The organism is Kitasatospora sp. NPDC052868, assembly GCF_044547105.1.
GTDB lineage: Bacteria > Actinomycetota > Actinomycetes > Streptomycetales > Streptomycetaceae > Kitasatospora.
Genome location: NZ_JBITZW010000002.1, coordinates 1 through 56652 on the forward strand (window position 1 = coordinate 1; position 56652 = coordinate 56652).

General features: G+C 72.9%; 48 protein-coding genes, 1 rRNA gene and 1 riboswitch. Of the genes, 19 read left to right on the forward strand and 30 right to left on the reverse strand.

What is annotated here, in order from left to right; translation table 11 throughout:
- From ACIGZJ_RS03665 to ACIGZJ_RS03680, 4 genes are all read right to left on the reverse strand, one after another.
- Positions 1 to 88: ribosomal RNA gene (locus tag ACIGZJ_RS03665) — 16S ribosomal RNA — on the reverse strand; the annotation flags it as partial.
- 420 nt (positions 89 to 508) lie between these two features.
- Positions 509 to 1600, reverse strand: a complete 1092-nt coding sequence (locus ACIGZJ_RS03670; protein WP_396456217.1) for a threonine aldolase family protein — start codon at positions 1598 to 1600, stop codon at positions 509 to 511.
- A complete protein-coding gene (locus tag ACIGZJ_RS03675) occupies positions 1597 to 2355 on the reverse strand; it encodes an SDR family NAD(P)-dependent oxidoreductase (protein ID WP_396455754.1) in 759 nt (252 codons plus the stop codon). The genes ACIGZJ_RS03670 and ACIGZJ_RS03675 overlap by 4 nt, the downstream gene beginning before the upstream one ends.
- Complete coding sequence (locus tag ACIGZJ_RS03680; RefSeq protein ID WP_396455755.1) at positions 2352 to 3752, reverse strand: DUF6421 family protein; 1401 nt, start codon at positions 3750 to 3752, stop codon at positions 2352 to 2354. The genes ACIGZJ_RS03675 and ACIGZJ_RS03680 overlap by 4 nt, the downstream gene beginning before the upstream one ends.
- A 523-nt stretch (positions 3753 to 4275) precedes the next feature.
- Here ACIGZJ_RS03680 and ACIGZJ_RS03685 point away from each other — a divergent pair.
- The 5 genes from ACIGZJ_RS03685 (at position 4276) to ACIGZJ_RS03705 (ending at position 8868) form a co-directional block, all read left to right on the forward strand.
- Positions 4276 to 5211, forward strand: a complete 936-nt coding sequence (locus tag ACIGZJ_RS03685; protein WP_396455756.1) for an ABC transporter substrate-binding protein — start codon at positions 4276 to 4278, stop codon at positions 5209 to 5211.
- A gap of 11 nt (positions 5212 to 5222) precedes the next feature.
- Positions 5223 to 6125: an amino acid ABC transporter permease gene (locus ACIGZJ_RS03690; RefSeq protein WP_396456218.1), complete on the forward strand. Its 903-nt coding sequence runs from the start codon at positions 5223 to 5225 to the stop codon at positions 6123 to 6125.
- Between the two features lie 86 nt (positions 6126 to 6211).
- Entirely contained in the window at positions 6212 to 6952 is a 741-nt protein-coding gene (locus ACIGZJ_RS03695) for an amino acid ABC transporter ATP-binding protein (protein ID WP_396456219.1), read from the forward strand.
- 133 nt (positions 6953 to 7085) lie between these two features.
- Positions 7086 to 7799: a DUF5134 domain-containing protein gene (locus ACIGZJ_RS03700; RefSeq protein ID WP_396455757.1), complete on the forward strand. Its 714-nt coding sequence runs from the start codon at positions 7086 to 7088 to the stop codon at positions 7797 to 7799.
- Positions 7800 to 7917: 118 nt separating this feature from the next.
- Positions 7918 to 8868 (forward strand): M56 family metallopeptidase, encoded by a 951-nt coding sequence (locus ACIGZJ_RS03705; protein ID WP_396455758.1) that lies wholly within the window; start codon positions 7918 to 7920, stop codon positions 8866 to 8868.
- 96 nt (positions 8869 to 8964) lie between these two features.
- Here the strand turns inward: ACIGZJ_RS03705 and ACIGZJ_RS03710 are convergent, their stop codons facing one another.
- A complete protein-coding gene (locus ACIGZJ_RS03710) occupies positions 8965 to 9396 on the reverse strand; it encodes a MarR family winged helix-turn-helix transcriptional regulator (RefSeq protein WP_396455759.1) in 432 nt (143 codons plus the stop codon).
- Positions 9397 to 9483: 87 nt separating this feature from the next.
- Between ACIGZJ_RS03710 and ACIGZJ_RS03715 the strand changes: the two genes are divergently transcribed.
- Complete coding sequence (locus ACIGZJ_RS03715) at positions 9484 to 11001, forward strand: MFS transporter (RefSeq protein ID WP_396455760.1); 1518 nt, start codon at positions 9484 to 9486, stop codon at positions 10999 to 11001.
- Between the two features lie 283 nt (positions 11002 to 11284).
- Complete coding sequence (locus ACIGZJ_RS03720) at positions 11285 to 11890, forward strand: TetR/AcrR family transcriptional regulator (RefSeq protein WP_396455761.1); 606 nt, start codon at positions 11285 to 11287, stop codon at positions 11888 to 11890.
- An 80-nt stretch (positions 11891 to 11970) separates the two neighbouring features.
- Here ACIGZJ_RS03720 and ACIGZJ_RS03725 read toward each other — a convergent pair whose 3' ends face one another.
- Complete coding sequence (locus ACIGZJ_RS03725) at positions 11971 to 12837, reverse strand: helix-turn-helix domain-containing protein (RefSeq protein ID WP_396455762.1); 867 nt, start codon at positions 12835 to 12837, stop codon at positions 11971 to 11973.
- Positions 12838 to 13254: 417 nt separating this feature from the next.
- Between ACIGZJ_RS03725 and ACIGZJ_RS03730 the strand changes: the two genes are divergently transcribed.
- Positions 13255 to 13770 carry an ATP-binding protein gene (locus ACIGZJ_RS03730; RefSeq protein ID WP_396455763.1) on the forward strand — a complete coding sequence of 172 codons (516 nt, stop codon included), beginning with the start codon at positions 13255 to 13257 and terminating at the stop codon, positions 13768 to 13770.
- Between the two features lie 247 nt (positions 13771 to 14017).
- On the opposite strand, the gene ACIGZJ_RS03735 is transcribed toward ACIGZJ_RS03730, so the two are convergent.
- Positions 14018 to 14254 carry a DUF397 domain-containing protein gene (locus tag ACIGZJ_RS03735; RefSeq protein ID WP_392932207.1) on the reverse strand — a complete coding sequence of 79 codons (237 nt, stop codon included), beginning with the start codon at positions 14252 to 14254 and terminating at the stop codon, positions 14018 to 14020.
- Between the two features lie 523 nt (positions 14255 to 14777).
- Here ACIGZJ_RS03735 and ACIGZJ_RS03740 point away from each other — a divergent pair.
- The gene (locus tag ACIGZJ_RS03740) at positions 14778 to 15668 is read left to right on the forward strand and encodes a hypothetical protein (protein ID WP_396455764.1); all 891 of its coding nucleotides are present in this window, start codon (positions 14778 to 14780) and stop codon (positions 15666 to 15668) included.
- A 161-nt stretch (positions 15669 to 15829) separates the two neighbouring features.
- Here ACIGZJ_RS03740 and ACIGZJ_RS03745 read toward each other — a convergent pair whose 3' ends face one another.
- A complete protein-coding gene (locus ACIGZJ_RS03745; RefSeq protein ID WP_396455765.1) occupies positions 15830 to 17965 on the reverse strand; it encodes a hypothetical protein in 2136 nt (711 codons plus the stop codon).
- Between the two features lie 352 nt (positions 17966 to 18317).
- A riboswitch (cyclic di-AMP (ydaO/yuaA leader) is annotated at positions 18318 to 18517 on the forward strand.
- On the opposite strand from ACIGZJ_RS03745, the gene ACIGZJ_RS03750 reads away from it, so the two are divergent.
- Entirely contained in the window at positions 18504 to 19829 is a 1326-nt protein-coding gene (locus tag ACIGZJ_RS03750) for a transglycosylase family protein (protein ID WP_396455766.1), read from the forward strand. (Overlaps the previous riboswitch by 14 nt.)
- A gap of 153 nt (positions 19830 to 19982) precedes the next feature.
- Complete coding sequence (locus ACIGZJ_RS03755; RefSeq protein WP_396455767.1) at positions 19983 to 20183, forward strand: hypothetical protein; 201 nt, start codon at positions 19983 to 19985, stop codon at positions 20181 to 20183.
- Positions 20184 to 20240: 57 nt separating this feature from the next.
- Here the strand turns inward: ACIGZJ_RS03755 and ACIGZJ_RS03760 are convergent, their stop codons facing one another.
- The 5 genes from ACIGZJ_RS03760 to ACIGZJ_RS03780 all read right to left on the reverse strand — a co-directional run bounded on the left by ACIGZJ_RS03760 (position 20241) and on the right by ACIGZJ_RS03780 (position 26435).
- A complete protein-coding gene (locus ACIGZJ_RS03760) occupies positions 20241 to 21260 on the reverse strand; it encodes a LacI family DNA-binding transcriptional regulator (protein ID WP_392931072.1) in 1020 nt (339 codons plus the stop codon).
- 25 nt (positions 21261 to 21285) lie between these two features.
- Positions 21286 to 22986 carry a glycoside hydrolase family 13 protein gene (locus ACIGZJ_RS03765; protein WP_396455768.1) on the reverse strand — a complete coding sequence of 567 codons (1701 nt, stop codon included), beginning with the start codon at positions 22984 to 22986 and terminating at the stop codon, positions 21286 to 21288.
- 42 nt (positions 22987 to 23028) lie between these two features.
- Positions 23029 to 23943 (reverse strand): sugar ABC transporter permease, encoded by a 915-nt coding sequence (locus ACIGZJ_RS03770; protein ID WP_396455769.1) that lies wholly within the window; start codon positions 23941 to 23943, stop codon positions 23029 to 23031.
- 40 nt (positions 23944 to 23983) lie between these two features.
- The gene (locus ACIGZJ_RS03775; RefSeq protein ID WP_392931078.1) at positions 23984 to 24988 is read right to left on the reverse strand and encodes a carbohydrate ABC transporter permease; all 1005 of its coding nucleotides are present in this window, start codon (positions 24986 to 24988) and stop codon (positions 23984 to 23986) included.
- 169 nt (positions 24989 to 25157) lie between these two features.
- The gene (locus ACIGZJ_RS03780) at positions 25158 to 26435 is read right to left on the reverse strand and encodes an extracellular solute-binding protein (RefSeq protein WP_396455770.1); all 1278 of its coding nucleotides are present in this window, start codon (positions 26433 to 26435) and stop codon (positions 25158 to 25160) included.
- Positions 26436 to 26743: 308 nt separating this feature from the next.
- Between ACIGZJ_RS03780 and ACIGZJ_RS03785 the strand changes: the two genes are divergently transcribed.
- Complete coding sequence (locus tag ACIGZJ_RS03785; RefSeq protein WP_396455771.1) at positions 26744 to 27244, forward strand: GNAT family N-acetyltransferase; 501 nt, start codon at positions 26744 to 26746, stop codon at positions 27242 to 27244.
- 60 nt (positions 27245 to 27304) lie between these two features.
- Here ACIGZJ_RS03785 and ACIGZJ_RS03790 read toward each other — a convergent pair whose 3' ends face one another.
- Together ACIGZJ_RS03790 and ACIGZJ_RS03795 are read right to left on the reverse strand one after the other, a co-directional pair.
- On the reverse strand, positions 27305 to 28387 hold the full coding sequence (locus ACIGZJ_RS03790) for an aldose epimerase family protein (protein ID WP_396455772.1): 1083 nt from the start codon (positions 28385 to 28387) through the stop codon (positions 27305 to 27307).
- 143 nt (positions 28388 to 28530) lie between these two features.
- A complete protein-coding gene (locus ACIGZJ_RS03795) occupies positions 28531 to 31458 on the reverse strand; it encodes an ATP-binding protein (protein WP_396455773.1) in 2928 nt (975 codons plus the stop codon).
- 359 nt (positions 31459 to 31817) lie between these two features.
- Between ACIGZJ_RS03795 and ACIGZJ_RS03800 the strand changes: the two genes are divergently transcribed.
- Positions 31818 to 32765, forward strand: a complete 948-nt coding sequence (locus tag ACIGZJ_RS03800; protein ID WP_396455774.1) for a terpene cyclase — start codon at positions 31818 to 31820, stop codon at positions 32763 to 32765.
- A 434-nt stretch (positions 32766 to 33199) separates the two neighbouring features.
- On the forward strand, positions 33200 to 34723 hold the full coding sequence (locus ACIGZJ_RS03805) for an aldehyde dehydrogenase family protein (RefSeq protein WP_396455775.1): 1524 nt from the start codon (positions 33200 to 33202) through the stop codon (positions 34721 to 34723).
- A gap of 155 nt (positions 34724 to 34878) precedes the next feature.
- Here ACIGZJ_RS03805 and ACIGZJ_RS03810 read toward each other — a convergent pair whose 3' ends face one another.
- Positions 34879 to 35214 (reverse strand): SHOCT domain-containing protein, encoded by a 336-nt coding sequence (locus ACIGZJ_RS03810; protein WP_396455776.1) that lies wholly within the window; start codon positions 35212 to 35214, stop codon positions 34879 to 34881.
- Positions 35215 to 35221: 7 nt separating this feature from the next.
- Positions 35222 to 35650 carry a DUF6325 family protein gene (locus tag ACIGZJ_RS03815; RefSeq protein ID WP_396455777.1) on the reverse strand — a complete coding sequence of 143 codons (429 nt, stop codon included), beginning with the start codon at positions 35648 to 35650 and terminating at the stop codon, positions 35222 to 35224.
- Positions 35651 to 35802: 152 nt separating this feature from the next.
- On the opposite strand from ACIGZJ_RS03815, the gene ACIGZJ_RS03820 reads away from it, so the two are divergent.
- Positions 35803 to 36126 carry a nuclear transport factor 2 family protein gene (locus ACIGZJ_RS03820; protein ID WP_396455778.1) on the forward strand — a complete coding sequence of 108 codons (324 nt, stop codon included), beginning with the start codon at positions 35803 to 35805 and terminating at the stop codon, positions 36124 to 36126.
- A gap of 82 nt (positions 36127 to 36208) precedes the next feature.
- Here ACIGZJ_RS03820 and ACIGZJ_RS03825 read toward each other — a convergent pair whose 3' ends face one another.
- The gene (locus ACIGZJ_RS03825; protein ID WP_396455779.1) at positions 36209 to 37462 is read right to left on the reverse strand and encodes a serine hydrolase domain-containing protein; all 1254 of its coding nucleotides are present in this window, start codon (positions 37460 to 37462) and stop codon (positions 36209 to 36211) included.
- A gap of 38 nt (positions 37463 to 37500) precedes the next feature.
- Between ACIGZJ_RS03825 and ACIGZJ_RS03830 the strand changes: the two genes are divergently transcribed.
- From ACIGZJ_RS03830 to ACIGZJ_RS03845, 4 genes are all read left to right on the forward strand, one after another.
- A complete protein-coding gene (locus tag ACIGZJ_RS03830) occupies positions 37501 to 38010 on the forward strand; it encodes an NUDIX hydrolase (RefSeq protein ID WP_392931100.1) in 510 nt (169 codons plus the stop codon).
- A 63-nt stretch (positions 38011 to 38073) separates the two neighbouring features.
- On the forward strand, positions 38074 to 38883 hold the full coding sequence (locus ACIGZJ_RS03835) for a TetR/AcrR family transcriptional regulator (RefSeq protein WP_396455780.1): 810 nt from the start codon (positions 38074 to 38076) through the stop codon (positions 38881 to 38883).
- 180 nt (positions 38884 to 39063) lie between these two features.
- The gene (locus tag ACIGZJ_RS03840; protein WP_396455781.1) at positions 39064 to 41205 is read left to right on the forward strand and encodes a hypothetical protein; all 2142 of its coding nucleotides are present in this window, start codon (positions 39064 to 39066) and stop codon (positions 41203 to 41205) included.
- A 391-nt stretch (positions 41206 to 41596) separates the two neighbouring features.
- On the forward strand, positions 41597 to 43867 hold the full coding sequence (locus ACIGZJ_RS03845) for a glycosyl hydrolase family 18 protein (RefSeq protein WP_396455782.1): 2271 nt from the start codon (positions 41597 to 41599) through the stop codon (positions 43865 to 43867).
- Between the two features lie 67 nt (positions 43868 to 43934).
- Here the strand turns inward: ACIGZJ_RS03845 and ACIGZJ_RS03850 are convergent, their stop codons facing one another.
- The 12 genes from ACIGZJ_RS03850 to ACIGZJ_RS03905 form a co-directional block, all read right to left on the reverse strand.
- A complete protein-coding gene (locus ACIGZJ_RS03850) occupies positions 43935 to 44636 on the reverse strand; it encodes a spermidine synthase (RefSeq protein ID WP_396455783.1) in 702 nt (233 codons plus the stop codon).
- A gap of 69 nt (positions 44637 to 44705) precedes the next feature.
- Complete coding sequence (locus tag ACIGZJ_RS03855) at positions 44706 to 45749, reverse strand: YeiH family protein (protein WP_396456220.1); 1044 nt, start codon at positions 45747 to 45749, stop codon at positions 44706 to 44708.
- A 13-nt stretch (positions 45750 to 45762) separates the two neighbouring features.
- Positions 45763 to 46329 (reverse strand): cysteine dioxygenase, encoded by a 567-nt coding sequence (locus tag ACIGZJ_RS03860; RefSeq protein WP_392931109.1) that lies wholly within the window; start codon positions 46327 to 46329, stop codon positions 45763 to 45765.
- Between the two features lie 180 nt (positions 46330 to 46509).
- A complete protein-coding gene (locus tag ACIGZJ_RS03865; RefSeq protein ID WP_396455784.1) occupies positions 46510 to 47415 on the reverse strand; it encodes a LysR family transcriptional regulator in 906 nt (301 codons plus the stop codon).
- Between the two features lie 124 nt (positions 47416 to 47539).
- Positions 47540 to 48409 carry an amino acid ABC transporter permease gene (locus ACIGZJ_RS03870; RefSeq protein ID WP_396455785.1) on the reverse strand — a complete coding sequence of 290 codons (870 nt, stop codon included), beginning with the start codon at positions 48407 to 48409 and terminating at the stop codon, positions 47540 to 47542.
- Positions 48406 to 49050 carry an amino acid ABC transporter permease gene (locus ACIGZJ_RS03875; RefSeq protein WP_396455786.1) on the reverse strand — a complete coding sequence of 215 codons (645 nt, stop codon included), beginning with the start codon at positions 49048 to 49050 and terminating at the stop codon, positions 48406 to 48408. Before ACIGZJ_RS03875 ends, ACIGZJ_RS03870 begins: the two co-directional genes overlap by 4 nt.
- 13 nt (positions 49051 to 49063) lie before the next feature.
- Positions 49064 to 49951 (reverse strand): glutamate ABC transporter substrate-binding protein, encoded by an 888-nt coding sequence (locus ACIGZJ_RS03880; protein ID WP_396455787.1) that lies wholly within the window; start codon positions 49949 to 49951, stop codon positions 49064 to 49066.
- Between the two features lie 7 nt (positions 49952 to 49958).
- The gene (locus ACIGZJ_RS03885; RefSeq protein ID WP_396456221.1) at positions 49959 to 50687 is read right to left on the reverse strand and encodes an amino acid ABC transporter ATP-binding protein; all 729 of its coding nucleotides are present in this window, start codon (positions 50685 to 50687) and stop codon (positions 49959 to 49961) included.
- 47 nt (positions 50688 to 50734) lie between these two features.
- Positions 50735 to 50980 carry a LapA family protein gene (locus ACIGZJ_RS03890; protein WP_392931118.1) on the reverse strand — a complete coding sequence of 82 codons (246 nt, stop codon included), beginning with the start codon at positions 50978 to 50980 and terminating at the stop codon, positions 50735 to 50737.
- 131 nt (positions 50981 to 51111) lie between these two features.
- Complete coding sequence (locus tag ACIGZJ_RS03895) at positions 51112 to 52884, reverse strand: ABC transporter ATP-binding protein (protein WP_396455788.1); 1773 nt, start codon at positions 52882 to 52884, stop codon at positions 51112 to 51114.
- Positions 52885 to 52963: 79 nt separating this feature from the next.
- Positions 52964 to 54736: an ABC transporter transmembrane domain-containing protein gene (locus tag ACIGZJ_RS03900; RefSeq protein ID WP_396455789.1), complete on the reverse strand. Its 1773-nt coding sequence runs from the start codon at positions 54734 to 54736 to the stop codon at positions 52964 to 52966.
- A gap of 842 nt (positions 54737 to 55578) precedes the next feature.
- Positions 55579 to 56475: a MarR family winged helix-turn-helix transcriptional regulator gene (locus ACIGZJ_RS03905; protein ID WP_392931124.1), complete on the reverse strand. Its 897-nt coding sequence runs from the start codon at positions 56473 to 56475 to the stop codon at positions 55579 to 55581.
- Between the last annotated feature and the right edge of the window lie 177 nt (positions 56476 to 56652).

The following is a 56652-nucleotide window of genomic DNA, read 5'->3' on the forward strand; positions in this document are numbered from 1 at the left end:
TCCACCCCGAAGGGCTTCACCGTTCGACTTGCATGTGTTAAGCACGCCGCCAGCGTTCGTCCTGAGCCAGGATCAAACTCTCCGTGAATGTCTGCCGGTAATCCGGCGAGCACTCGCGTCGAGCGGCACGGCAACCACCGGAATAGGGTGATCCCGCGCACTGCGTCCTCGCTAGTGTTTTACTTCAAAAGGAATCTCCAACCCCGATCAGACGATCGAGGCCGGGGATGTCAACATATCTGGCGTTGACTTTTGGCACGCTGTTGAGTTCTCAAGGAACGGACACTTCCTTCGGACCGCCTTCCAGCGGGCCCTCCGGGCGCTTCGTTCTTTCGTGTTTGAAGCTTATCAGATGTTTTCCGCCCCGTTTTCCGGAGTTTCATTCATCGGACTTGCTTTCCGCCGCCCCTCTCGGTGCGACTCCGGAACTGTACGGGGACGGGACCGTCACAAGCAAATCGTCCCGCCCCACATACGCGGGACGGGACGATCAGCTGCTCGAACGCCGTCAGGCGCGGCCCATCTCCTCGACGATGGCCGCCGCGAAGGCGTCGATGTCGGCCTCCGTGGTGTCGAAGGCGCACATCCAGCGCACCTCTCCGGTGTGCTCGTTCCAGAAGTAGAAGCGGTAACGCTTCTGCAGCCGCTCGCTCACCTCGCGCGGGAGGATCGCGAAGACCGCGTTCGCCTCGACCGGGCGGACGATCGTCACGCCGTCGATCTCCCGGACGGCGGTCTCCAGCCGGCGGGCCATCGCGTTGGCGTGCCCCGCATTGCGCAGCCACAGGTCGCCGGTCAGCAGCGCCTCGAACTGCACGGACACGAAGCGCATCTTCGACGCGAGCTGCATCGAGGTCTTGCGCAGGTACTTGATGTTCCGGACCTGCTCGGGGTTGAGCACGACCACGCACTCGCCGAACAGCAGGCCGTTCTTCGTACCGCCGAAGGACAGCACGTCCACGCCGACGTCCGTGGTGAACGCCCGCAGCGGCAGACCGAGCGAGGCGGCGGCGTTGCCCAGGCGCGAGCCGTCCACGTGGACCAGCATGCCGTGCTGGTGGGCGTGGTCGACGATGTCCCGGATCTCGTCCGCGGTGTAGAGGGTGCCGAGCTCGGTGCTCTGGGTGATCGAGACCACCAGCGGCTGCGCCCGGTGCTCGTCCCCCCAGCCCCAGGCCTGCTGATCGATGAGCTCGGGGGTGAGCTTGCCGTCCGGGGTGGGAACGGTGAGCAGCTTGATGCCGCCCATCTTCTCCGGGGCGCCGCCCTCGTCCACGTTGATGTGGGCGCTGTCGGCCGCGATCACCGCGCCCCAACGCGGGAGCAGGGCCTGGAGGGCGGTGACGTTGGCGCCGGTGCCGTTGAAGACGGGGTACGCCTCGGCCTTGTCCCCGAAGTGCTTGCGGAACACCTCCTGCAGGTGCGCCGTGTAGTCGTCCTCGCCGTACGCGACCTGGTGGCCGCCGTTGGCGAGGGCTATCGCGGCGAGGATCTCCGGGTGCACGCCGGCGTAGTTGTCGCTGGCGAAACCGCGGACGGAGGGGTCGTGCCGCCGTACGGCGTCCGTACGGGACTCCGTCGTGGAGGTGGGGTCGGTCATCGGGCTGTCAGCCACAGGTGCTGTCCGTTCAGTGCTGCTGCGGGGCGGTCCCAGAGGCCCGCGAGGTGGTCGGCGAGGTCGGCGGTGTCCGTGAAACCGGCGAACTTCGCCTCCGGCTTCTCGGCCCGCATCTCGGGACTGACCAGCGCCTTGATCACCAGGATCGCAGCCGCGGCAGTGGGCTCGCCATCGGCCGAGGTCGTCTCCTTCTTGAAGGAGTCGGCCATGGCGAGGGTCCAGGCCTCGGTGGCGGCCTTGGCCGCCGCGTAGGCGGCGCCGCCGGAGGTCGGCTTGTGGGCCGAGGAGGCGGAGATCATGGCGTACCGGCCGGACTCGCTGCGGACCAGGGCCGGCTGGAAGGCCAGCGAGGTGTGCTGGAGCGTGCGCACCACGGTGTCGTGCAGGAAGTCCCAGTCGTCGATCCGGGTGTCGAAGAACCTCTTGCTGCCGCGCCAGCCGCCGACCAGGTGGAACAGGCCGTCGACGTGGCCGTGCTCGGCCTCCAGGTGGTCGGCCCAGTCGTGGACCTCCTGCGGGTCGAGCAGGTCGATGACCTGCCCGCTGACCCGTGCGCCGGGGACGGCCCCGCGCACGGCGTCGAGCGCCTTCTCCAGCCGCTGCGCGTCGATGTCGGCGCCGATCACGGTGGCGCCGTCGGCCGCGAGGCGGCGCAGGACGGCCTGGCCGGCCGGGCCGCTGGCTCCGGCGACGGCGATGACCTTGCCGGTGAGGGGCTTGGCGGATGCGGTGGTCATGCGGCGACTCCCTGGATGCCGGCGCCGGTGATGCCGGTGGTGGCGGCGATGACGCCGCTGAGCTTCTTGGAAAGGGCCTCGTAGAACATGCTCAGCGGGAACTCGTCCGGGTGGACGGCGTCGCACAGGGCCTTGTTCAGCGCCTTGCCCTCGGAGATGTCGAGCGGCAGCGCGTCGGTGCCCTTCGCCCAGGTGGAGGCGGGGTGCGGGGTGAGGTAGCGCGAGACCAGCTGGTAGGCCGCGATCCAGTGGGCGGTCTTGGGGCGGTCGATGCCGTCGCGGTACAGGGTCTCGATCTCGCCGCAGAGCGCGTTGGTGACCTCGGCGACGCGGTCCCAGTCGATGCTGAGGCGGTTGTCACGCCAGCGCAGCGCGTCGTGCTTGTGCAGGTAGGCGAAGAGCAGCTGGCCGCCCATGCCGTCGTAGTTGCGGACGCGGTCGCCGCTGACCGGGAAGCGGAACATCCGGTCGAAGAGGATCGCGTACTGGACGTCGCGGCCCTGGTCGTAGCCCTCGGCCTGCAGCTTCACGGCCTCCTTGAAGGCGGTGAGGTCGCAGCGGAGCTCCTCCAGGCCGTACATCCAGAACGGGCTGCGCTGCTTGATCATGAAGGGGTCGAACGGCAGGTCGCCGTGGCTGTGGGTGCGGTCGTGGACGAGGTCCCACAGGACGAAGGTCTGCTGGGCGCGCTCCTGGTCCTGCAGCAGGCCCTCGGCGTCGGCCGGGATCTCCAGGCCGAGCAGCTGGACGGCGCTGGTGGAGACGGCACGGAAGCGGGCGGCCTCGCGGTCGCAGAAGATGCCGCCCCAGGTGAAACGTTCCGGCGCCTTGCGCACGGCCACGGTCTCGGGGAAGAGGACGGCGGAGTTGGTGTCGTAGCCGGCCGTGAAGTCGGTGAAGGTGATCGGCACGAACATCGGGTTGTCGAAGCGGGTCCGCTCCAGCTCGGCCAGCCAGTCGGGCCACACCACGCGCAGCAGGACCGCCTCGAGGTTGCGGTCCGGGTTGCCGTTCTGCGTGTACATCGGGAAGACGACGAGGTGCTCCAGGCCGTCCTCGCGCTGCTCGGCGGGCTGGAAGGCGAGCAGCGAGTCCAGGAAGTCGGGCTCCCGGTAGCCGGTGTCGGCCCACTTGGCGAGGTCGGAGTCGACGGCGGCCAGGTAGGCGGCATCGTGCGGGAAGAGCGGGGCGAGCTCCTCCACGGCGCTGCGGACGGTGGCCACCAGCGGGTCGACCGCGTGCCGCTGGACGGCGGCCAGGTCGATCGAGCCGTCCTTGGACTGCAGCGGGCGCAGACCCTCGACGGCGTCCTTGAGGCGCAGCCAGGCCGGGTGGCCGGCGTGGTTCGAGAGCGGGGCGTCGGCCGCCGCAGCGAGCCTTGGCGAAAGATTCTGCATCGTGGACTCACTTCGACAGGAGTTATTTCAACGAGAACACCATAAGTACGAAAGGTTCTGCTGTTCAAGGGGGGCTCCACCGGCAATCGTCCCGAGGCTGCCCCTGCGGCGGGGGCCTGCACCGGATGTCCGGCATGTGGACAGGTATCTGGATGTTCTGGACAGCGACACCGTGGGGATGCGAACCTCCCGCCATGTTCCCGGCGGTGATCCTGGTGGCCCGGCGCCACATCGACCTGCACCGGGTGCCCTCGTGTTGTCACGCCTGCGGTTGTGCGCGCGGCCTCTGCCGCTGCTGCTGATCCGGCTCGGGGGGCACCGCGGATGCGGCCCCGTACGCCGACCATGCCGCCTGTGTTCCGGCGCCGCCACCGGGGGGAAGTGACCCGCCGAGGCGCGGTCCACCCACAGCGCCCCCTGCGCCTCGCACCGCACTGCACCGCCTCGCACTGCACCGCCCTGCACAGCACAGCACCGCATCGCACCGCCTCCCCCTTGCCCGGTCCTCTCCCTGGAGCCTGCCATGTCCTCCCTCCGCAAGCCGCTCTTCGCACTGCCGCCGGCCGTACTGCTGGCCGCCGCGGCCGCGCTGACCGCGTGCGCCCCGCAGGACGCGAACTCCGACACCGCCGCCTCGGGCGGCGCGGGCGGCTGCGCGCCGGGTGCACTGGCCACCCGCACCGCGGGCACGCTGACGGTCGGCACCGACAAGCCCGCGTACGACCCGTGGTTCTCCGAGGACAAGCCGGAGAACGGCAAGGGCTTCGAGTCCGCGGTGGCGTACGCGGTCGCGGCGAAGCTGGGCTACCCCAAGGAGAAGGTGACCTGGGTGGTGGCGCCGTTCGGCAAGGCGACCACGCCCGGTGCCAAGGACTTCGACTTCGACATCAACCAGGTGTCGATCAGCGCCGAGCGCAAGCAGGCGGTGGACTTCTCCTCCGGCTACTACGACGTGCGCCAGGCGGTGATCGCACTGAAGAACTCCAAGGCCGCGGGGGCCAGGAGCATCGCCGACCTGAAGGGCGCCAAGCTGGGCGCGCAGGTCGGCACGACCAGCCTGGACGTGGTCACGGACACCATCAAGCCGAGCACCCAGCCCGCCGTCTTCGACTCCAACGACCTGGCGAAGGCCGCGCTGAAGAACGGCCAGGTCGAGGCGCTGGTGGTGGATCTGCCGACGGCCTTCTACATCACCGGCGCCGAGGTGACGGACGCCCAGGTGGTCGGCCAGTTCGAGGGCGCGTCGCAGGGCTCGTCACAGGGATCGTCGCAGAGCGCATCACCGGGCTCGTCGCAGGGCGGCTCGCAGGGTGAGCAGTTCGGCCTGGTGCTGGACAAGGGCTCCAAGCTGACCGGCTGCGTGACGCAGGCGGTGGACGCCCTGCGGGCGGACGGGACGCTGGCGGGCCTGGAGAAGCAGTGGCTCTCCGACGCCGTCGCCGCGCCCGTGCTGAAGTGAGCGACGCCGCGATGGGCACCGAGTCCGCGAGCGCCCTGCGCAAGGAGGCGCCGACCGGGCCGGACGACGACTACCGCCCGTCCGAGCGCCGGCTGGCGCACCAGGCGTACCGGCGGCGGCGGGCCCGCCGCTCGGCGCTGATCGCCGGCGCCTCGACCCTGGTGACGGCGGTCGCGCTGTACCTGCTGGTGGTGAGCTCCCCCGGGTGGGAGCGCACCCGGGAGACCTTCTTCAACGCCGAGTACGCCCGCCGGGCGCTGCCCGAGGTGCTGAAGGGCCTGCGGATCAACCTGGAGCTGATGCTCGGCTGCGGGGCGCTGATCCTGGTCTTCGGCCTGCTGCTGGCGGTGCTGCGGACACTGCGCGGACCGGTCTTCCTGCCGGTCCGGCTGCTGGCCACGGCGTACGTGGACTTCTTCCTCGGCCTGCCGATGATCATCTGCCTGCTGATCATGATCACCGGGGTGCCGGCGCTACGGCTGGCGGGGGTGACCACCGACCCGCTGCTGCTCGGCGGCGCGGCGCTGGTGCTGACGTACTCGGCGTACGTGTCCGAGGTGTTCCGGGCCGGCATCGACTCGGTGCACCCGAGCCAGCGGGCGGCCGCCCGGTCGCTGGGCCTGAGCAACGCCCAGGCGATGCGGTACGTGGTGCTGCCGCAGGCGGTGCGCCGGGTGGTGCCGCCGCTGCTGAACAACCTGGTCAGCCTGCAGAAGGACACCGGCCTGGTGTCCATCGGCGGGGCGATCGACGCGGTGTACGCGGCGAAGATCATCGCCTCCCGGGCGTTCAACTACACCCCGTACGTGGTGGCGGCGCTGGTGTTCATCGCGCTGACCATCCCGCTCACCCGCCTCACCGACTGGATGACCGCCCGGATGAACCGCCGTCAGCACCAGGGAGGTGCGGTGTGACCACCGACAACGGTGTCCCGGCGGACCGGGCCGGGGCGGCCGACCGGGCCGGGACGGCGGACCCGACTCCGGCCGCCGGACCGGTCCTGCGGTTGGAGTCGGTCCGCAAGGCCTTCGGCACCCAGGTGGTGCTGCGCGACGTGGACCTGGCCGTGCCCGAGCACTCGGTGACGGCCCTGATCGGGGCGTCCGGCTCCGGCAAGTCCACGCTGATGCGGTGCGCCAACCTGCTGGAGGAGATCGACGACGGCGCGATCTTCCTCGACGGCGAGGAGATCACCGACCCGCGGACGGACGAGGACGCCGTACGCCGCCGGATCGGCGTCGTGTTCCAGTCGTACAACCTGTTCCCGCATATGACCGTGCTGGAGAACATCACCCTGGCCCCGCGCCGGGTGCACGGCCTGTCCCGGGCCGAGGCCGAGGGGCGGGCGCTGGAGCTGCTGGAGCGGCTCGGGCTGGCGGCGAAGTCCCGGGAGTACCCGGACCGGCTCTCCGGCGGCCAGCAGCAGCGGGTGGCCATCGTCCGGGCGCTGGCCACCGGGCCCCGGCTGCTGCTGCTCGACGAAATCACCGCCGCGCTCGACCCGGAGCTGGTCGGCGAGGTGCTGGCGGTGGTCCGCGACCTCAAGGAGCAGGGCATGACGATGGTGCTCTCCACCCACGAGATGGGCTTCGCCCGCGAGGTCGCCGACCAGGTCTGCTTCCTGGACGCCGGGGTGGTGCTCGAACAGGGGCCGCCGGAGCAGGTGTTCGGCGACCCGCAGCAGGAGCGGACCAGACGGTTCCTCAGCCGGATCGTCGCCTCCGGGCGGCTGCACCCGTAACCGTGGACGGCGCCCGCCGGAGGGTTCACTCCGACGGGCGCCACCGTGCGCCCTGCGCACGCCCTGCTCAGCGGGGCCCCGAGCGGTGATCGTGGACGGTACGCCCGTACGCGCCGCTCGGGGGAGGACGCCGTTGCACGGACCGGTCCTGGTCAGCTGGCTGCTGGCCGCTCTCACCGCGGCCTCCGGGGCCTACTGCCTGACCCGGCTGCGCCGCTCACCCTGTACGGCCCACGGTGACCGGCTCGCCGACCACCGGCCCGCCGACGACCGGCATGGCGGCGACCGACACGGCGGCGACCGACACGGCGGCGGAGCCGGCCGGTCCGGGCCGGGCCGCGGCGTGCACCGGCTGCTCGCCCACGAGTCCGACGCCGCCGAGGCGCTGATGGGCCTCGGCATGGCCGCGATGGCCGTCACCGGAGGGGTGGTGCCGGCCACGCTCTGGGCCTGGCTGTTCGGCGTACCGGCCGTCGCCTTCCTGCTCGGCGCCGCCGCACCGACGGTGTCGACGGCGCCGACCGCACCGGCCACACCGACGGCGCCGACCGCACCGGCCCGGCGGACGCACCGGTTGCACCATGCGGTCGGGGCGCTGGCGATGACGTACATGGCGCTCGCCATGGCCGCCGCGCCCGCCGGCACCCATACCCACCACAGCGCGGCCGCGGGCACACCGCTGCTCACCGGCGTGCTCCTGCTGTACTTCGGCGGCTACTCCCTCTGGACCGGAAGCAGACTGCTGACCACCCCGGCGGGCGGGCTGCTCTCCGGCGCCGCCGGACTGACCCGGGCCTGCCGCCTGTCGATGGGGATCGGCATGTTCGCGATGCTGCTGACCTTGTGAACCCCCCGCGTGGCGTTGGTCACTGGGCGGCCGAAAGGCGTTCCACCGGGCGTCGGCAGCCCGTAGGTTGGCAGGGAGCGCGTTGTCGCGTTCCGTGCGTACTCGGGGAGCCCATGCCATGACGGCCCTGCTCGGCCTGCTGCTGCTCGGACTGCTGCTCTCGACCGTGGCGCCCCGGCTGCTGGCCCGGGCCCGCTGGGCGGAGCGGGAGCCCGTGCTGGCGCTGCTGGCGTGGCAGTGCCTGGTGGTGGCCGTCCTGCTGTGCTGCGCGCTGAGCCTGGTCCTGGCCGCCTCGGCGGCACTGCCGGAGCTGCGCGCCCTGGTGTTCGCGGGTGCGCCGCACGGTGTGGAGGCCGCCTACGGGCTGCACGAGGCCGAGGGCTGGGGCCGGCTGTGCGCGGCGGTCCTGGCGGCGGGCGGGGTGCAGACGCTGCTGGCGCTGACCCGCGAGGTCCGCTCGGCGAAGGCGCTGCGCAACCGGCGGCACGCCCAACTGGCCAGCCGCTCCCCCGCTCTGCCGGAGTCGATGGAGAGCGTTCGGCAACGCCGGGAGCGCCTGGTGGTGTTGGAGAACGTCCGCCCGGAGGCCTGGTCACTGCCCGGCCACAACTCCCGGCTGGTGGTCACCACGGGCGCGCTCCAGCAGCTGACCGACCGGGAGTTGGCCGCCGTGCTGAGCCATGAGCGCGGGCACGTCCGCGCCCGGCACCACTGGCTCTCGCAGTGCGCCCAGGCGCTCGCCTCGGGCTTCCCCGGAGTCGGGGTGTTCAGCGCATTCCGGGACCAGGTGGGCGAGTTGGTGGAGCTCGCCGCGGACGACCGGGCGGCCCGCCGGCACGGCCGGCACACCACGGCCCTGGCGCTGGCCGAACTCAACCTGGACCGCGGGGTGTTCGGCTCCTGCCCGCCCGGCCTGGCGCAGTCCCCGAAGCGGGTGGACCGGCTGCTCGCCGGTCAGCCCCGGCTGCCCGTGGTGCACCGGCTCCGGCTGACCGTCGCCGCCCTCGGCGCACCCGCGACGGCCGTGCTGCTGGCCGCCGCTCCGGGGCTCTCCAGCCTGATCCGGTAAGGGAACAGACGAACCGTCAGGCCGGTTCGGGCGCCACCGGGAGCCCTGCCGCCGGGAGTCCTGCCGTCAGGGGTCCTGCCGTCAGGGGCCCAACCGTCAAGAGCCCTGCCGGCAGCCGCCCTCCAGCGGTCCGCCGAGGGTGAGCGCGAGCACCTCGCGGTGCAGCGGGCGGGCCTCGGCGTAGCGCCGACAGCCGTCCTCGGTCAGTGCGACCTGGATGCCGCGCCGGTCGTCCGGGCACATCGTGCGCGTCACCAGCCCCGCCTTCTCCAGCCGGCCGATCAGCCGGGAGAGCGCGCTCTGGCTCAGGTGCACGGTGTCGGCCAGCTCCTGCACCCGCAGCGTGTGGGCGGTGTCCGCGTTCCGCTCCTCGACCAGGCGTTCCAGCACCTCGAACTCGCTCATGCCCAGGCCGTGCTTCTCCCCCAGCTCGCGGTCGAGCAGGCAGGACGTGGCGGCATGCCGGGCCAGCAGGGCGCGCCAGGACGCGACCAGGTCCACATCCGCGTCGGAGTCGAGTTCAGTCACCTGTCCACAGTACCACATGCAGAAGCACTTAATGCGTTAACATCTTATTCACTTGCATTGAATGCATGTGCATGTAGTGTCCTCCCCATGACCACCGCGACCGCCACCCGATCTGACGGCCCATCAACCAGCGGGCCAGCCTGGACTCCCCGCCTCTGGGGCACCCTCATCGTGCTCTGTGCCGCGATGTTCCTGGACGCCCTGGACGTCTCCATGGTGGGCGTAGCCCTCCCGTCCATCGGCTCCGAACTGAACCTCTCCACCTCCACCCTGCAGTGGGTGGTCTCCGGCTACGTGCTCGGCTACGGCGGCCTGCTGCTGCTCGGCGGACGCGCCGCCGACCTGCTCGGCCGCCGCCGGGTCTTCCTGGTCGCGCTGGCCGTGTTCGCCGCCGCCTCGCTGGCCGGCGGCCTGGTCGACGACGGCGCCCTGCTGATCGCCGCCCGCTTCCTCAAGGGGGTCAGCGCCGCCTTCACCGCGCCCGCCGGCCTGTCGATCATCACCACCACCTTCGCCGAGGGCCCCGCCCGCAACCGGGCGCTGTCGATCTACACCACCTGCGGCGCCAGCGGCTTCTCCCTCGGCCTGGTGCTCAGCGGCCTGCTCACCTCGGTCGGCTGGCGCTGGACCTTCCTGATGCCCGTCCCGGTCGCCCTGCTCGCCCTGGCCTTCGCCGTCAAGCTGCTGCCGCGCCAGGTCGAGGAGCGCGCCAAGGGCGGCTACGACGTGGCGGGCGCCATCACCGGCACCCTCACCGTGCTGCTGCTCGTCTTCACCGTCACCGAGGCCCAGGGCGCGGGCTGGCTGAGCCTGCGCACCCTCGGCTCGCTCGCCGTGGTCGCCCTGCTCGCCGCCGCCTTCCTGGCGATCGAGAGCCGCACCGCGCACCCGCTGGTCCGGCTCGGGATCTTCCGCAACGGCTCGGTCGCCCGGGCCAACGTGATCGCGTTCGCCATGACCGGCGCCTACGGCGGGTTCCAGTTCGTCGTCACGCTCTACCTGCAGCACCTGCTCGGCTGGTCGGCCCTGGAGATGGCCCTCGGACTGCTGCCGGCCGGCGCCTTCATCGCGCTGTCGGCCCCCTTCATGGGACCGGTCGTGGACCGCTTCGGCACCGGACGGCTGCTGCCGATCGGCCTGCTGTCGCTGGCCGCCGCCTTCGCCCTGTTCCTGCGGCTGGACGAGCACAGCTCCTATGTCGCCCTGGTGCTGCCGTCCATGCTCCTGCTGGGCGTCGGCTTCGCCCTCGCCTTCCCCTCGGTGAACATCGCCGCCACCGACGGCGTCGACGACAAGGAGCAGGGCCTGGCTTCCGGGCTGGTCAACACCGCGATCCAGGTGGGCACCGCGGTCGTGCTCGCCGGCGGCACCGCGATGATCACCGCCGGCAGCGGCGGCGGCGACAGCCCGCAGGCCCAACTGGACGGCTACCGGCCCGCGCTGGTCCTGGTCACCGCGGTCGCCCTGCTGGGCTTCGTGATCGCCGCCGTGGGCGCCGTGCTCGACCGGCGGCGCAAGGGCGCGGCCCCCGTGTCGGTGCCGGACTACGACTACCCGCCGGTGGATCTGGCCGACGACCGCGGCGAGGTCCTGAGCAAGAGCTGACCAGGGCTCCGGGCCCGGGACCTCGGGCCCGGGCCTGGGCCTGGGCCTGGGCCCGGGCCCGGGCCCGAGGTCCCGGTTTCAGCCCCGCCCGCAGACAAAAGGGTGCCGACTCCACCAAACCCCCGTGTTGGTGGAGCCGGCACCTCCGTACGAGCCGGCCCGCGGCACCCCGACTACGGGGTTCACCGGTTCGACCGCTCGCTCCGCCAGTATATTGGCCGAGAGCCAACGAACCTACGGAGCTGACACGATGGCACCTCGCGGGGATTCGGTCAATGAGGAAATGCGTCAACGCTCCCGCCGGCGCATCATGCGCGCCACCGTCGAGCTGGTCGACCAGCACGGATACGCGGGAACCACGCTGACCGACATCGCAGAGCGGGCCGGGCTCGCCCGCGGACTGCTCTCCTACTACTTCGACGGCAAACGGCTGCTGATGCAGTCGGCCACGCACCGGATGATCCACCAGGCGCTCTCCGCGAACCTGGGCGAACTGCCCGCGGACGCCTCGCCGGACGCACGGCTGGCCCGGGGCATCGACACCGTCCTCGGCCTGGCGCTGGACCACCCGCGGGTGATGCGCTCGCATCTGGCACTGATCCTGGACCCGGACACCGGGACCTTCGTCCAGGACCCCGAGCAGCAGCAGGTGGCGGCGATCCTCCAGGGGCTGGTGCGCGAGTGGGGCGCGACGGACCCGATCGCCGAGCACGCGGTGCTGCGCAGCGCGCTGATGGGCGGCTGCATAGGCCTGCTGCTCCCGGGGGCCGAGCTTCCGCTGCCGCTGATCCGGGCCGACCTGTTCCGCCTCTACGGCCTCGCCTGGGCGCTCGGCTGCCCGCCGCAGTCGCTGCCGCCGGAGCGCGAACGGCCGCCGGCCCGGGGGTGAACCCGGGCCGGCGGCCGTTCGCCGCCCGTCGGGGGCTGGTCCTGTCCGGCCGGACGGGACCAGCCCCCGGGATCCCGGGCCTACCGCTCCTTGAGGATCGAGGCGAGCAGGTCGATGGTGCGCTCGGGCGTCAGGCTGTCCACGCAGAGCCGCTCCATGACCTGGATGTAGGCGTCCACGTCGTCGCGCTTGTCGAGGTACAGCGCACTGGTGAGCTGCTCCAGGTAGACCACGTCGGCGAGGTCCTGCTCCGGGAACCGCAGGATGGTGAACGCCCCGGACTCCCCGGCGTGTGCCCCGAAGCGGAACGGCATCACCTGGATCACCACGTTGGCCTGCTCGGCGACGTCGATCAGGTACTGCACCTGACCGCGCATCACCTTGGGCCCGCCGACCGGCCGGCGCAGCGCGGCCTCGTCGATGACGGCCCAGAGCCGCGGGCTGTTGCCCTCGGCGAGCAGCTTCTGGCGGCGCAGCCGGAGGCTGACCCGCTTCTCCAGCTCCTCCTCGGAGATGACCGGCCGACTCTGGCCGAAAACCGCCCGCGCGTACTCCTCGGACTGCAGCAGTCCGGGGATGAACTGCACCTCGTAGGTGCGGATCAGCGCGGCGGACTCCTCCAGACCCACGTAGGTCTGGAACCAGCCCGGCAGAACGTCGTTGAAGCTGTGCCACCAGCCGGACTTGTTGGCCTCGCGGACCAGCCCGAGCAGGGCCTCCCGCTCGCCGCCGTCGTCCACCCCGTACAGGCTGAGCAGGTCGGCGACGTCGCGCTCCTTGAAGCTGACGCGGCCGAGCTCCATGCGGCTGATCTTGGACTCGGAGGCGCGGATGGCGTATCCGGCGTCCTCCCGGGTGATGCCGCGCCCCTCGCGGAGCCGGCGCAGCTGGGAACCGAGGAGGATCCGGCGGACCATCGAGCCGCCGCCCGGCTGAACTGTGGTCATGCGGTCGAAACCTCCACCTAGGGCAAACAGCGCACAGTCTGCCATCAGTTGAGCGCTGACGGTGCCGATACTGACGGATGTTCCTATCAGTTCTGCACTCCGCACACCAGGATGCACGTGCATTCGGCGCTTGCATATGCCAATAGTGCGACTGCACGTGAATCGACTCTTGCATCTGCAGTGAGCGCAGAGGACCATGGTGCACGTGCACCTGCACATCCCTGGCAATCCCGCGGGCTCCGCGTCGACCGAACGCGCGACTCCGTGCACCAGCCCGGCAGCGCATCCGCGTTACCGGGCCTTCGTGTGCGCGCGCGCCTGGTCGAGGGGGCGGCCGTGCGGCCGAGCGAGTCGGAGGTGACCGGCATGACCCCGGCGGGTCCAGCCGTGTCCGCCCCCTTATGGGAGGAGCTCTTCATGAGCACCGGTACGGCTTTGGCAGTCGACCCCCATGTGGTCACCTGTACGCTCGCTCCCCGCTACGAAGCCGTCAGAACCGCACGCGAATTCGCCAGGACCGCTCTTCAGCGCTGGGGACTGGGCGAGCTGTTCGACGATGTCGCACTGGTGGCCTCCGAGCTGGTGACCAACGCCCTGCGGCACGCGATCGGCGCCAGGCCCGACCTGTCGGGCCACGCGCTGGACGCCCTCCCCGGGCCGGCCCTGCCGGACGGGCGGCTACCGATCCGAATAAGCCTGGTCCACCGGGCCCCCCAGATCGTGTGCGCGGTGAGCGACCCCAGCAGTATCGGGCCGGTGGCGCGGGAGGCGGACTTCGTCGCCGAATCCGGCCGCGGACTGCACCTGGTGGACTCCTTCAGCCGCTCCTGGGGCTGGCATCCGCTGGGCGGCGGCAAGGTGGTCTGGGCGCTGTTCGAGGCGGAGGAGAGCGCGGCACCGGAGATCGGCGGTCGACACCGGCGCTCCGCCTAGCAGCGGCGGGGACGGCGGTCGGACGGACGGACGACGGCAGTGGCAGGACCGGGACGCACCACACCGTTCCGGGCGCACGGCGCGACGGGCAGCCGCGCACGGGCGGGCCACGCCGGAGACGGTCACACCCACCGGACAGCACCGCGGGCGCCACCGCAGGCGCCGGTCCGGGCAGTGACCGAAAGACTAAAGGCCGTCGCGGTGTCAGCACCCACGACGGCCCCCCGATGGCGAAGGCGACGGCCGGTCAGACCGCCAGGTGGTCGAACTCCCCGTCCTTGGCCCCCAGCAGCAGCGCCGCTATCTCGGCTCGGGTGTAGATGAGCGCCGGACCGTCCGGGAAGCGCGAGTTGCGCATCGCCACATCGCCCCCCGGGAGGGCGGCGAACTCGACACAGTTGCCCTGAGAGTTGCTGTGGAGGCTCTTCTGCCAGACCACATCCTTGAGGTCTGCAGCCGCCATCCCGTTGTACGCGTCGTACATGTCGTGCATAGAAATCTCCCGAAGAGCTCCGGAGTGGTCGTCCAGCTCGGCGCCCCGGCCTCAGCCGCAACGGCTGGGCCGGCCCCGTACCGGCCCGGCACAACGCCTCACTTGACGTGATGATAGCTCCAGTGCACGTGCATCAGCACGGGACATTGCAGGTGCACGGGCTCTTCGCAGCCAAACTGGAACTCTCCACAGGTGACCGTTCTGACGGCACGTAAGCGGACATAGTCGACTGAATCGACAGGCCGCCGATAACCGCCCGTAGGCGACCACCCGCTGAATGTTGATCTTCGAACGCCCGGAGTCGCACCGCCGTGACCCTCCGTCAGCCAGCGCGGACCCTGTGAGACATCTCACTCACCCGGGGTGCAACGGACCACCCGTCCCGACGCGTCAAGAGGGACACCGGGGGCCTAGCAGGGATTGGTTGGGAAATGTCCGGATTTTCAACATCCAGACCCTCCCGAAACGGCAGCCGACTGCAGGCCCGGCCGGTCAATGTCCTACGATCTCCGCCATGAGCACCGCAGCCATCCCGGGCGCGCCACTGCCCGTCCGCAACCCAGGCTCCCGTGCGCGGGGGCGCCACCGCCGCCCTGAGCGTCCCGAGATCCCCGCCGGCTCCCCGGCCCTGGTGCTCGCCGTGCCCGCGGCCGCCGGGCCCGAGTCCCGCTCCGTGGTCGAGGAACTGCTCTCGATCGTGCGCAGCGAGCAGAGCGGCGTGCAGACGGCGGCCGGCTACCTCCCGGGCGGCACCGACGGCGAGCGGGCCGGCGAGGACTTCACCGTCGCCGAGCTGCTGGCCCACGCCGCCGAGGCCGGGCTGCCCGCGCCGATCGTGGTTCCCCTCGTGCCCGGCCCGCACGGCTTCCTGACCGAGCTGCACGAGCTGGCCGCCCACTACGGCGCCCCCGTCACCGATGTGCTGGGCCCGCACCCGCTGCTCGCCGAGGCCGTCCACGTGCGGCTCTCCGAAGCCAACCTCGCCCGCGCCGACCGCGCCCGGCTGTTCGCCATCGCGACCGCCGCGGACGGCGTCGTGCTCACCACCGTCGGTGGCGAGGAGGCGGCCGCCGCGGCCGGGATCACCGGTGTGCTGCTGGCCGCCCGGCTGGCCGTGCCGGTCGTCGCCGCCGCGCTCGACGTGCCCGGCTCGGTGGCCGCCGCCGTCAACCACCTCAAGGAGACCGGCTCGCAGCGCCCGGCGCTGGCCCCGCTGGTGATCGGCCCGGAGGCCGACTCCGAGCTGCTCGCCACGGCGGCCGAGGAGACCGGCTGCCCGAGCGCCGCGCCGCTCGGCGGGTACCCGACCGTCGGTCAGCTGATCGCCTCCACCTATCTGGCCGCGCTGCCGGCCCGGGTCTTCGAGGCGCCCGTCGACGAGGCCGCGGAGCCCGTCGCCGAGTAGGGCCGTCCAGCCCTGCCCACCCGGCAGACCGAAGGGCCCGGAGCGCACCCCGCTCCGGGCCCTTCGGCCGTCTCCACCCCCGCCGACGCAGGACCGCCGACGCGCACAGCACCCGACGCACAGCACCCGACGCACAGCACCCGACGCACAGGCCCCGCCGGTCAGGCGCGGCCGCCGACCCGGGTGGTGGGCGCGGCCGCGTCCTTCAGCCGCAGCGCGGGCAGCTGTACCGGCCGCGGCTGCACGGCGGGGGCCGGGGCCGGGTTGCTGACGGCGTTCCACTGCGGCTGCGCCGCCCCGCCGCCGTCCGCCCGGCCCACCTGGACGGCCTCGGACCGCCCGGCCCGGCGCAGCACGATACTCCTGGGCGGCTGGGACTCCGGGTCGATCCAGAGCTCGTTGCCGCCGAACTCGCAGTCCAGTACCGCGATGTCGTCCGGTTTACCGTCGCCGGTGGCCCGGAAGGCGACGCCGGCCCTGCGGTAGCCGGTGAACAGGCTGCGGCTGAAGGTGACGGCCTCCCCCGCGAGTTGGTGCTTCGCGGTGGCCACGGCGAAGTCGCTCTGCCCGGCGGCGTCGATCAGCAGCCCGTCGAAGAGGCTGCCCCTGTCCCGGCCGAGCGCGTGCAGGGCCACTCCACCGGCGCCGTTGCCGTACAGGACGCTCGCGGTGTAGTCGAAGTCGTTGAGGTAGGCGCCGTGCTCGATGCCCCAGCCGCCGTTGTGGTAGGCCGCGAACTCGGTGACCACGTGGTGGTGCCGGGCGTTCAGCCAGACGAAGATGCCGTCCTGCAGGTTGTTGTGGGCCAGGCAGCGCTGGAAGGTCCAGACGCCCTCGCTGTTCTCCGGCCACTCGTAGCCGGAGGCGCCGGTGGCGCCCTGGACGCCGACCGCGATGCAGTCCAGCGCCTTGCCGCCGGTGCCGGCCCCGAGGTTGAAGCCGGTCAGCCGGTAGGCCCGGGGGGCCGGTTCCAGCACCGTCCGGGAGGCGACGCAGGACTCGTACACGATGTCGTCGGACGGGCGCTGCGGGGTCCGGGTGTCCAGCGGGCCGTCCCACCAGTAGGCGTCCTCCCAGGTGTCGTGGCTGATGCAGCTGCGGAAGGTGATGCCGTGGCTGGCGTGCGGGACGAAGGCGTGGCTGCCGGCGTCGCGGACCACCACGCCCTCGACGACGGTGCCGCGGGTGGTGTCGCCGAGCATGTGGAAGTGCAGCCCGTACCGGCCGAGTACGGGCGCGGTGACCGGGGCGGCGCCGTCCGGGCCGTTCCAGGTCGCCCTGGTGTCGGCGCGCGGGCCGACCCAGCGCAGCGCGGCGTGCCGGACGTCGGCGCGCCGGGAGCTGGTGAGGTGCACGTGGGCGCGGCCCTTGGCGGTGCCCTCGACCCGGACGCTGCGGGTCAGATTGAGCACCTCGGCGCCGACGGTGACGCCCCCTCCGGCGGCCACCCGGGGGTGGGGGTGGGCCAGCGGGGCGTCCAGGGTGACGGTGGTTCCGTTGACGGACCGGACGGTGGCCAGGTCGTAGCGGGTGGAGAAGCCGTCCTCGTCGGGCGGGCCGGTCGGGGTGACGGCCAGTTCGTCGCCGGGCAGCCAACCCGTGGGTGCGGCGGCCAGGCTGACGGAGGCGTCGCCGGCCCGCAGGCCGCCGGCGGCGCGCACCCAGGCGGTCTTGGCGGCGCCGTCCAGCCGCAGGTAGCCGGCGCCGGTCACCCACAGGCCGGTGTCGGTGTCGACCACCTGCATGCCGTCGCCCTGGAAGCGGCGCTCGTCGACGGCGGGGAAGCGGACGGTGTGCACGGCGGCGCCGTCGGGGGCGAGGGCGAGGGTGCCGCGGATCTCGACGTTGCCGGCCGAGGCGAGGGTGAGCGTGCGGTCGGCGGCGAAGGTCAGCGCTCCGGTCGGTTCGACCAGCAGGGAGGCGACGGTGGCGTCGGTGTCGAGCAGCACCCGGTCGGTGATCCGGACGGCGCTCCCCGGGCCGGGGACGGCGCCGCCCCAGCCGGCCGGATCCGACCAGCGGCGGCCGCCCTGGTCGACGGTGGGTGCGGCGGCGGGCTGACCGGGCGGTGCCTGGGCGGCGGCGGTGCCGTCGCCGCCGCCCTCGGGCGGTCCGGCGGACAGGCCGGACGGGTCGGCGGTGGCGGGCCCGCCGTGCCGGTGTCCGCCGGGCGCCTCCCCGGCGGCCGGGGCCCCGGTGGCGGCGACCGGCTGCGTCGGCCCGGTCAGCGAGCGGCGCAGCACCTCCTCGCCGGCGATCGCGGAGAACACCGTGCCGACGGCGAGCCAGCGCAGCATCGTCCGGCGCGGTACGGGAGTTCGGGCCGCCGCCGACGGAATGTCCGGACTGTGGCGTTTTGCCCGGCGATGCGCTCCCCGCACCCCGACGGTCGGCCGTTCGGCGCGCGGGTCCTCGTCCATGGCCATCGTTGCGTAGCCCTCCCCCCAGACGGCTGCGTCGGTCGCGACGCTCTGAAGCATAGGCAGTTGCACTCACCCGCAAGGGCGTTGCTCGAAAACGGTCATTTCTGATCATGATGGACAGGCACAAAAGGCCAGACCGGCACACTGTGGCGCTCATCACACATGTTTGCGGTTTGAACTTAAGTCTGCTTAACGTGCTCCCCGTTCGTGGCCACACGGACCCAGCTCATCCGCAACGCCGAGTCCTGCCGTCGGTTGCGCTGGCAGCGCAGAACGCACCACGGCAGGAGCGGGGGACCCACAGGTAAGTCGCCCTCGACCGGTCCCGTACCGGTCCAGGGCTAGGGGTGAAGCCGCGTCCACAGCGCGGCCGGGCAACTCCAGCCCGAATCCGACAGCTCACCTCGCAGGCGTGGGAGAGGACCGCGTCACCATGCTGCCCAGCAACGGCACCAGCCTGTCCAGCCGTACCCGCCGCGCGATCGCCACCCTCGGCGTCGTCGGGATCGGCCTCACGATTCCCTGCCTCACCTCCGGCACCGCCTCCGCCGCCTCCGTCGCGACCTGGGACAAGGTCGCCCAGTGCGAGAGCGGCGGCAACTGGAGCATCAACACCGGCAACGGCTTCTACGGCGGCCTCCAGTTCACCTCCAGCACCTGGGCCGCCTTCGGCGGCACCGCCTTCGCCGCGCAGGCCAACCAGGCCACCAAGGACCAGCAGATCTCGATCGCCGAGAAGGTGCTCGCCTCGCAGGGTCCCGGCGCCTGGCCGGTCTGCTCCGTCCAGGCCGGTCTGACCAAGGGCGGCACCCCGGCCGCCGTCGACACCTCGGCCGGTGCGACCGCCGCCAAGCCGGCCGCGCAGACCCCCGCCCCGGCCGCCAAGCCGGCCACCCCCGCCGCCAAGCCCGCGGCCCAGGCCCCCGCCGCCAAGCCCGCGGCCCAGGCCCCCGCGGACGCCGCCAAGCCGGCCGCCTCCGACTCCGCCAAGGGCGGCCGGAACTGGCAGCAGTACCGCCAGCAGGACGGCCAGGCGAAGTCCGCCGAGTACACCGTCATCGCCGGTGACTGGCTCTCCGCGATCGCCGACAAGAACAACGTCCAGGGCGGCTGGGAGCGGCTCTACGAGCTGAACCGCGACGTCCTGGCCGACGGCCCGCACGTCATCTACCCGGGCCAGCACCTGGCCCTGCGCGACCGCGGCCAGGCCCAGCAGTCCGAGGAGTCCGGCAAGAACTTCGACTGGTTCAACCGCTCCTCCTCGACCTCGGACCAGGCCGCCGGCTCCACCGCCGCCAAGCCGGCCGCGCAGACCCAGGCCCCGGCCGCCAAGCCCGCCGCCCAGGCCGAGACCCCGGCCCCGGCCCAGGCCGCCACCGGCAGCATGGCCGCCGCGGTCTCCTTCGCCCAGTCGAAGGTCGGCCAGGCATACGTCTACGGCGGCACCGGCAACGGCGGCTGGGACTGCTCCGGCCTGACCCAGGCCGCGCTGCGCGCCGCGGGCATCTCCGTCCCGCGGGTCGCCGCCGACCAGGCCGCCGCCAGCACCCACGTCTCGCTGGACAGCCTCAAGCCGGGCGACCTGCTGTTCTGGTCCAACAACGGCCAGGACTCGGGCGTCTACCACGTCGCGCTGTACATCGGCGACGGCAAGTACGTCGAGGCCGCCAACCCGAGCTCGGGCGTCCGCACCCAGACCATCGCCAACTGGGCGCCGGACTTCGCGGGCCGCGTCTGACCACCCCGCGGTAGGGCCGCACGGGCCCGAACCGCCGCGACCCCCGGGGAGAGTCCGGTCGGCTCCTCCCCGGGGGTCGCGGCCTGCCCTCGGCCATGGTCAAATCGGCCCGCAGCGGGCATGCTGCTGCTTCGGCCCCGAGGAGGAGTCACCATGGCCCAGGTCACCGTCACGCTCGACGCCAATCTCGCCATCGACGCGATGATGCTCTCCGGTACCAGGAACCCGCAGGACGCGGTCGAACTCGTCCTGCGCGACTACCTGGCCCGGGGCCGGCGCACCGAGAGCCTCACCGGTGACTCCGAGGACGGCCGGCGGGTCGCCCCGGACCGCCCGACCGCCCAGGAGGGCTGAGCAGGCACGCGCAGGGGCCCCCGGAGAGCGGCTGCTCTCCGGGGGCCCCTCGTCGGTTCACCTGGCCCTGGCGCCGGTGGAGCCGCGCATCACCAGCTCCGGCTGGAACATGAACTCCCCGCGCTGGACGGCGTTCGCGCCGACCTCCTCCAGCAGGGCGTCGACGGCCGCGGTGGCCATCGCCTCGACCGGCTGGCGGATGGTGGTCAGCGGCGGCTCGGTGAAGGCTATGAGCGGCGAGTCGTCGAAGCCGACGACCGAGACGTCCTGCGGCACCGAGAGCCCGCGCTGGCGCACCGCGCGGATCGCGCCGAGCGCCATCATGTCGCTGCCGCAGACGATCGCGGTGCAGCCCTTGTCGAGCAGCGCGCCGGCCGCCGCGTGCCCGCCCTCCACGCTGAACAGCGTGTGGTGGACGAGGTCCTGGGCCTCCTCGGCGGTCCGGCCGAGCACCTCGCGCATCGCGGCCGTGAAGCCCTCGATCTTGCGCAGCACCGGCACGTAGCGCCGCTGCCCGACGGCCAACCCGATCCGCTCGTGGCCGAGTTCGGCCAGGTGCTGGACGGCCATCCACATCGCGGCCCGGTCGTCCGGCGAGATGAACGGCGCGTCGATCTTCTCGCTGTAGCCGTTGATCAGCACGAACGGCACCTGGCGGCCGGTCAGCCGGGCGTACCGGTCGTGGTCGGCGGTGGTGTCGGCGTGCAGGCCGGAGACGAAGACGATGCCCGCCACGCCCCGGTCGACCAGCATCTCCACCAGTTCGTCCTCGGTGGAACCGCCCGGCGTCTGGGTGCAGAGCACCGGCGTGAAGCCGTGCCGGCTCAGCACCTGCTCGATCACCTGCGCCAGCGCGGGGAAGATCGGGTTGCTGAGCTCCGGGGTGATCAGCCCGATCAGGCCCGCGCTGCGCTGGCGCAGGCGGGTGGGGCGCTCGTAGCCGAGCACGTCCAGCGCCGCCAGCACGGTCTGCCGGGTGGCGGCGGACACGTTCGCCTTGCCGTTGAGTACGCGGGAGACGGTGGCCTCACTGACCCCCGCCTGCGCCGCGATGTCTGAAAGTCGCGCCGTAGTCACGGTCCCAGAGCTTATTGCAACCACGTCAGACCGCCCACCAGTCGGTGCTGTCCGGAGCGAGCACCGTCTCGCCGCCGTCCACCACCGCGTCCGCGGAGGAGAGCAGCAGACGGCCGGGCGCGGCTATCCGGACCGGCTCGGCGGTGGTGTTCACGGTGCAGACGAACGAGCCGCGGCGGAACACCAGGGTGCCCTCGGGGCCGTCCAGCCACTCGACCGCGGTGCCGGCGCCGAGGTCGGCCCGCGCGCGGCGGACGGCCAGCGCGCTGCGGTACAGCTCCAGCGTGGACGTCGGGTCGCCGGTCTGCGCCTCGACGCTGAGCCCGGCCCACTCGGCGGGCTGCGGCAGCCAGCTGGGGCCGCCGACGGTCGGCCCGAAGCCGTACGGCGCCTCGGTGCCGGACCACGGGATCGGCACCCGGCAGCCGTCGCGGTAGCCGTCCTGGCCGGCCTGGCGGAAGAACGACGGGTCCTGGCGGACCTCGTCGGGCAGGTCGGTGACGTCCGGCAGGCCGAGTTCCTCGCCCTGGTAGAGGTACGCGGAGCCGGGCAGCGCGAGCATCAGCAGGGTGGCGGCGCGGGCGCGGCGCAGGCCGAGGGCGCGGTCGCCGGCGGTGCGGATCTGGGTGCCGAGCCCGGGCGGGTTGGCGAACCGGGTGGCGTGCCGGGTGACGTCGTGGTTGGAGAGCACCCAGGTGGCGGGGGCGTCGACCGGGCGCATCGCGTCGAGCGAGACGTCGATCACCTCGCGCAGCTCGGCGGCGTCCCAGGAGGTGCCCAGGTACTGGAAGTTGAAGGCCTGGTGCAGCTCGTCGGGGCGGACGTAGTTGGCGGTGCGCTGGACGGTCGGGGTCCACGCCTCGGCGACGCCGATCCGCTGGCCCGGGTACTCGTCGAGGATCTTGCGCCAGCTGCGGTAGATCTCGTGCACGCCGTCCTGGTCGAAGAACGGCATCACGTCGTTGCCGAGCAGCTTGAGCTGGTCGGCGCCGCCGAGGTCGGGCAGGCCGGGGGCCTTGACCATGCCGTGCGCGACGTCGATCCGGAAGCCGTCGACGCCCATGTCCAGCCAGAAGCGCAGGATCGAGCGGAACTCGTCGGCGACGGCCGGGCTGTCCCAGTTGAAGTCGGGCTGCTCCGGGGCGAACAGGTGCAGGTACCAGTCGCCCGGGGTGCCGTCCGGGTTCGCCGAGCGGGTCCAGGCCGGGCCGCCGAAGATGGACTCCCAGTCGTTGGGCGGCAGTTCGCCGTTCTCGCCCTTGCCGGGACGGAAGTGGTAGCGCTCGCGCAGCGGCGATGCCGGGCCCTCGCGCAGGGCGCGCTGGAACCACTCGTGCTGGTCCGAGGAGTGGTTGGGGACGAGGTCCACGATGATCCGCAGGCCCAGCGCGTGGGCGTCGCGGATGAGCGCGTCGGCGTCCAGCAGGGTGCCGAACATCGGGTCCACCGCACGGTAGTCGGCGACGTCGTAGCCGGCGTCCGCCTGCGGGGAGGCGTAGAAGGGGGAGAGCCAGACGGCGTCCACGCCCAGGTCCCGCAGGTAGGGCAGGCGGCTGCGGATGCCGGGCAGGTCGCCCATGCCGTCGCCGTTGGAGTCGGCGAAACTGCGCGGGTACACCTGGTAGATGACCGCGTCCCGCCACCAGCCTCTGGACGCGCCGGCGCTGGCCTTGTGAGCGGTGGCGTCGGCGGCGGGCCGGGAGGTGTCGGCCAGGTTCTGGGTCATGGACGGTATCCCTTGGGGACTAGGCGGTGAGCGGGCGGCAGGTCAGGACTTCGAGGCACCGGCGGTCAGGCCGGTGACGAGGTGACGCTGCACCAGGTAGAAGAGGACCGAGGACGGGATCGCGATCAGTACGGCGGTCGCCGCCATCAGGTTCCACTGCGCGTCGTGCTCGCTGACGAAGGTCTGCAGGCCGACGGCGAGGGTGTACTTGTCGGAGCTGAGCATGAAGGTGGAGGCGAAGGCCACCTCGGCCCAGGCGGTGAGGAAGGAGTAGAACGCGGCCACCGCCAGGCCCGGGCGGGCCAGCGGCAGCACCAGCCGCCAGAAGGTGCCGAACGGGTTCAGCCCGTCGACCCGGCCGGCCTCGTCGATCTCCACCGGGATGGTGTCGAAGTAGCCCTTCAGCAGCCAGGCGCAGTACGGCACGGTGGTGGTCGAGTAGACCAGGATCAGGCCGAGGTAGCTGTCCAGCAGGCCGATCTCGGAGAGGATCGTGTACATCGGCACGATCAGCACCGCGATCGGGAACATCTGGGTGACCAGCAGCGACCACATCAGCGGCTTGTGGCCGGGGAAGCGCATCCGGGAGACGGCGTAGCCCGTGGTGGCGGCGATCAGCACACCGAAGACGGTGGTGATGCCGGAGACCAGGAAGGCGTTGCCGAACCAGCGGAAGAAGTCGGTGTCGAACAGCACCTTGTCGTAGTTCGACAGCGTCATCTTGTCGAGGATCTCGCCGGGGTGGAGGTAGTCCGTCTTGTCCGGACCGAGCGAGACGTAGAGGATCCAGACCACCGGGAAGAGCGCGATCAGGCTGGCCAGGATCAGCGCGCCGTGGGACAGCGCCCGGGCCAGCGGGCTCGCCTCGCCGCGGCGGCGGACCTTGGCCGGGCGGGCGGCGGCCGGCGCCGCGGGGCCCGTGGCCAGGGTGGTGGGTCGGTCGGTGGTGGTGCTCATCGGGGGGTACCTGCCTTCGTGGTCGCTGGAGTCGCCGGGGTCAGCCGTTGGCCTGCTCGTTGCGGGCGAGCCAGCGCCGGTAGAAGGCGGTGAAGACGATCAGGATGGAGAGGAGGATCACGCCGTACGCGGCGGACTGCGCGTAGTCCCGCGGCTGCTGGCCGAAGCCGAGCCGGTAGGCCCAGGTGACCAGCAGCTGGGCGTCGGGAGCGCCGTTGGCGCCGAACAGCAGGAAGATGACGGCGAACTGGTTGAAGGTCCAGATCACGCCGAGCAGCACCACGGTCGAGGAGACGGTGCGCAGCCCGGGCAGGGTGACGTGGCGGAACCGCTGCCAGGCGGTGGCGCCGTCCATCTCCGCGGCCTCGTACAGCTCGGCCGGGATCGACTGCAGGCCGCCGAGCAGCGAGATCATCATGAACGGCACGCCGACCCAGGTGTTGACCAGGATCGCGGCGGCCTTCTGCGCCAACGGGTCGTCCAGCCAGCCGGGTTCGGGCAGGTGCAGGGCGGCGAGGACGCCGTTGACGGCGCCCCCGTCGGCGAGCATCAGGCGCCAGGAGAAGACGGTGACGAAGGTCGGGACGGCCCACGGCAGGATGAGCAGCATCCGGTAGACCGCGCGTCCGCGCAGCTTCTGGTTGAGCAGCAGGGCGAGGCCGAGGCCGACGGTGTAGTGCAGGAAGACGCAGAGCGCCGTCCAGGTGATCGTCCAGACGAAGTGCGACCAGAAGCGGTCGTACGAGCCGGGGCCCCAGAGGATGTCGGCGTAGTTGTCGAAGCCGACGAACTGGTAGCTGGCCGGGATCTCGTTGACGCCGATCGTGCGGGCGGCGTTGAGGCTGTTGGCATCGGTGAGGGTCAGCCAGAGACCCTCGGCGAGCGGGTACAGCACCAGGACGCCGAGGACCAGCACGACCGGCGCGATCATCGCGTAGGCGTACCAGTGCTTGGCGTACGAGCGCTTGACGCGCTCCATCAGGCCCGGACGCGGATCGCGCTCCCGGCTGCCCTGGCCGGTGGCGCCCTGCACGGCGACTGACATTGTTCGACACCTTCTCGGGGAGGTCCGCCGCCTCGCTGCGGCGACTGCTGCTACGGGTCTGGCCGTCCGGCCCGCCGGGAGGTGGCGGCGGGCCGGACGGCCCGGGGCCGGTCCGACGGTTGCCACCGCGCGCAGTTGCGGCGCGAACCGTCGGACGGGCCCCCGTTGCCTACTTGGCGAAGCCCGGGAGGAGCTTGGCGTAGTCGGTGGCGACGGTGTTCAGGCCGTCCTGGGTGCCGGCGCCCTGGGCCACCTTGCCGAGGTTGGTCCCCAGCGAGGCGAACAGCGAGCTGTACTCCGGCAGTTCGGGGCGCGGCTTGGCGCTGTCGAGGACCGCCTGGAAGCCGGCGATGCCGGGGTCGGCCTTGACCGCGGGGGTGAAGGCGTCGGCGCGGGTCGGCAGGGTGGAGTTCTTCGTCGCGATGAAGGACTGGCTCTCGGCCGAGGTCATGAAGGCGGCGAACTTCTCCGCCGCGGCCTTGTGGGCCTTGTCGGCGCCGGCGTAGACGGAGATGTTGTGGCCGCCGGTGGGGGCGCCGGCCTTGCCCGCGGAGCCGGCCGGGACGGCGGCGATACCGAGGTTGGTCTTGTCGGAGAACGCGGAGCCCTTGTAGATGTTGGTGATCTCCCAGGGGCCCTGGATGATGGCGGCGACCTTGCCGCTGTTGAAGGCGTCCATCATGTGCGCGTAGGCGTCGGTGGTGACGTCGGCCTTGGCGGTGCCCGGCGCGGTGAACATCGACTTGTAGGTCTCGATGGCCTTGACGGCCTCCGGCGACGCGACGGTGATCTTCTTGCCGGCGGCGTCGACGGTGTCGGTGCCCTCGCCGAAGAGGAACGGCATCGCGTAGTAGCCGTCGGCGGCGCGCAGCCAGAAGCCGTCCACGCCGGCCTTCTCCTTGACCGCGGCGGCGGCGGTCTTCAGCTCGTCCCAGGTCTTGGGGGCGGCGGTGATGCCGGCCTTGGTGAAGAGCTCCTTGTTGTACAGCAGGCCGAGGGTGTCGGTGACCAGCGGCACGCCGTAGATCTTGCCCTCGTACTTGGCCTGCTGGATCAGGCTCGGCTGGAAGGCGGCGGAGTCGGCGGCGGCCGGGGTGCCGTCCAGCGGCTCCAGGAAGCCGGCCTTGGCGAAGGCGGCGGTCCAGCCGACCTCGGAGCGGAACACGTCCGGAGCGCCCTTGGCCCCCATGGCGGTCTGGAGCTTGTTCTGCGCCTGGTCGAACGGCACGTTGACGAAGTCGACCTTGACGTTCGGGTTGGCGGCCTCGAACTTCTTGGCGAGCTCCTGGTAGTTCGGCGCCTCGTTGGTGGCGTTCGAGGTGTCCCAGTAGGTGAGGGTGACCGGCCCGTCGGCCTTGCCGTCCGAGCTGGAGCCGCTGCTGCCACAGGCAGCCATCGAGACCGCGAGGGCCACAACGAGGGCAGAGGCCGCGATGCCACGCCGCATGAGAACTCCTTGGAGGGTGGGGGTGCCCGAGATGGGGGGAGACAGGCGCATAATGGCTGCCTCGTGCCGACTGCGCCGTTCCGGCCGTCGGGCTCGGAAGGAAGTTAACAGCGGCGCAATCGCCACGGAAAGTCCTTGCAGCAAGTTTCTGCAAGAAACGGCGATCGTTACGCCCACGTGTCCTTGACGTTGCCGCACGGTAGTTGACAGGCGAAGGTCTTGCCACGGTTTGTCCGGTTCGTCCCCGCGTTCCCCCGGGGCTGGAAATACGCTGGGTTGCCGCAAGCCGCTTGCAGCAGACTGGGCGGATGCGAATCAGAGCCGTCACGAGGGAAGAACTGCCGCTGCTGGCCGCGCTCGAACGCGCCGCCGGGGCACCGTTCGCCGCGATCGGGATGCCGGAGATCGCCGAGGACGAGCCGCCCACCCTGCCCGAGCTGGCCCGTTACCTGGACGAGGGCACCGCGCTGGTCGCCCTGGACGACCTGGGCGCGCCCGTCGGGTACCTGCTGGCCGAGCCGGTGGACGGCGCGCTGCACATCGAGCAGGTCTCGGTCCACCCCGGCCACGCCCGCCGGCGGATCGGCCGGGCGCTGATCAACCACCTGGCGGCGGGCACCGACGCGCCGGCCCTCACCCTCACCACCTTCGCCGACGTCCCGTGGAACGCCCCCTACTACGCCCGCTGCGGGTTCCGCCCGCTCGCCGAGGGCGAGCTCACGCCCGGCCTGCGGGAGATCCGCCGCCAGGAGGCCGCGCACGGCCTGGACCGCTGGCCCAGGCTCTGCATGCGCAAGGAGCTCGGCTGACCCCCGGGCCCGGCGGGCGGCGTCTGCTCGGCCGCCCCGGGCCCGGCACGGGCCGCCCGCTCAGCCGACCCCCAGCCGAAGCACCGTGGTCGAGCGGAACTCCTCCCCCGGGCGCAGCTCGGTGCTGGGGAAGGCCGGGTGGTGCGGGGAGTCGGGGAAGTGCTGCGTCTCCAGGGCGACCCCGGAGAACGGCCCGTAGGCCACCCCGCTCGCCCCGGTCACCGCGCCCCGGAAGCCGTTGGCCGTGTACACCTGGACGCCCGGCTCGGTGGTCAGCACCTCCAGGGTGCGGCCGCTGGCCGGGTCCTCCAGCAGCGCCGCGCGCACCGGGGCGCCGTCGGCCGGGCGCTCGCGCAGCACCCAGTTGTGGTCGTACCCGCCCGGGCCGGTCAGCTGCGGGTGGTCGTCGTGCACCGACTTGCCGATCGGCCGCGGCGAGGTGAAGTCGAACGGCGTGCCGGCCACCGGCTCGGTCCGCCCGTACGGGATCTGCCGCTCGTCGGTGGGGGTGTACGCGTCGGCGTCCAGGGTGAGCAGGTGGCCGAGGATGTCGCCGGAGCCCTCACCCGCGAGGTTGAAGTAGGCGTGGTTGGTCAGGTTGACGACCGTCGGCCTGGTGGTGACCGCGTGGTAGGCGATGGCCAGTTCGCCGGCGGCGGAGAGCGTGTAGTCGACGGTGATGTCCAGCCCCCCGGGGAAGCCCTGGTCGCCGTCCGGGCTGTGCAGCCGCAGCCGGACGCCCGCGGGCAGCGGCTCGGCCTCCCACATCCGGTGCGCGAAGCCGTCCGGGCCGCCGTGGATGGTCATCCCGCCGCCGGTGGGGGCGAGCGGGTGCTCCTCGCCGTCGAGGGTGATCCGGCTGCCGTCGATCCGGTTGGCGTACCGGCCGACGAGGGCGCCGTAGTGTCGGGCCGGGCCGAGGACTTCGGCCAACCGGTCGGTGGAGAGCAGGATCTGCGCCGACCGGCCGGTGCGGTCGGGGGCGGAGAGGGTGTGCAGGGTGGCGCCGAGGGTGAGCACGCTCGCCTCGTACGGGCCCGCCTGCAGGATCCAGCGCTCGATCGCGGCGCCCGCACCCGCGGGGTCGAAGGGTTCGTGCCGCACGCTGGTCGTCTGCGGCCCGTCCGCCGGGGGCGTCGCCATGGCCTGCTCCTCACTGGCGGCCACGGCGCGCCGCGTCCGCCTTGGTTCCGAATCCGGTCCGGGGTCCGTCGCGGCGGCGCCCGGCTGTTTCAGCCTAGTCAGCGAACCGGCGGGGGCCGCTGAACGCCCCCGCGCGCCGCGCGTCACTCCTCGGCGCCCCTGCGCTGCTCCGGCGGGATGCCGAGGGCCGAGGCGAGGCCGTCCGGGCCGCTGCCCGCCTTGCGGTAGACGGCCGCCAGCCGGCGGTTGACCAGGTTGAGCTCGACGCCCAGCCGCTCGGAGATCCGCTGCGGCGGCAGGCCCTCGACGGCGAGCCGGGCGACGTCCCACTCGGACTGGCTGAGCGTCTCGGGGAAGTCGTCCAGCCGGTTGGGCCGCAGGCCGTAGTTGGCCAGTTCCCGGCGGGCCTGCTCGACCAGCCCGTCGGCGGCGCAGTGCTGGGCCAGCTCGATGCCCTGGTACAGGTACTCCTGGGCGTCCTCCAGCCGGCCGACCCGGCGCAGCGCGGCGCCGAGCTCCACCAGGGCGACGGCGTGCTCGTACCCGGCCGGCGACTGGCCGAGGTGGCGCACGGACTGCTCCAGCAGCTCCACCGCCTGCTGGCCGTCCTCGATCTGGGCGGACAGCCGCAGCGCGGTGCCGATCGCCGAGGCGGTGCCGAACCTGCGGGCGTCGCGCACGGACCGCTGGGCGTACTCGCGGGCGCGGTCGGGCTCGTCCTCGGCGAGGGCGATGGCGAGGTGGCTGGCCCAGGGCGCCCAGACGGTGTTGTGCCAGCCCCGGGCGTCGAGCTGGGCGCCGGCCTCGATGAGCGCGGCGGCGGCCCCGGCGGGCCGGCCCACGGCGAGCAGCAGCTTGCCGTAGAGCGAGGGCGCGTCGGGCAGCACCATCGCGGTGGCGTGGTACGGCGGGTTGAAGCCGAAGCCGATCGCGAGGTCCCAGGCCTCGTCGACCCGGCCGCGGGCGAGCAGGGTGTCGACCAGGACGCCGACGGCGTCCCAGGCGAGCGGCAGCTTGGAGCCGATCCGCTCGGACAGCCGCAGCGAGCGCCGCAGGAAGTCCTCGGCCTCGGCGAGCAGGCCGCGGCGGAAGCGCGCCAGGCCCATCAGGAAGTAGGCGAAGCCCCGGTGGGCGCCGCTCCAACCGGCCACCTCGAACTGCATGATGGCGTCCCCGAACAACCGCTCGGCCTGGGCGATGCGGTCGTTGTAGGTGTAGGCCAGGCCGAGCGTGCCGGGCAGTTCGAAGCCCCAGGTGTTGTCGGTCCAGCCGAGGCCCTTGGGCAGCCGGCCGTGGTCGAGCACCTGGTCCGCGTGGCGCAGCGCCTCGGCGGAGGGCTCGCCGCGCAGGGTGAGGTCCCAGGCGCGCATCGCGAGGACGGCCCGGTCGGCGGCGTCGCGGCCGGTGAGGCTGGCGCTGAGCTCACCCAGCCGCCGGGAGCGGGCGGGCCCGTTCTCCTCGGACTTGCGGTAGGCGTGCCACATGAACGACGCGGCCTGCAGGCGGAGTTTGCCCGCCGGGTCGCCGACGGTCTGCTCGGCCTCCCGCTGGCAGACCAGCGCGGCCTGGCCGAGTTCGCCGCTGTGGGCGAGCACTTCGGAGAGCCGGAAGGTCGCGTCCACCCGCAGCTCGGGGCGGAGCGGCCCCTCCTCGGGGTCGAGCGCGAGCTTCAGCTGGTTGACGGTGGCGACCGGGTCGGTGAGCAGGGCGGAGCAGCCCAGCTCGTACAGCACCTCGGCGCGGATCTCGTCGGCGGGCGGTTCGGCCAGGGCGCGGTTCAGGCAGCGCTGGGCGGCCTCGGGGGCACCGATCAGCTGGTGCTCGCCGGCCGCCCGGCGGAGCTTGCGGACGGTGCGGTCGTCGCCCTCGCCGGGGATGGTCTCGACGAGGTGCCGGGAGGCGGCGAGCAGGCCGAGCCCGGCGTTCTCGATCTCGGCGGCGGCGACCCCGTGCATGGCCGTCCGGGCCGAGTCCGGCATGGTGTTGTAGATGGAGCTGCCGATCAGCGGGTGGACGAACTCCAGGTTCCCGTTGGGGGTCACGGTGAGGACCCGTTGCTTGCGCAGCTGCTTGATGGACTCGCGGGAGCCCTCGGTGGTCTGGGTGGAGATCCGGGCGGCGAGGTCGGCCCGGATGTCGGTGCCCAGCATGGCGGCGGCCCAGGCGAACCGCAGGGTGGTGGCGCCGAGCCGGTCCAGCCAGCCCTTGAGGGTCATCCCGGTGGCGTCGACGGCGAGCTCGCGCAGCTGGACGGAGTTCTCCTCGACCGGGTCGAGGTCCTGGTCGCGGATCTGCTCCAGCAGGGCGGTGACCTCGTAGGGGTTGCCGTTGACGACGTTCCAGAACTCGTAGCAGAAGGCCTCCTCCGCCGCGTCGCCGAGCTCGGCCCGGATCATGTCGGTGACGGAGACCAGCGTGAGCCGGTTGAGCTCGTGCTTGCGGGTCGCCAGCTTGGCGATCTCCTTCTGCCGCTTCTGGGCCTCGCTGTCCCAGTCCTCCTCGTCGTCGTGGTAGGCGAAGACCAGCAGGACGGGCAGCTCCATGGCGCGCAGTGCGAACTGGGTGAGCCAGCTGAGGGATTCGAGGTCGGCCCAGTGCAGGTCGTCGACGATCATGACGAGCGGCGCGCGGCGCGGGGCGAGCTGGGTGAGGACGTAGTCGAGGCCGTCGCGGACGCCCTGCGGGTCGAGTCGGCGGGCGCCGGCCTTCGGCTGCTTGAGGCCCATGGCCGGCCCGACGACCTCCTCCCAGGTGCCCATCACCTGCTTGAGCTCGTCGGCGGCCAGGCTGCCGAGGACGGGCTGGAGCAGCTGGCGCAGGACGTGGTAGGGCTCGTTGAACTGGCGTTCGCCGCCGCGGGCGAACAGGACGGTGGCGCCGGGTCGGAGCTTGGCGATCCGGCGGACCTCGTGCAGCAGGCTGGTCTTGCCGATACCGGGCCGACCGGAGAAGGTGAGCAGTTCGCCGATCTCGGTGCCGCCGGCGGCGAACTCGCGGCAGAGCTTGTCCACCGCCGTCTCCGCGGAGCGGATTTCCGAGTCACGGTCGCGCAGCCGGATCCGGGGTGACACGGCGTCACCCTCGCGGCCGGAGCCGGAGCCACCCGCTGCCCGAAGTTCGTGTCCCTGCTCGGTCACCGTCGCGCCTCCGCCTCGCCGTTCCCTGCTCGTGCAGCCGAGATTAGCGTCGGCGAAGCGGCGTCGTGCGGCATTCGCCCAGGCTGGGGCCGAGTTTGAGGGTTCGGACGCCTTGCCGGGGGCAATTGCCCTATATCCCTAACGTCGGATCATTGCATCAGATACTCTACGGCCCGCGAGGCAGAGTTGATCTTGCCATGCCCGCGCCCGTCTGTCGAGCCGTACCGCACCACTCCCCCGCGATCAGTCCTCGAACCGCCAGCGCCCCCACCCTCCGCAGCACCGGGAGTCCGATGTCTGACGACACCTCACTTCAGATCCCGTTCCCGCACCGCCGCAATTCCCACGGCCCGTACGCCACCGCGCTCCACCGCGACTGGCTCACCCGCCACCCCCTGCTCGCCGACCCCTCCCACCCCGCCTACGCGCACTGGGAGGTGGTGGAACTCGCCGCGCTCGGCTACCCCGACGCCGGTCCGGACGAACTCGCCCTGGCCGCAGACCTGATGGGGTTCTACTTCCTCTTCGACGACCAGTTCGACGGCCCCCTGGGCCGCCGCCCCGCCGAGGTGACGCCGATCTGCGAGCGGCTGATCGCCGTCCTGCACGGCGCCCACCCCGATCCCGGCTCGCCGGCCGAGACGGCCTTCGCCGACCTCTGGGCGCGCAGCGTGCGCGGCATGCCCGCCCGCTGGCAGTCCCGCGCCGCCTACAACTGGGAGTGGTACCTGGCCAGCCACCCCGCCGAGGCGGCCGGGCGGATCTCCAAGCGCCCGCCGGACCGCGAGGGGTACCTGGTCCTCAGACGCGGTACCGCCGCCATGGAGACCATCTTCGACATGGTGGAGCGGCTCGGCCGCTTCGAGGTCCCCGCCGCCGTCCTGCACCACCCTGTGCTCCGCCAGCTGCGCCAACTCGCCGCCGACATCCCCTCCTTGAGCAACGACGTCCGGTCCTTCCCGCTGGAGGCCCCGCGCGGCGACGTCAACAACCTGGTGATGATCGTGCAGCGCGAGCGCCACTGCTCGGCCGAGGAGGCCTGCGCGGTGGTGACGGCCGAGGCCCAGCTGATGGTCGAGCGCTGCCAGCATCTGTACGTCCAACTGCCCGACGTCTACCGGGAGCTGGGCCTGGCCCGGGTGGAGCGGATCATCGCGCAGCGGTACGCGGACGGGCTGCTGACCTGGCTGGCCGGCTACCTCAGCTGGGAGTCCAGGACCGGGCGCTACCAGACGGCCTGACCGGGGCACCCGGGCGCAGCGGCCCGGACGGCCGCGGTCGCGATCGCAGTCGCACCGACGAACCGCGGCGCGGACCGCGACCGCCCGGCCGCCCGTACCGGGCGGCCGGAACGCGCCACCCTCCGTGGGCGATGGCTGCACGCACCGTAGCCGTGGCCGCCGTCCCGGGCTAGGGTGCTCGACGGCGGACGGCCCCGGGGAGGCGCCCGACCACCGCCCGCGCCCACGCGTGCCGCGGTGCGTCCGGCCACGGGACTGCTCACCGGCCCGGCCGCGCCGTCCTCGAACCGCCCTCCGCCACCGCACCCCGTGCCCGTTTCTGCACCCGCTTGTGCGTTCGCCCCTTCGCCGGGCCGCCCGGTTCGCGGCCCGGCGCACCACCCCGGCCCGCGCGCCGGGGTGGTGCCCCCGACGTCGCGAGGAGACACCCGAGCATGACGGTCTACCAGCCCCCCGGACACCCCGGAAGCATCGTCGCCTACCGCCCCCGCTACGAGCACTGGATCGGCGGCGAGTGGCGCCCGCCGGTCCGCGGCGAGTACTTCGAGAACCCCACCCCGGTCACCGGCGAGGTCTTCACCGAGATCGCCCGCGGCACCGCCGAGGACATCGAGGCCGCACTCGACGCCGCCCACGCCGCCGCCCCCGCCTGGGGCCGCACCCCGCCCGCCGAGCGCGCCCAGGTGCTGCTGCGGATGGCCGACCGGATGGCCGACCACCTGGAGGAACTGGCCGTCGCGGAGAGCTGGGAGAACGGCAAGCCGGTCCGCGAGACGCTGGCCGCCGACATCCCGCTCGCCATCGACCACCTGCGCTACTTCGCCGGCGCGCTGCGGGCCCAGGAGGGCGGCCTCTCCCAGCTGGACGAGGACACCGTCGCGTACCACTTCCACGAGCCGCTGGGCGTGGTCGGCCAGATCATCCCGTGGAACTTCCCGATCCTGATGGCGGTCTGGAAGCTCGCCCCGGCGCTGGCGGCCGGCAACGCGGTGGTGCTCAAGCCCGCCGAGCAGACCCCGGCGTCCGTCCTGCTGCTGGTCGAGCTGACCGCCGACCTGCTGCCGCCCGGCGTGCTCAACGTGGTCAACGGCTACGGCCTGGAGGCCGGCCGCCCGCTGGCCTCCAGCAGCCGGATCCGCAAGATCGCCTTCACCGGCGAGACCACCACCGGCCGGCTGATCTCCCAGTACGCCAGCGGCAACCTGATCCCGGTCTCGCTGGAGCTCGGCGGCAAGAGCCCCAACCTGTTCTTCGCCGACGTCGCCGCCGAACAGGACGCCTTCTACGACAAGGCGTTGGAGGGCTTCGCGATGTTCGCCCTCAACCAGGGCGAGGTGTGCACCTGTCCGAGCCGGGCGCTGATCCAGTCCTCGGTCTACGACCGGCTGCTCGCCGACGGGCTGGAGCGGGTCCGGGCGATGCGCCAGGGCAACCCGCTGGACACCGACACCCAGGTCGGCGCCCAGGCCAGCGACGAGCAGCTGAAGAAGATCCTCTCCTACCTGGAGATCGGCCAGGCCGAGGGCGCCAAGGTGCTGGCCGGCGGCGAGCGCGCCGACCTCGGCGGGGCGCTCGCCGGCGGCTACTACGTGACGCCCACCGTCTTCGAGGGCGTCAACTCCATGCGGATCTTCCAGGAGGAGATCTTCGGCCCGGTGCTCGCCGTCACCCGCTTCGACGACTTCGACGACGCGGTCGAACTCGCCAACGACACCCCGTACGGGCTCGGCGCCGGAGTCTGGTCCCGGGACGGCAACACCGCCTACCGCGCCGGACGCGCCATCCAGGCCGGCCGGGTGTGGACCAACTGCTACCACGCCTACCCCGCCCACGCGGCGTTCGGCGGCTACAAGAACTCCGGCATCGGCCGGGAGAACCACAAGACGGTGCTGGAGCACTACCAGCAGACCAAGAACCTGCTGGTGAGCTACTCCCCGAACGCCGTCGGCTTCTTCTAGGGCCCGGTCGAGAACGCCACCCGACAGCCGGAGCGCCCACCGGGCCCGGACACACGGAGTGGGAAGTCGGACCAGCCGACTTCCCACTCCGCAACCACTCCCCGTGGTCCGCGGTCCGACGCCCTCACGGGCGCCGGTCCGCGGTTCTCCCGCACTCACCCCCCGAGCAGCCGCGCCTTCGCCGTCGCGAACTCCTCGGGGGTGAGCAGGCCCTGCTGGACCATCCGGCCCAACTGGGCGAGCTTGTCGGCGATGTCCGCCCCTGCCGCGGGCGCCGCCGGGGCGGACGGAGCCGCCTGGACGGGCGGCGCGGCCTGCTGCGCCTGCAGCTCGGCGATCGCCTCGTTCTGGTCCTGCTCGTTGCGGCGGCCGTTCGCCACGCTGCGGCCCGCCGCGTACGCGGCGCCGCCCACCACCAGGCCGCGCACCAGCGGCGCCCCGACCGGACGCATCACCCGCATCGGCCGGATCGGGCGCAGGGGTCGGAACATGGCGTCCTCACTTCCCGGCCGCGCGGTGTGCCTGCGCGGCGCGAACGGCCTCTTCGATGTGCTCCGGCGGAATCCGCACCCCGGAGGCGATCCGCCCGCCGACCGCGCGCAGCGCCTCGGCGGCCTCCTGCGCCCAGACGTGCTCGATCAGCACCAGCAGGGCCACCGTGCCCGGCTCCAGCAGCTCGGCCGCCTCCTGCGCGTCCTCCGGACCGATCAGCGGGAGCTCGGCGTGGCCGTTGGAGACCACCCCCGCCAGATGCTCGAAGTCGGCGAGCTCCCCGTAGGTCGCCTCCCCGTCGGGGTGGCGGGTGACCACCAGCGAGTCGATCACCCGGATGTCGCCCCCGGTGCGCAGCTTGCCGAGCGCGGTTGCGGCCTCGACGGTGACGGTCTGCTGCGGGAACGTCAGGACGAGCAGTTCGGCCGGACCCATGCAGGACTCCCCTCGGTGCGCAAATCACCCATATCGGGATCTAAGCACACCAATATCGGAAATCCTCGACGCGCCGCCGACATTCCCGGACACGCCCGGCGGACGCAATAAACAGGAGGTCCACACCCGTACCCCGCCTCTGGGAGGCACCCATGACCATCGCCACCGCCAAGCTCTCCGACCCGACCGTGCGCGCCGCCGTCACCGCCATCAACGCGGGCGACCGGGGCGCCTTCGTGGCCCTGCTCACCGAGGGCGCCACGATGTCGGACGACGGCTCGGACCGCGACCTGAACGAGTGGATCGACCGGGAGATCTTCACCAGCCGCGGCCACATCGACGTCCAGAGCGAGTCGGACCACGGGCGGGCGCTGGTCGCCAACTACAGCAACGAGACCTGGGGCGAGATGCGCACCGCCTGGCGCTTCGTGGTCGAGGACGGCCGGATCAGCCGCTTCGAGACCGGCCAGGCCTGACCCCCGCGGCCTGACCCCCGCGGCCTGACCCCCGCGGCCTGACCCCGGGCCGGCCGGGGGCCGACCGCCCGGGGGTGCGCGCTCAGCCGGACACGCCGAGACACTCCCGGACCGCGCGGATCAGCGTGCGGGAGCGGATGTCCCCCGTCACCCCGGGCTGCATGCCGTTGGTGACATAGCCGAACCCGACCCCGAGGTCCGGGTCGGCGAAGCCGAGCGAGCCGCCCCGCCCCGGGTGGCCGAAGCTCGCCGGGGAGGCCATCACGGCGGTCGGGCCGTGCCGGAAGAAGCCCAGGCCGAAGGTGGAGCTGACGATCAGCACCCGGTCCGGCCCGCTGACCACCGGTCCGACCGCCTGCGTCAGCACCGGCGCGCCCAGCAGGGGCGGCAGCAGCTCGCCCGGCGCGCCGCCGTGCCGGTCGGCCTGGCCGATCAGCGCGGCGTAGAAGCGGGCGAGCGAGCGCGCGGTGCCGATGCCGCCGGCGCCGGGGATCTCGGCGGCCTGCACGGCCGGGTCGTTGAGATCCACCCCGGGCCGCACCGATGCGAAGGCGCGGGCGGTCAGCGAGGCCGGGTCCTGGTAGGCGTCCCGCACCGCCTGCTTGGGACGCAGCCGCAGTCCGCTGGGCCCGGTCCGGGCGGCCTCCGGCGCGGGCAGGTCGACCAGCCGCCCGACCCGGGGCGCCGCGCCGGCGGGCAGCCCGATCCACAGGTCGAGCCCGAGCGGGCGGGCGATCTCCTCCGCGAAGTACTGGCCGACGGTCCGTCCGCTGACCCGCCGGACCACCTCGCCGACCAGCCAACCGAAGGTGTACGGGTGGTAGCCGTGCGCCGTGCCGGGCTCCCAGGCGGGCGTCTGGGCGGCCACCGCCGCGGCCGCCCGCTCCCAGGTGAGCACGTCCTCCAGGCGCAGCGGCACGTCCAGCGCGGGCACCCCGGCCTGGTGCGAGAGCAGCCACCGCACCGGCACCCGCTCCTTGCCGGCCGCCTTGAACTCCGGCCAGTAGGAGGCGACCGGGGCGTCCAGGTCGAGCTGCCCGCGCTCGGCGAGCAGCAGCGCGGTGGTGGCGGTCAGGCCCTTGGTCACCGAGCGCAGCACCTGCGCGGTGTCCGCCGTCCACGGCACGGCCGGTGCGGGCCGCCCGCCGACCTCGGGCCGGGCGTCGCCGCCCCACAGGTCGACCACCTTGCGGCCGCGCACGTACAGCGCGAAGGCCGCGCCGAGCTCCCCGTGCAGGTCGAAGTTGCGGGCGAAGGCCGCCCGGACCGGCTCGAAGCCTTCGGCCGTCTCACCCCAGATCTCCACCACCGCGCCGCCCTCACCCTGTCCGTGCATGTGTCCGTCAGCCGACCCGAAACCCTAACCTGTGGGTCATGACCGATCCTGCCGAAGAGCTGTTGGACGTCGTCGACGAGCACGACCGGGTGACCGGGACCGCTCTGCGCGGGGAGGTGTACCGCCAGGGCCTGACCCACCGCTGCGTGTTCATCCTGGTCCGCGACCCGGCCGGGCGCATCTTCGTGCACCGGCGCACCGACACCAAGCTGTTCGCCCCCGGTGCGTACGACATGTTCGTGGGCGGCGTGGTCGGCTCCGGCGAGACGTACGCGAGCGCGGCCGTCCGGGAGGCCGAGGAGGAGCTGGGGGTCAGCGGGATCGAGCCGCGGCCGCTGTTCAAGTTCCTGTTCCGCCAGGACCGCCTCTCCTGGTGGTGCGACATGTACGAGGCCGAGTGGGCCGGCCCGGTCGCCCCGCAGGAGTCGGAGGTGGCCTGGCACGCCTGGCTGACCCCGCAGGAGCTGGCGCAGCGGATCACCCGCGACGAGTTCGTCGCGGACGGCCTGGAGGCGTACCGCCGCTACCGGGAGTTCCACTCGCTCTAGTCCGGCCGACGCCGCCGCACGATCCGCCCCGGCGCGTCGGACCGGCCGGATAGGGTGGCGGCCATGGCTTCCCGTAGGCCGTCGGCGCCGCCGACCGCCGCACCCTCGTCCACGCCCGCGCCCGCCGCCGGCGACCGCCCGCGACGGCGGCTCAGCGTGGACGAGCGGCGCGAGCAGCTGATCGCCGTCGCGCTGGAGCTGTTCAGCCGCCGCCCGCCGGAGGAGGTGTCGATCGACGACATCGCGGCGGCCGCCGGCGCCTCGCGTCCGCTGGTCTACCACTACTTCCCCGGCAAGCAGGCGCTGTACGAGGAGTCGCTGCGCCGGGCCGGGCGGGAGCTGGCCGGCCGGTTCGAGGAGCCGCTGGACGGCCCGCTCTCGGAGCGGCTGTACCGGGTGATGGGCCGCTACCTGGACTTCGTGCAGAGCCACGGCCCGGGCTTCGCGGCGCTGCTACGCGGCGGCTCGGTGGCGGCGAGTGCGGGCACCTCGGCAGTGATCGACGAGGTCCGGCAGGCCGCGCACGACCAGATCCTGACCCACCTGGCGGTCCCGAAGGCCAGCCCGGCCCTGCGGCTCACCGTCCGGGCCTGGATCGCCAACGCCGAGATCACCTCGCTGGAGTGGCTCGCCGAGCGCTCGGTGCCGCTGGAGGAGCTGCAGCTGCACCTGGTCCAGGAGTTCACGGCCTCGCTGGCCCTCACCGCGGCCCGCGATCCCGCGCTGGCCGCCGAGTTCTCCGGCTACCTCGCCGGGGAGCGCCCGGACGGCCCGACCGGTCGGCTGGTGCGCGACCTCGCCGGGCTGTTCGCCGTCCCCGGCATCGCCGAGGCCGTCGCCGCGCTGTCCGCGGAACCCTCACCGCAGGACTGACCTCCCCTCACCGGACCTCCACCGGGCGCCCGGCGGCCCCCGCCGACCCGGTGGCCGGTTCTGCCGTGACGGCGGCCTCTGATAGGAATGTGCACGGATCTGACGGGGCACCGATCGCTCGGCGCCGCCCGCATCCCCAGGACCACCGAACGCACGCAGCAAGAGCGGGGGGCTCATCAGTTGACCCAGGACGGCCAGTTCAGCACGGAGGCCGTGGACGCCGGCCCCTTCACGGCTGCGGAGCGGGTCTCCGCGACGCTCGGCACCCTCACCGACGCGCTCCTCGACGAGCGCACCTCGCGCCACCCGGCGGCCTCGCTGACCGCGCTGCGCGCGGCCCCGCACCCGTCCGCCGAGTCCTTGCTCGGCCTGCCGCTGGCGCCCAACGGCCCGGTCCACGCGGCGGTCGCGCGGCTCGGCACCGTGGTCACCGCCGGCACCGCCCGCCCGGGCAGCGGCGCCCGGGTGTCCGGCCTGGCCGCCACCGCCCTGCTCGCCCGGTACGGCGGCGAGCCGGTACGCGGCACGACCCCCGGGCAGGGCGCCCCCACGGCGGCGCTGTTCGAACTGCCGGTGACCGGCGAGATCGCCGACCCCAAGCTGCGGCCGCCCTTCACCGCCGCCCTGGCCGCGCTCGCCTCCGGGCAGCAGACCAGGCAGCCGGTCGAGCTGGCCACCGGCTCCGGCGCCGAGGTCCGCCTGGTGGTCCCGCCCGGCTTCCACGCGCTGACCTCCCCGGGCGGCCCGGCGGGCGTCTCGGCCCGGACGGTCCCCACCGGCCCGATCACCGGAAACGGTACGGATCCGGCCACCGGCGCGGCCGCCGCCGAGCTGACGGCGCATCTGGCCGAGGTCGCCGAGGAGCTGTTCAGCGGGACGGGCCCGGCACCGCGCCGCGACCTCGCGGTGATCGCCGCAGCCCTGGCCGACGTCATCACCGACGCGGGCGTGGTCTACGCGGGCGTGTCCGCACTGGAGGTGGACGGCCGGGCGGCCGACGCCACCCTGGTGGTCTCGCTCGCCCGGCACCCGCTGCCGGTCACCGGCCTCGCCACCGAACTGGCCACCCTGCGCCGGCACGCGGAGGTCTGGACGGTCCTGCTGCCGGCCGGCCCGGCCAACGTCCTGGTCGAGGGCCGCAGCGTCCCGGTGCCGGGCCCGCTGGCCGCCGACGGGCTGCGCCGCTGGGTGGTCACCTCCGTCGTGGAGGCCTTCGTGCCGCTGCCGGACGGCGTCTCGGTGCTCTGCGTCCAGCTGTCCACCGCGCAGCCGCAGGACTGGGAGCTGTACACCGACGTCTTCGCGGAGCTGCTGAAGAGCGTGCAGTTCGGCTGGGACGGCGTCGCCGGGAGGCTCCCGGAGCCGGCCTCCGTGCCGGTCGCGGTGCCCACGGCGGCACCCGCACCCGTCGCCGTTCCGGTTCCCGCCACCGCCACCGCCACCGCCACCGCCACCGCCACCGCCGCGCCCGTGCCGGTCGCGGTCGCGACGCCTCCGCACGGCGTCCTGGCCGAGGCCGACGCCCCGGCCGCCGTACCCGCACCCGCGCCGCCGGTCGCCGCACCGCCCGCCGACCCCGCACCACCCGTCGCCCCGGCCGTGCCGGTGCTCGCCTCGGTACCCGCCGCCCCCGTCGCCCCCGTCGCGGCCGAGCCGGAGCAGCCGGTGCGCAAGGGCACGCCGGTCCGCATCCCGCCGGCCGACTTCAACCCCTTCGCCCCGATCGCCGACACCCCGTCGGCCGCGCCCGCCGGGCCGGAGGAGGAGGACGAGGAGCGCCGCCCGAAGGGCACCCCGGTGATGGTCCCGCCGCCGGACTTCAACCCCTTCGCCCCGCAGCCCCCGACGCTCACCGACACCACCGCGCCGCAGGAGGACGAGGAGCGCCGGCCCAAGGGCACCCCGGTGACGGTCCCGCCGCCGGACTTCAACCCCTTCGCCCCGCAGGCCCTGCCGACCCTGACCGAGACCGCCGCCGCGGCCCCGGCCGCCACCGCCGTCCAGGCCGCCGACCCGTTCGGCACGGTGATGGCCGGTCAGTCGGTCGACCCGTTCGGCACCACCATCCCGCAGCAGCCCGCGGCCGTCCCGCCGCCGCCCAGCGCGCCGCCGGCCGTGCCCGCCCCGACCGTCCCGGTTCCGCGCGCCGCGGCCGAGCCGGACAACTCGGACGACCCGGACGACCCGGACCGCAAGCCCAAGGGCACCCCGGTGATGGTCCCGCCGCCGGACTTCAACCCCTTCGCCCCGCAGGCCCTGCCGACCCCGGCCGAGCCCGAGCCGGCCCCGACCGCCGCACCCGAGACCAGCCCGTTCGGCTAACGATCGCCCGAGGCCTCCAGCCCGTCACACCCCGGTGGCCGTCCCCCTCTCCGGAGGAGGGCGGCCGCCGGCGTCGTTCCCGGCACCGCCGCCCGACCGGCACCCGAGACCGTCCGGGGGTCCGGCCACCGTCCGCCCAGGTCAACTGCCCGGCCCCGCAAGTCCTGCCATGCCCACGACCGACAACTGGTACAGACCTATTGCCAGTTGACGGTCGGCTCCCTACTCTCGGGGAGCACAGGATCCTCCGCGGCACCCCGACGGCCCGAGGTCCCGCTCCGCGCCACCCCACGGCCGGAGCGCCCGCACGCTGCTCCACGCACCTGACACCTCCCCACAGGTAACGGGGCGACCCGGCATGCCCGGAGGCCCCAGGACAGGAGCCACACCCATGCGCAGACGTCGGATCAAGCTGCCGCTCCTGGCGGCCGGGACACTGCTCGTCCCGCTGCTCGCCGTCACCCTCCCCACCACCGCCGCCCACGCCGCAGGCTCCGCCACCGCGACCTTCACCAAGGGCAGCGACTGGGGCAGCGGCTACGAGGGCGGCTACACCATCACCAACGGCTCCAGCGCCCCGGTCAACGGCTGGACCCTGGAGTTCGACCTGCCCTCCGGCAACACGATCGCCTCGCTGTGGAACGCGGGCTACACCACCGCGGCCTCGCACGTCACGGTCAAGAACCCCGGCTGGGCCGCCACCCTGCCGCCCGGCGGCACGTACAACTTCGGTTTCAACATCGCCTACTCCGGTGCCTACAAGCCGCTGGCCAACTGCAAGTTGAACGGGCAGCCGTGCGACGGCACCGGCGGGGACCAGACCGCACCGAGCGTGCCGGGCGGCCTCCAGGCCGGCAACACCACCCAGACCACGGTCGACCTGTCCTGGACGGCGAGCACCGACAACGTCGCGGTCACCGGCTACGACGTGTACCAGGGCACCACCAAGGTGGCCACCACGGACGGCTCCGCCACCGGCGTCACCGTCCAGGGCCTGACCGCCGGCACCGCCTACCAGTTCACCGTCCAGGCGTTCGACGCCGCGGGCAACCGCTCGGCCGCCGCCGGCCCGGTCAGCGCCACCACCAAGCCCCCGGTCGACCCGGACAAGCAGGCCCCGAGCGTCCCCGGCACCCCGGTCGTCACCGGCTCGGACGCCAACAGCATCTCGCTCACGTGGGGGGCCAGCACCGACAACGTCGGCGTCACCGCCTACGACGTCTACAACGGCACCGCGCTCGCCGCGACCGTCACCAGCACGTCCGCCACGGTGGGCAACCTGGCGCCGGACACCTCGTACACCTTCACCGTCAAGGCCCGCGACGCGGCCGGCAACGCCTCCGCGGCCTCGAACCCGGTGACCGGCAAGACCCAGCCCGGCGGGAGCAACCCCGGCGCGCTGAAGATCGGCTACTTCACCCAGTGGAGCATCTACGCCCGCGGCTACAGCGTGAAGCAGCTCGACACCTCGGGCTCGGCCGGGCGGCTCACCACGCTCAACTACGCCTTCGCCAACATCCACCCGACCACCAAGCAGTGCTTCATCACCAACAAGGCGGCCGGGCCGGACAACGACCCGAACGCGGGCGACGGCGCCGGTGACGCCTGGGCCGACTTCGGCAAGGGCTGGGACGCGGGCAACTCGGTGGCCGGTACCACCGACACCTGGGACCAGAAGCTGGCCGGCAACTTCAACCAGCTGAAGCAGCTCAAGGCCAAGTACCCCAACCTCAAGATCCAGATCTCGCTGGGCGGTTGGTCGTACAGCAAGTGGTTCTCCGACGCGGCCGCGACCGACGCCTCCCGCAAGGCGCTGGTCAGCTCCTGCATCGACATGTACATCAAGGGCAACCTGCCGGTCATCGACGGCCGCGGCGGCGCGGGCAGCGCGGCCGGGATCTTCGACGGCATCGACCTCGACTGGGAGTGGCCGGCCTCCGGCGGGCACGACGGGAACATCTTCCGGCCCACCGACAAGGCCAACTACACCCTGCTGGCCCAGGAGTTCCGCCGCCAGCTGGACGCGCTCGGCACCACCGCCGGCAAGCACTACACGCTGAGCGCCTTCCTCCCGGCCGACCCGGCGAAGATCACCGCGGGCATCGACATCCCCGGCCTCTTCGGCGCCTTCGACTTCGCCACCATCCAGGGCTACGACTACCACGGCGGCTGGGAGATGAGCACCAACCAGCAGTCCGCCATCAAGCTCGCGGCCGGCGACCCGAGCACCCCGGACCGCCAGTTCAGCTCCGAGATCGCGATCGGCGCCTATGTCACCGGCGGCGCTCCGAAGAGCAAGCTGACCCTCGGCATCCCGTTCTACGGACGCGGTTGGACGGGCGTGGCGCGCGGCACCACCAACGGCCTGTTCCAGCCCGCCACCGGCCCCGGCCCGGGCACCTACGAGGCCGGGTTCGAGGACTACAAGAAGCTCAAGCAGATGGCCACCGGCGGCGGTTACACCATCTACCGGGATCCGGTGGCCGGCCACGCGTACATCTACAACGGGTCCGTCTTCTACACCTACGACGACCCGACCGAGATCGCCCGCAAGACCGCCTGGATCAAGTCCCAGGGGCTGGCCGGCGCGATGGTCTGGGCCTTCGACGGCGACACCGCCAACGGCGAGCTGATGGCCGCCGTGGACAACGGCCTGAAGTAGCCCTCCCCCTGAGTGTCCGGCCCGAAGCCGGGCCGGACCGTTCAGACCCGCCTGGCCCGTCGTGCGCTCACCGCGTGCGGCGGGCCAGGTGCACGACGTCCGGCACCCCGCGGACCACCGGGATCTCGTGCGTGACCACGTCCGCGAAGCCCGCCGCGCGCAGCGCCTCCTCGAAGGCCGGGGACGGCTGCGCGCTCCAGACCGCCAGCACCCCGCCCGGCAGCAGCCGGTGCCAGAGCGCGGCCAGGCCGTCCCTGCCGTACAGCCCCGCGTTGGCCTCGGTGACCGTCCAGTCCGGGCCGTTGTCGATGTCCAGGCAGAGCGCATGGTAGCGCTCGCCGTCCGCCGCCGCCAGGTACTCCAGCAGGTCGGCGTGGAGCACCGCCACCCGCTCGTCCGCCAGCGCGCCCGCCGAGAAGGCGCCCAACGGACCGCCGCGGTGCCACTCGATGATCGCGCCCTCGCGCTCGACGACCGCGATCCGGCCCCAGCGCGGCTCGGCCGCCGCGTAGGCCAGCGAGAAACCGACCCCGAGGCCGCCGATCAGCACCGCCGGCCGCTGCTCGGCGGGGTCGAGCGCATCCAGCGCGGCCTGGACCAGCAGCCGCTCCGAGCGCCCGTCGGCGGTGTCCATCAGGAAGCAGCCGTTGGCGATGATCTCGAAGTGGTCCCCGCGCCGCCGCAGCGCCACCTCCCCGTACGGGCCCTCCCGCCGGTCGAGCGTGACGACGGCGTCCAGGCCGTCCCGGTCGGGCAGTGTGGTGGCCATACGGTCATCCTCGGAGGGCTCGGGTACGGACTACCCGCCCGACAATAGCGGAGCCCGCACCCGCTCCGGTCACATTGTGAGCAGCACTCCCGCGTACGAGACGCCCGCGACCACCACCCAGGACCCGAGCCCCAGCAGGGCGATCCGCCCGCCGGTGCGCAGCAGGGTGGGCAGGTGGACGGCGCTGCCGAGGCCGAACAGCGCGGCCGCCAGCAGCAGCTCCTGGGCGTCGCCGGCCAGGGTGAGCGCCCCGTCCGGCAGCAGCCCGGTGGAGCGCAGCACGATCATCGCCAGGAATCCGGCCACGAACAGCGGGACGATCGGCGGGCGCTTGCCGTCCTTGGCCTGCTCCCCGGCGAGCCGCGCCCGCCGCCGCATCGCGACGGCCACCCCGGCGACCAGCGGCGCCAGCAGCACCACCCGCATCAGCTTGACCAGCACCGCCTCGCGCAGCGCCCCGGCCCCGCCGGTCTGCGCGGTGGCGACCACCTGTCCGACGTCGTGGACGCTGGCGCCGACCCAGCGCCCGAACTCGGCCTCGCCGAGCCCGAGCGGCTGCTGGAGCAGCGGCAGCACGGCGATGGCGAGTGTCCCGCAGAGGGTGACCAGGGCGACGGAGGCGGCGACGTCCTCCTCCTCGCTGCCGGCGGCCTGGCTGACCGCGCCGATCGCCGAGGCCCCGCAGATCGAGTACCCGGTGGCGACCAGCAGCGGCTGGTCGCCGGGCAGGCCGAGCCGGCGGCCGAGCCAGCAGGTGCCGGCGAAGGTCGCGGCGACGACGGCGAGCACCATGAGGACGGTGGCCCAGCCGAGGCCGAGCACGTCGTCCAGGCCGAGCTTGAGGCCGAGCAGCACGATGCCGATCCGCATCAGCCGCCGTCCGGCGGTGGAGAGGCCGGGCCGGGCGACGCCGCGGACCACCGGGCGCAGCCCGGGCAGGTGGGCGGCGGCGATGCCGAGCACCACGGCGGCGGTCAGCTTGGGCACGGCCGGGACGGCCTGGTGGACGGCGACCGCGGCGGCCACGCCGAGCGCGGCGAGCAGCAGGCCGGGGGCGTCCCCGCCGAGCGGGGGCAGCAGGCGGGTGCGGGTGCGCCGCTCCCGGATGGTCAGTGCCACGCCGCGCTCACCGCTGCTGGTCGGCGGGCAGCCGGTAGACCCGGCGGATGCTGGTGCCGAGCCGGGCGACGTCCGCGCCGTAGACGTGGATGGAGATGGCGGTGGAGCTGCAGGCGTTGCGCACCAGGTGGATGTCGCCGGGCGGGGCGAAGGCGGCGACGCTGCCGGCCGGGCCGACCACGTGCTCGGTCTCGACGAGGTGGGCGGTGCGCCCGTCGGAGACCAGCCGGTAGCGGGTCTCGCTCTCCTGGCCCTGGTGGACGCCGGCCACGCACCAGGAGACGTGGTCGTGGATCGGGGTCTGCTGGCCGGGCAGCCAGACCAGCGCGACGACGGAGAAGCCGCCGTCCTCCTCGGCGTGCAGGACGTGCTGGCGGTAGCGGTCCGGGTCGCCCTCGCGCTGCGCGGCGGTGAGCAGTCCGGGGTCGCCCAGGTGCGGGGCGAGGCGTTCGCCGACCAGGTAGGCGGTGAGTTCCGGAGGCAGGCCGCGGTCCACGACCGCGCGGATCTCCCCGACCAGGGCGGTCATACGCTCGGTGAGCCGGTCGCTGCCGACCGTGGCTGAGGGTGTCATGGCAGCAGGTTCGCCCCGGCGGACCTATCACGTCCAACGAGGGTTCTTTCGCCATCCTCTAAATTCAGCTTATGGGTTGCCGAGCCGCACCGACCCGGTCCCGACCGGCCCCGACCCGCGCCCCGGCCCACGGCCCCGATCCACGAACCCGGCCGACGCCTCCGCCAGGCGCCTGCGGCGTCAGCAGCCCACCCGCGCGGCCGCCGCCGACCGCAGGTGGTCCAGCACCAGCGCGGTGGCCGGGATCCGGCGGTGCTCGCGCAGCACGTAGGCGCTGACCTGGCGGCGCAGATGCGGTTCGACGGCCCGGCCGGTGACCTTGCGGTGGCACATGAAGGAGAGCACCAGCGCGGGCATCAGCGCTATCCCGACCCCGGCGGCGACCAGGCTCTGCACGGCGAGGTTGTCGTCGGTGGAGAAGACGATGTCGGGCGCGAAGCCCTCCTCCGCGCAGACGTGCAGCAGGTTGGCGCGGCAGCGCGGGCAGCCGGCGATCCACCGCTCGCCGTCCAGGTCGGCCAGCCGGACGGCGTGCCGCCGGCCCAGCGGGTGCCCGACCGGCAGCAGGACGGTGAGCAGGTCCTCCATCAGCGGGATCTCGTCCAGCCCGTCCGGCGGCTCGGCGGGCGCGCCGGGGTAGCGGAAGGCCAGCGCGATGTCGCACTCGCCGCGCAGCAGCCGCTGGAGGGAGTCCGGCGGTTCGGCCTCCAGCAGTTCGACCCGGACCCCGGGGTGCTCGGCGAGCAGCCGGGCCATCGCCTCGGGGATCAGGGTGGCGTTGGCGCTGGGGAAGGCGCAGACCCGGACCCGGCCGGCGCGCAGCCGGGCCAGTGAGGCGAGCTGCTGCTGGGCGGCGGAGAGGCTGCCGAGGATCACCTCGGCGTGCCGGGAGAGCGCCTCGCCGGCCTCGGTGAGCCGCAGTCCGCGCCCGGCCCGGGTGAACAGCGGTACGCCGACGGTCCGCTCCAGGGCCTTCATCTGCTGGGTGATGGCCGGCTGGGTGTAGCCGAGCTCGCGGGCGGCCGCCGAGTAGGAGCCGGCCCGGACGACCTCGTGGAAGGTCCTGATGTGCCGTGAGTCGAACACCGGCTCCATTGACCCTCCGACCATCCGTCCGCCGCCCCCGTTCGGCGTAATCATAAGCAGATTTTGGAGGTCTCGGAGATAACCCCGGCAGCACCTATGGTTTACCGGCGACCCGTCCGCCCCGTCACTGCCGGGGGGCCGGCGGCAGGCCCATCGACACCTCGGCGCTGGCCACCGGGGCCCCGCCGCGCATGCTCGGGCTGCGCCGGCTGCGGCGCTCGACCCACCGGGCCAGCCAGGAGAGCAGCAGACACATCCCGATGTAGATCGGGGTGATCACCATCACCACCGGGATGAACGGCAGGTCGTAGTCCAGGTTGGTGGCGATCAGCTTGCCGGCGTGCAGGAACTCCTCGTAGGTGATCAGGAACCCCAGCGAGGTGTCCTTGAGTGCCACCACCAGCTGGCTGATGATGGCCGGCAGCATCGCCCGGTTGGCCTGCGGCACGAGCACGTAGGCCATCACCTGCGTCTTGCGCATGCCGAGCGCGAACGCCGCCTCCTTCTGCCCCTTGGGCACCGCCAGCACGCCCGCCCGGAACACCTCGGCCAGCACCGAGCCGTTGTAGAGCACCAGCCCGGCCACCAGCGCCCAGAGCGGCTCCACCTTGAGCGCGACGAAGATGAAGAAGATCATCACCAGCAGCGGCATCGCCCGGAAGAACTCCACCACCAGGGTGGAGAGCCAGCGCACCACCCGGTGGTCGGAGAGCCGACCGGCCGCGAACAGCGCGCCGAACGGCAGCGCGAACAGCACCGTCCAGCCGAAGGCCTTCAGCGTGTTCCCGAGGCCGCGCAGCAGCAGCTCCTGGACGCCCTTGTACTCGAAGGCCGTCCACTTCTCCGCGGTGAACTGCTCGGTGTGGAACAGCATGTAGACGATCCACCCGACCAGCCCCAGGATGGCCACCAGCGCGATCGCGCCGTACAGCCGGTGCCGGGCGAGCGCCCTGGGCCCCGGGATGTCGTAGAGCGCCGAGGATTCCGCCGTCATCGCGACACCGCCAGTCGTCGTTCCATCAGGGAGAACACGGCACTGATGGCCAGCGTGATGATCAGATAGCCGACGGCGATCCAGACGAAGGTCCAGACGATGCCGTAGCCGAGCTCGTTGATGGTCCGATAGGAGCCGAGCAGCTCGGTCACGCTGAAGGAGCCCGCGATCGCGGTGTTCTTGGCCAGCGCGATCATGACGCTGCCGATCGGCGCCACCACCGACCGGTAGGCCTGCGGCAGCACCACCAGGCCCATCGTCTGGCCGAAGGTCATGCCCAGACTGCGGGCCGCCTCCCCCTGCCCGATGGGCACGGTGTTGACGCCCGACCGCATCGCCTCGCAGACGAACGCCGAGGTGTAGCAGCCGAGCGCGAGCACCGCGAAGGTGAAGAACGGCAGCGTGATGTCGAACCGCGGCAGGCCCAGCACCACGATGAAGAACAGCAGGGTCAGCGGAGTGTTGCGCAGCAGCGTCACCCAGGTGGTGCCGAACACCCGCAGCGGCCTCACCGGCGAGACCCGGAAGCTCGCCATCAGCACGCCGAGCACCAGCGACAGCGCGGCGCTCACCAGGAACAGCCAGAGCGTCCCGACGAAGCCGTGCCAGTAGGTCGACCAGTTGTCGGTCAGCGTCTTCACAGCGCGGCTCCTCTCAGTACCGGTCGATCGGCGGCGGGGTCGGCGCGGGCACCCCGGACAGACCGAGGGTGGCGTCGTACGCCCTGCGCCAGTCGCCGTTCTCCTCGTGGTGCGCGAGCGCGTCGTTCAGGGCGCCGCGCAGCACGGTGTCGTTCTTCGGGGTGCCGATCCCGTACGGCTCCTGGGAGAACAGCGGGCCGACCACCTTGAGCTCGTCCGGCACCTTGGCCGCGTAGCCCATCAGGATGGTGTTGTCGGTGGTGACGGCGTCCACCTGGGCGGTGATCAGGTTGTCCACGCAGGCCGAGTAGGTGTCGTAGGTGATCAGCCTGGCCTTCGGATACTGCTTCTCGATCCGCTGGGCCGGTGTGGAGCCCGCCGCCGAGCAGACCTTCTTCCCGTTGAGGTCCTCGGGCCCGTGGATGGTGTCGTCGTTCCTGCGCACCAGCAGCGACTGGCCCGCCAGGTAGTACGGCCCGGCGAAGCCGACCAGCTTCTTCCGGTTGTCGTTGATGGTGTACGTACCGACGTAGTAGTCCACCTGGCCGTTCTGCAGCGCGGTCTCCCGGTTGGCCGAGGCGATCGTCTTGAACTCGATCCGGTCGGGCGCGAACCCCAGGTCGGCGCCGACCATCTTGGCGATCTCGATGTCGAAGCCGGAGTACTCGCCGGTGGCCGGGTTCTTCTGCCCGAGGTAGGGCTGGTCCTCCTTGGCGCCGACCACCAGGTGGCCGCGGCTGCGCGCGGCGTCCAGGGTGGGCGAGCCGGTGATCTCCGCGCCGCTCCGCACCTGGTAGCTGGGCAGGGCGCTGGGCTGCGGCCCCTTGGGCGGCGGAGTGCCGTCCTTGCCGCAGCCGGCGAGGAGCAGCACCAGGACCGCGGCGGTCGTGATCCTCTTCACGGCGGCCTCAGTGCTTCAGGATCTTGGACAGGAAGTCCCGGGCGCGCTCGCTCTCGGGGGCGCCGAAGAACTCCTCGGGGGCGCGGTCCTCGACGATCCGCCCGTCGGCCATGAAGACCACCCGATTCGCCGAGGCACGGGCGAACCCCATCTCGTGGGTGACCACCACCATCGTCATGCCCTCGTGGGCGAGCTGGCGCATCACGTCCAGCACCTCGTTGATCATCTCGGGGTCGAGGGCCGAGGTCGGCTCGTCGAAGAGCAGCGCCTTCGGCTCCATCGCCAGCGCCCGCGCGATCGCCACGCGCTGCTGCTGGCCGCCGGAGAGCTGCGCCGGGTACTTGTCGGCCTGCGAGGAGAGCCCCACCCGGTCCAGCAGCGCCCGGGACTTGGCGTCCGCCTCCGCCCTGGACCGGCCGCGGACCTTGATCTGCGCCAGCGAGACGTTCTGCAGCACCGTCTTGTGCGCGAACAGGTTAAAGGACTGGAAGACCATCCCGACGTCCGCCCGCAGACCGGCCAGCCCCTTGCCCTCCTCGGGCAGCGGCCGGCCGTCGATCACGATGCTGCCGGCCTCGATCGGCTCCAGCCGGTTGATCGCCCGGCAGAGGGTGGACTTCCCGGAGCCGGAGGGCCCGATCACCACGACCACCTCGCCGCGCCCGATCGTCAGCTCGATGTCCTGCAGCACGTGGAGCTCGCCGAAGTGCTTGTTCACGCCGCGCAGCTCGATCAGCGGCGTGAAGGCGGACGTCCCGGCGCCGGACGGGACGGCAGGGGCGGTCACCTCCCGCTCCGGCCCTTCAGCAGCCAGCCCAGCGCGCCCCCGGCGACCAGGGTGGCCAGCAGCGCGATCCAGAGCGGCGCGGTCACCGTGAACACCCAGAACTGGATCTTCACCTTTTCGAGGTTGGCGAACAGGAACCACACTGCGAGGACGACGATGACGCCGATCCCGATGTACCGGGTGGGGATTCCCCCGATCTCGCTGCGCTTCGAACCGGACGATCCGTCTGAAATCTTGGTCACACGCGCAGTCTGCGGGCCTACCGACCGCTATGTCCGGTTACGCGCCCGGGAGTAACCCGCACGGGGCAACACGGCCCCGCACGGGTTTCCCGCGCGGGGCCGCCGCCCGCCCCACCGGTCTGGCCGCCCGCCTACCGTTCGTCCCGCCAGGAGCGCCACAGCGCCGCGTACGGGCCCCCGGCCGCCACCAGCTCGGGGTGGCTGCCGTACTCGCTGATCCGCCCGCCCTCGACCACGGCGATCACGTCCGCGTCGTGCGCGGTGTGCAGCCGGTGCGCGATGGCGATCACCGTCCGGCCCTCCAGCACCCGGGAGAGCGAACGCTCCAGGTGCCGGGCGGCCCTCGGGTCCAGCAGCGAGGTGGCCTCGTCCAGCACCAGGGTGTGCGGGTCGGCCAGCACCAGCCGGGCCAGCGCCAGCTGCTGCGCCTGCGGCGGGGTCAGCACGGCGCCGCCCGAGCCGACCTCGGTGTCCAGGCCCTCCGCCAGCGCGTCCACCCACTCGCCGGCGTCCACCGCGTCCAGCGCGCTGCGCAGCTCGGTGTCGTCCGCGTCCGGCGCGGCCAGCCGCAGGTTGTCCCGCAGGGTGCCGACGAATACGTGGTGCTCCTGGTTGACCAGCGCGACCTGGGCCCGGACCCGCTCGGCCGGCATCTGCGACAGCGCCGCCCCGCCCAGCGTCACGGTGCCCCGGCCGGGCGCGTAGATCCCGGCCAGCAGCCGGCCGAGGGTGGACTTGCCCGCCCCGGACGGCCCGACCAGCGCGACCCGGCTGCCGGGGGCGACGTCCAGGCTGATGCCGTGCAGGACGTCGGAGCCCTCCCGGTAGCCGAACCGGACGTCCTTGGCCTCGACCTGGCGCCCCTTCGGGTGCATGTCCTGGTCGCCCTCGTGCTCGGGCACCTCCCGTACCCCCACCAGCCGGGCCAGCGAGGCCTGGCCGACCTGCAGCTCGTCGTACCACCGCAGGATCAGGTCGACCGGGCCGGTGAGCGCCTGGGCGTACAGCACGCCGGTGGTCAGCTCGCCGACGGTGATCCAGCCCCGGAGGGTGAACAGCCCGCCGATCACCAGGGTGCCGAGCACCGCCAGGGTGTAGGCCGCGTCGATGGTCGGGAACCAGACCGAGCGCAGCCAGAGCGTGTAGCGCTCCCAGGCGAGCCACTCGCCGAGCTTGCGGTCGGTCAGCCGGATCCGGTCGTCGCCCAGGCGCAGCGTCTCGACCGTCCGCCCGGCGTCCACCGTCTCGGCCAGCACGGTGTTCACCGCGGCGTAGCCGGCCGACTCGTTCCGGTAGGACTGCGGGGCGCGCCGGAAGTACCAGCGGGAGCTGACCAGCAGCAGCGGCAGGCCGATCACCGAGGTGAGCGCGAGCAGCGGCGAGGTGACCACCAGGGCGCCCAGCACCAGCAGCAGCGAGACCACCGCGACGGCCAGCTCGGGCACGGCCTCGCGGACGGACTTGTCGAGCCGGTCGATGTCGGTGGTGCCCCGGGACACCAGGTCCCCGGTGCCGGCCCGCTCCAGCACCCCGGGCGGCAGGGCGACCGAGCGGACCAGGAAGTCCTCCCGCAGGTCGGCGAGCACCCGCTCGCCGAGGACGCTGCCGCGCAGCCGGGACCACCAGGTGAAGGCGGACTGCACCAGCAGCGCCAGCACGTACCAGCCGACGGCGACCGCGATGGTGCTCTCCGCGGTGTCCGTGGCCAGCGACTGGACCAGGGTGCCGAGCACCCAGGGCCCGACCAGCCCGGCCACGGTGGCCACCGAGTGCAGCGCCACCACCGCGGAGAACCCGGCCCGGTGGCGCCGGGCCAGCAGCCCCAGGTAGGACCGCACGGCGGCCGGGGAGCCGACCGGCAGGGTGGTGGTCGGCCCCTGCTCCCGGTGGACGGGGGGCTTCATGGCGTACTCCTCGACGGTGCGGGTCGGTGTGCGGTCCGGCGTTCCGTGCCGTGTGCGGGTCGGTGGGCGGTCCTGGGGTTCACACGCCCTCCCCGACCGGGGCCGGCTCCTCGTCGCGGGTGACCACGGCGCGGTAGCGGGGCTCGGTGCGCATCAGCTCCCGGTGGCCGCCGGTCGCGGCGACCCGGCCGTCCTGGACCAGGACCACCCGGTCGGCCTGGTCGAGCAGCAGCGGGCTGGTCGCGAAGACCACGGTGGTGCGCCCCTCGCGGCTCTTGCGCAGACCGGCCGCGATCCGGGACTCGGTGTGGGCGTCGACCGCGCTGGTCGGCTCGTCCAGGACGAGCACCGGCGGGTCGGCCAGCAGCGAGCGGGCCAGCGCCAGCCGTTGGCGCTGGCCGCCGGAGAGCGAGCGGCCGCGCTCGGTGATCCGCGCCCGCATGGCATCCCCGCCGCAGTCCGGCGAGCCGTCCACCAGGGCCTCCAGGACGTCCTCGGCACGGGCGGCGGCCAGCGCGTCGGCGGCCTCGACCCGGCCGGAGGCGGGGACGTCCAGCAGCTCCGCCAGGGTGCCGGAGAGCAGCACCGGCTCCTTGTCGTGGACCAGCACCGCGGCGCGGGCCTCGGCCAGCGGGACGGTGTCCAGCTCGATGCCGCCGAGCCGGGCGGAGGGCTGCGCCGACTCTCCCTCGGCCAGCGGGACGTGCCCGCCGAGCCGCTCGGCGAGCGCACCGGCGTAGTCCGGGTCGCCGCAGACCACGGCGGTCAGCCGGCCCGCGCGGGCGGTCAGCCCGCTGGCCGGGTCGTAGAGGTCTCCCTGCCCGGGCCGGTTCAGCTCCGCCTCGGCGGCGCCGTCGGTCCGGTTGAGCGACAGCACCCGCACGGCCCGCCCGGCCGAGACCCGGGCGACGCTCCAGGCGTGCGCAGCCTCGCCGAGGATGCGCAGCGGCGCGGCCAGGAACGCGGTGGAGCCGTAGACCGCGACCAGGGTGCCGATGCCGATCCGCCCGGTGGCCGTCAGATGGGCGCCGTACCAGGTGACACCGACCACGAACAGTCCGGGCAGCAGCACCTGCTGGGCCTGCATCAGCGACCAGAGCCGGGCCGAGCGGACGGCGGCGGCGCGGACCTTCTGGGAGGCGGCCCGGTAGCGGTCCAGGAACAGCTCCTCGCCGCCGATGCCGCGCAGCACCCGCAGCCCGGCCACGGTGTCGGCGGCCAGCTCGGTGGCCTTGCCGCCGAGCGCGCGCTGCTCGGAGTAGCGCCGCTCGAACGGTCCGAGCAGCGGCCAGACGGCGGCGGCGAGCACCGGGACGCCGAGCAGCACGGCGAGGCCGAGCACCGGCTGGGTCACCAGGACGGCGCAGCTGACGGCCAGCCAGACGAGCACCGCGGCGCGGACCCGGGCGACCAGCTCGACGTACCAGCCGATCTTCTCGACGTCCCCGCTGCCGACGGCGACGATCTCACCGGTGGCGATCCGGCGGGAGAGTCCGGCGCCGAGCCGGGAGGCCTGGCCGGCCACCAGCTGGCGCACGTGGGTGGCGGCGGTGATCCAGTTCCACACCGCCTGGCGGTGCAGCATCACGCTGCCGACCGCGGAGAGCACGGCGAGGACGAGGGCGGCGGCGCCGGCCCGCCAGATGCCGGCGCCGTCCCCGTCGACGGCGGCCTGGACGCCTCGGCCGAGCGGTACCGGCATGGCGGCCTGGCCGCCCATCTCCAGCAGCGCCCAGCAGGTGGAGAGCACCTGGCCGCGCCGTTGGCTGCGCTGCAGCCAGCGCAGGAAGGCGAGCGGTGAGGAGAGGTCCGGGCTGCCGGGATCGGCCAGCGGCAGGGTCTTGAGCGGCATGACGCTCCGTTGCGGGAGGGTGCGGGCGGGTGGCGCGTGCACGCGCCGGGCACGCGCGGGCCCGGGTCTCGGGCACGGCGGCGCGGCGTGGGGTGGTGTCGGGACGTCGGGTGGCGTCGGGGCGTCGCACCACGGGCATGGTGGCGCGGGCACGGTGGCGCGGGCGTGAGGGCGTGGCGCGGCAGGCGGCCGGTGTGGTCACAGCCGCTCTGGCGGGGTGTTGGTCAGGAGGTCATGGCAGCGAGCCTGCCAATCCCGATGTGACCTGCGCAACAGGTTTTACCGGCCCGCACGCCCCCCACACGCCCCCCGTGGCGCGGGATCCGCCCCCGACCAGCACGGCACCCCCGGAGCACGCTCCCCGCCGCCGGGGAGGAGATCCGGTCCACCCGCCCACCGGTACGGGCCCGCGGAGAATCCCGATCGGTCCGGGAACAAAATCCGGACCGCCACCGGTTGGCTACATGAGAACTCCCTTAAGAAGCACAGATCTGAACGATCAGGTCGGCGGTCGGGCAGCAGCCAGGCGCACGGCCGACCGACGACGAGCAGGCCGTCCGGACGAACAGACCGGACGAAGACACCGGACGAGCACACCGGACGAACAGAAGGGCACCCGTGAGCAGGATCCCCGGCACCACCCGGTTCGCCGCCCGGTCCGGCTCCGGCCTGCCGTCCGCCCCGGGCGCCCAGCGCCGCGCCCGCCACCGCCCTCAGCCGCCGCAGGCCCGCGTCCAGCCGCCCCTGGGCCGCGTCAACACCGAAGGCCGCCTTCCCGCTTACGGGTCGACGGCCTTCGGTATGTTGGCGAATCGTTTTGGCTGGGGCTCGAAAGGCGGAGCCTACAGCCGGCCTGCCTTGGCAATCAGCGCCAAGGCCTGCTCGTGTTCCTCCTCCTCCAGCGGAGAGAGCAGCAACCGCTGGACCTGGGCCACGCCCGCAGCCGAGCGGTGCAGCAGGTCCTGGCCCGCCGGAGAGAGCGACAGCAGGTTGCGCCGCCCGTCCGAGGGGTCGCGCCGGCGCTGCACCAGGCCACGGCGGACGAGACGGCTGACCATCTCGGCCATCGTCGCCTTGTCCAGCGAGGCGAGCTCGCCCACCGTGCGCTGATCGGCGCCCGGCTCCAGCTCGAGCGCGTCGAGCACCGCGTACTGCGGCGCCGTCAGCTCCGAACCGACGTGCTCCGACCAGAGCTTGGTGTGAACCTGCTGGCTCACCCTGATCAGGTAGCCGATCGCCCGCTGGGCGTCCAGCATCGGTCGCGCGTCGGTGAGAACGGCGACCGCGGCGGGCTCCAGCCTGGCTATCTTGGCCATCACGCGAACGATTTCCAGCTGCTCCTCGGCCGTGAGCGGCTCGAAGAGCGTGCGCTGCACGCGGACCACTCCGCCGGTGGCCTCGCGCACCGCCTGGGCGCCGTTCTGCGAAAGCGCGAGCAGCTTGCGCCGGCCGTCGGCCGGATCGCGCCTTCGCAGCACCAGGCCGCGGCGGACCAGCCGCGCGACCATCTCGGCCATCGTGGCCTTGTCCAGCGAGGCACGCTCGCCGACCGTCCGCTGGTCAGCACCCGGTTCCAGGGCGAGGACCAGCAGTACGGCGAACTGCGGAGCCGTGAGATCGGCTCCGACATGTTCGGACCACAGACGGGTGTGAACCTGCTGTGCAACGCGGATGAGGTGTCCGGGCGACTGCTGCAGTCGCGCAGACACGCGGGTCGTCGGGATCTCCCCCAGCACCATGTATCCGTCCCGATGTCACACCCGGTGTGTGTGGGACACCCGGGTGGGGCAGTAACGGCGAGTGGGCGTCCCGCTATGAGGGAGGGCGCTCCAGCCGTGCAGCCGGTGGCTGCTGGCGGACACTATACAAACGGCAGGCCCTCGCTGGCAGGCAGGGGCGGATAGTAGACGCAGGTT

Bases quoted from the DNA above. Each gene is read 5' to 3' on its own strand.
- ACIGZJ_RS03800 (WP_396455774.1), top strand. From the start codon at position 31,818: ATGTCTGACGACACCTCACTTCAGATCCCGTTCCCGCACCGCCGCAAT.
- ACIGZJ_RS03765 (WP_396455768.1), bottom strand. From the start codon at position 22,986: ATGACCCAGAACCTGGCCGACACCTCCCGGCCCGCCGCCGACGCCACC.
- ACIGZJ_RS03775 (WP_392931078.1), bottom strand. From the start codon at position 24,988: ATGTCAGTCGCCGTGCAGGGCGCCACCGGCCAGGGCAGCCGGGAGCGC.
- ACIGZJ_RS03755 (WP_396455767.1), top strand. From the start codon at position 19,983: ATGGCCCAGGTCACCGTCACGCTCGACGCCAATCTCGCCATCGACGCG.
- ACIGZJ_RS03715 (WP_396455760.1), top strand. From the start codon at position 9,484: ATGACCACCGCGACCGCCACCCGATCTGACGGCCCATCAACCAGCGGG.
- ACIGZJ_RS03860 (WP_392931109.1), bottom strand. From the start codon at position 46,329: ATGACACCCTCAGCCACGGTCGGCAGCGACCGGCTCACCGAGCGTATG.
- ACIGZJ_RS03905 (WP_392931124.1), bottom strand. From the start codon at position 56,475: ATGGTGCTGGGGGAGATCCCGACGACCCGCGTGTCTGCGCGACTGCAG.
- ACIGZJ_RS03810 (WP_396455776.1), bottom strand. From the start codon at position 35,214: ATGTTCCGACCCCTGCGCCCGATCCGGCCGATGCGGGTGATGCGTCCG.
- ACIGZJ_RS03825 (WP_396455779.1), bottom strand. From the start codon at position 37,462: ATGCACGGACAGGGTGAGGGCGGCGCGGTGGTGGAGATCTGGGGTGAG.
- ACIGZJ_RS03830 (WP_392931100.1), top strand. From the start codon at position 37,501: ATGACCGATCCTGCCGAAGAGCTGTTGGACGTCGTCGACGAGCACGAC.
- ACIGZJ_RS03820 (WP_396455778.1), top strand. From the start codon at position 35,803: ATGACCATCGCCACCGCCAAGCTCTCCGACCCGACCGTGCGCGCCGCC.
- ACIGZJ_RS03770 (WP_396455769.1), bottom strand. From the start codon at position 23,943: ATGAGCACCACCACCGACCGACCCACCACCCTGGCCACGGGCCCCGCG.
- ACIGZJ_RS03680 (WP_396455755.1), bottom strand. From the start codon at position 3,752: ATGCAGAATCTTTCGCCAAGGCTCGCTGCGGCGGCCGACGCCCCGCTC.
- ACIGZJ_RS03790 (WP_396455772.1), bottom strand. From the start codon at position 28,387: ATGGCGACGCCCCCGGCGGACGGGCCGCAGACGACCAGCGTGCGGCAC.
- ACIGZJ_RS03850 (WP_396455783.1), bottom strand. From the start codon at position 44,636: ATGGCCACCACACTGCCCGACCGGGACGGCCTGGACGCCGTCGTCACG.
- ACIGZJ_RS03705 (WP_396455758.1), top strand. From the start codon at position 7,918: ATGACGGCCCTGCTCGGCCTGCTGCTGCTCGGACTGCTGCTCTCGACC.
- ACIGZJ_RS03785 (WP_396455771.1), top strand. From the start codon at position 26,744: ATGCGAATCAGAGCCGTCACGAGGGAAGAACTGCCGCTGCTGGCCGCG.
- ACIGZJ_RS03895 (WP_396455788.1), bottom strand. From the start codon at position 52,884: ATGAAGCCCCCCGTCCACCGGGAGCAGGGGCCGACCACCACCCTGCCG.
- ACIGZJ_RS03740 (WP_396455764.1), top strand. From the start codon at position 14,778: ATGAGCACCGCAGCCATCCCGGGCGCGCCACTGCCCGTCCGCAACCCA.
- ACIGZJ_RS03845 (WP_396455782.1), top strand. From the start codon at position 41,597: ATGCGCAGACGTCGGATCAAGCTGCCGCTCCTGGCGGCCGGGACACTG.
- ACIGZJ_RS03870 (WP_396455785.1), bottom strand. From the start codon at position 48,409: ATGACGGCGGAATCCTCGGCGCTCTACGACATCCCGGGGCCCAGGGCG.
- ACIGZJ_RS03805 (WP_396455775.1), top strand. From the start codon at position 33,200: ATGACGGTCTACCAGCCCCCCGGACACCCCGGAAGCATCGTCGCCTAC.
- ACIGZJ_RS03670 (WP_396456217.1), bottom strand. From the start codon at position 1,600: ATGACCGACCCCACCTCCACGACGGAGTCCCGTACGGACGCCGTACGG.
- ACIGZJ_RS03720 (WP_396455761.1), top strand. From the start codon at position 11,285: ATGCGTCAACGCTCCCGCCGGCGCATCATGCGCGCCACCGTCGAGCTG.
- ACIGZJ_RS03730 (WP_396455763.1), top strand. From the start codon at position 13,255: ATGAGCACCGGTACGGCTTTGGCAGTCGACCCCCATGTGGTCACCTGT.
- ACIGZJ_RS03835 (WP_396455780.1), top strand. From the start codon at position 38,074: ATGGCTTCCCGTAGGCCGTCGGCGCCGCCGACCGCCGCACCCTCGTCC.
- ACIGZJ_RS03900 (WP_396455789.1), bottom strand. From the start codon at position 54,736: ATGCCGCTCAAGACCCTGCCGCTGGCCGATCCCGGCAGCCCGGACCTC.
- ACIGZJ_RS03690 (WP_396456218.1), top strand. From the start codon at position 5,223: ATGGGCACCGAGTCCGCGAGCGCCCTGCGCAAGGAGGCGCCGACCGGG.
- ACIGZJ_RS03725 (WP_396455762.1), bottom strand. From the start codon at position 12,837: ATGACCACAGTTCAGCCGGGCGGCGGCTCGATGGTCCGCCGGATCCTC.
- ACIGZJ_RS03745 (WP_396455765.1), bottom strand. From the start codon at position 17,965: ATGCTGCGCTGGCTCGCCGTCGGCACGGTGTTCTCCGCGATCGCCGGC.
- ACIGZJ_RS03735 (WP_392932207.1), bottom strand. From the start codon at position 14,254: ATGTACGACGCGTACAACGGGATGGCGGCTGCAGACCTCAAGGATGTG.
- ACIGZJ_RS03815 (WP_396455777.1), bottom strand. From the start codon at position 35,650: ATGGGTCCGGCCGAACTGCTCGTCCTGACGTTCCCGCAGCAGACCGTC.
- ACIGZJ_RS03675 (WP_396455754.1), bottom strand. From the start codon at position 2,355: ATGACCACCGCATCCGCCAAGCCCCTCACCGGCAAGGTCATCGCCGTC.
- ACIGZJ_RS03685 (WP_396455756.1), top strand. From the start codon at position 4,276: ATGTCCTCCCTCCGCAAGCCGCTCTTCGCACTGCCGCCGGCCGTACTG.
- ACIGZJ_RS03780 (WP_396455770.1), bottom strand. From the start codon at position 26,435: ATGCGGCGTGGCATCGCGGCCTCTGCCCTCGTTGTGGCCCTCGCGGTC.